Origin of the sequence: Dysgonomonas sp. HGC4 (assembly GCF_001261715.1) — a bacterium.
Taxonomy (GTDB): domain Bacteria; phylum Bacteroidota; class Bacteroidia; order Bacteroidales; family Dysgonomonadaceae; genus Dysgonomonas_A.
On sequence record NZ_CVRU01000083.1, the window covers coordinates 1 to 57,671 of the forward strand.

The window sequence follows — 57,671 nt, forward strand, 5'->3', positions numbered from 1 at the left end:
TATAATATACTGTGTTTGTTTATATATGTGTGATAATTAATATATTAAAGTTTAATACTTATTCTATCATATTTTAATATTATAGTAATCCCTGTTTCTATAACTTTATATCTATAGCGGGTATTTTATATCATTTTTTTATTGATAGATAGCTGTTAATATACTGTATATTACCCCTCTTTTATTAATGAAATTAAATTATTTAATGCTCATTTAGTTATTCAAAACCTCTTTTTTAAGTTGCTAATTCTATTTTGATAGATTATGTTGTGAGAGGGATGTTTTATAGGGGAGAAATGCTTATGTTTATACATAAAAAATGCAGATTTAAAGAATTAGATATAACTTTGTACTCCATTTGTAGAGATTTCAACTCTGTTGATGGTCTTTTTTGTGGCGATTGATGGTTTGTAGACTTTTTAAACTATCGATTTTAAGGTCTTAGACCTTTCTTTAGGTTTTAGAAGACATAATGTCTATGGCTTGTTATGCTTCTGAAACGCATCATTTAATATTTTTATTTACTTTAATAATGAAAATTAGCAATATAAATTTTTCTGATTATCCTGTTTTCCTTGCTCCAATGGAGGATGTTACGGATATGGATTTCAGAGTTTTGTGTAAACACTTCGGAGCTGACATGGTTTATACAGAGTTTGTTTCTAGCGATGCTCTGATAAGACATGTAAATAAGACTAAAGAAAAGCTGACTATCTGCGAAGCTGAGCGTCCTGTTGCCATACAGATATATGGTAGGGAAGTAGAAGCAATGGTAGAGGCAGCTAAAATTTGTGAGGAGGCGCAGCCCGATATTATTGATATAAACTTTGGTTGTCCAGTAAAAAAGGTGGCAGGTAAAGGTGCAGGTTCGGGTATGATGAAAACTCCTGAACTTATGGTAGAGATAACACGCGAAGTTGTAAAGGCGGTAAACTTGCCTGTTACGCTGAAAACTCGTTTAGGTTGGGACCATGATTCGAAAATAATTGTAGAACTTGCTGAGCAATTGCAAGATGTGGGTATACAAGCATTAACTATTCATGGTAGAACCCGTAGTCAGATGTATAGAGACGATGCAGATTGGTCTTTAATTGCCGATGTGAAGAACAATCAGCGTATGCATATACCGATTATTGGTAATGGCGATGTTACTACCCCTGAAGAATGCAAACGTCGATTTGATGAGACGGGTGTAGATGCAGTGATGATAGGGCGTGGAGCTATTGGTAATCCATGGATATTTAAGGAAGTGAAACATTTTCTTAAAACAGGAGAGTCATTACCCAGTGAATCATTTGTTTGGTATTTAAATATTCTGAAAGACTATATTCAAAAGAATGTAGATCAGTCAGGGGAACGAGGAGGCATTATTCATAGTCGCAGGCATTTAGCTGCAAGTAATTTGTTTAAAGGTATTCCCGATTTTAAAAAGACCCGTATTGCCATGCTAAGGGCAGCAACTCTAGAAGAGTTATTCTCTATATTAGACTCTATCCCCAATGAATTTGAGCTTCAATAAATAAGCTTATTATATTCTAAAATAAAGAGTCGGATACTGGTTTCACAACTGGTATCCGACTATAATTGAGTTAGTAGTAAAATCTTTATTTTAAGCTAAAGTCAGAAGCTAACACTTCCTTATCTTTATTGTTGATATTCAAGTAATCTACAGTAAGTAAGTTTCCCTCCGAATTATATAGATACATTGCATATTTTATTTCGTTTTCCCAAGCCTTGTTCAAATCATTGTATGTTGTATACGAAAGCATTTGGAGTTGTCCATTGTTTGTGTACTCATATTGATATTTTCGAATCGCATTCCATTTCGATTGATTAGAATCCCATACAGATAGCACTTTCTCACTAATGTTTCCATTGTTGTCATACTTATTTTCGTATTGCTTAATAAGCGTAAGATTCTTGTCGTCTTCCCCTTTACAAACAGTTGTTTTTACTATTTGTCCTACATTATTTACTTCTTCGTTTTTATAGAAGTTGTCTTTAGTTGAGGCATTTACTATATTGCCTATTAGAGCTAGGGCTGAGATAGCTAAGGTAATTATTATTGTTTTCATGATTCTGAGTATTTATAGTTAAGCACTGTTTAGATATAAGACTGCTTGTTGATATTATTTGTTACAAATTGATGCTTTTTTAATATATTTTTTCATTTTTTAGAGAGCTGTTTAGCAGGGACGGGGTAATCCCCGTCCGTTATTGTATCAAGAAAAATGGTGTTATTTATAAACTGTGACTAATATGGAATTGATTGATTATTTAGTCGTTATCCCAATTATCAAAGTAGTGATGGCGGTAATTGATCGGCTCATCTATTATTACTGTCTTGTTAGCAGGAGAATTAATCTCAATTTCAAATATTTCGCGATTCCAAGAGTTGTCTTTATTATATAAATGAGGTTTGAGTAATACTAGCGAATCTTGTATATTGTAATTAAATTTTGCATTTGTTGCTTTTGCTTTTGCTGCTTGATAGCTTTTATCAAAAGCAGTCTTTTTAATTTTAATTTCAAAATTCTTGTAGATAGTATCTCTATTCACTCGAATCTTTGGTAGAATAAACCATGATCTCGGATTACCATCTAATGTGTATAGTTCATTATCTCCTTTGCCCCAAGTGTATGCAGCTTGTAAATCTTGATGCAGCTTTACATAGAGGGTGTCGGATGATGTATTTATATCTATCTTCTCGGTGAAATCAGCATCTTCTTTATAGTTTATAGCTTGCTTTGCTGTGACGATTCCGATATAAGAGCCAGCTCCAACCCATATTAAAAATGCAACTCCAAATATAATAAAGTCTTTAGGCGTTATTTTCGTACAAATTATAATTCCCAGATAGATTAAACAAATTGCAGGTAAGAACCAGATTATTGCTAATGCAATATTAATGTTGCTCGAATATAAACCGAACATATTTAGTAGCTCGGAAGTTGAGGGCAAGTTTAGTGCAGCCGGAAAAAATATTGAGAAGCCTCCAATTAGCATTATTGCTATACCAATTAGAAATATAATAGTGCCGCTTGCTGCCTTAATGATAGATCCTAATACACTACCTATTTTGCTTTCTCTTTTTCTAGAAACCTTAGCAGTTCTGTTTTCTATCGCTTCTATACTTGGATCTTCTCCCGACATAGCTAGCTTTTGAGCCATTGTTTTCGCTTTTGGCATTGCTATCCAAAGTAAGAGGTATGAGGCTAAAAGGTATCCGCCTAGCTTCCCTGTAATGAAACCTGCTAAAGCAATACTTGCAGCGTAACCAATTCGAACTAAGACTACATCGATGTGGAAATATTTAGCCAATCCTGCACATACCCCTCCGAGAATACCATTCTCAGTATCTCTGTATAGTTTTTTGCGAATGGTTGTATTCTCCGGTTTTTCAGTTTGGCTATTATCGCTGGTATCCGTTGCTTCTGCTTCGAAGTCAACCGGGTTTCCCATAATGCCTATGATGCTATTAGCGTCTTCCAGAGTTATTATATTCTCGCTCTTGCTTGCTTTCATTTGTAGGAGTTCGCACATACGAGCTTCTATGTCTGCGATAATTTCACTACCATCTTCTTTATTTTCGAAGTGTATTTTCAAATTATCAAGATACGATTTCAGTATTTCGTACGCATCAGCATCTAAAGTGAATGCGTATCCTCCTATGCTGGCTTTTATTGTTTCTTTCATTTTGGTACTTTTTTAGTCTTGTAATTTGTTTTCAACCGTTTGATTCAGAAGTGTTCAGAACTTGATTTTTTCTGATGCGGGCAATTGTATTTACCAGATCAGCCCATACATTGTCTAGCTCTGCTAATACTGCTTTACCTTTGTCTGTGATAGAATAGTACTTACGGGGAGGTCCTTGGGTAGATTCTTCCCATCTGTATGAAAGTAATTCTTGATTTTTTTGTCTGGTTAGTAAGGGATATAATGTTCCTTCAACCACTATCATTTCCGATTCTTTCAACTCATTGATAATCGAAGATGCATACGCATCGCCTTCCGACAGGATGCTAAGAATACAGTATTCGAGAATACCTTTTCTCATTTGAGCTTTTATATTGTCTACATTAATTGGTTCCATATTCTGAGTTTTAAGTGCGTAAGTTTTAACTTCCTTATAATCTATTTGTTATTGTCTTTTGCTACAAAGAGGTTCGTAATCACGAAGTTTAAAGTATCACCTGTTTATTCTGTATTTTGTGATTGCAGCTGCCTCTTATTGTTATGCTAAACCTGAGCAACAAAAAGATTTAAGTCTTTATTTACTATAATGCTTTAGGTTTTCTGCTGTTATAGGCTCTCCGTTCATTTCCATTTTTTGGATAACAGTTTCGGCCTTTGGCATAATTACCCATAGAATGATGTAAGCGAGTAGGGCAGAACCACCGAAGAAAAATACAAGGACAAAGATGGCTCTGATTATTGTTGTGTCTATATCAAAATATGAGGCAAGTCCTCCGCAAACACCGGCTAAAACTCTGTCATCCATGTTGCGATATAGTTTCTTATTTGTTTTCATTTTTCTGTTTGTTTTTTGTTGCGAATTATTGTTATCTGAATTTGTAGAAGGACCTACTTCTCCAAGGCATTCAATTACGATTCTTACAGAATCTTCTCCAATGACTTGATTTGGATATTTTATTTCTTTCTGAAATATCTCAGCAACTCTGGCTTCTACATCTTCCATTATTTCTTTAGCATCTTCTTTAGGTAATGATGCTTCGAATCTCGATAAATATGCCTTTAATTGGATGTAGGCATCATCTTCAATTGTGAAATTGATTCCTCCGATATTGACTTCTACAACTTTTTTCATATCTGTAATTTTTATCTATTTTCTTATACAATGATTTATGCTATACAAATATATGTAATTATTTTAGTACTATGCAATACATAATACTATCCTGTAGCTTGTAGTGGGTTTTGTGTTTTGATGTAAATTGCTTATATGTAGCGCTTTATGTATATATGAATTTCCATTTATTTAACATTATTTAACTTTTGGGGCAAAAAAAAGAGGAAGTGTGTAAATCACTTCCTCTTTGAGGCTTTTATTTTTATAGACGTTACGTTATAAATTGATCTTTGACCTTACATTCTATCCGGTACTTCAATACCTAATAACTGCATACCTGCTTTTACTATTTTACCTACATTAGAAGATAAGGTAAGTCTTAATTCTTTTATATTTTTATCTTCTTCTTTTAAGATAGAGTGATCGTGATAGAATTGATTATACTCTTTTACTAATTCGTATACATAGTTTGCGATAAGCGCAGGGTTGTATTCGTCTCCTGCTTGCTTAAGAGTGCTTGCAAATTCGGCAGTAAGTTGAATTAATGCGGTCTCTTTTTCAGTAAGAGAGGTTTGAACTTCTAATCTTTGAGGAATAATTAATCCTTGTTCTGCTGCTTTTCTTAATACTGATTGTATACGAGCGTATGTGTATTGAATGAATGGACCTGTGTTTCCGTTGAAATCTATTGACTCGGCAGGATTAAAGACCATATTCTTTTTAGGATCAACTTTCAGAATGAAGTATTTTAAAGCACCTAAGCCAACTATGCGTGCAATATTAGCAGCTTCTTCTTCAGTGCAATTATCTAGTTTACCTAATTCTTCGGAAGTTTCGCGTGCAGTAGTTACCATGTCTTCTATCAGATCATCAGCATCTACTACCGTTCCTTCTCTCGATTTCATGCGTCCCATACCTTTGGGTAGTTCAACCATTCCATAAGAAAAGTGCACTAAGTCTTTTCCAAATTGGAAGCCTAATTTATCGAGAATGATAGAAAGTACCTGAAAATGATAGTTTTGTTCGTTTCCGACTACGTACACCATCTTGTCGATGGGGAAATCTTTATAACGTTGTTCGGCAGTTCCGATATCTTGAGTCATATATACTGAGGTACCGTCGCCACGGAGGAGTAATTTTTGGTCGAGGCCTTCTTCCGAAAGGTCAACCCATACCGATCCATCTTCTTTCTTATAGAATATATTCTTTTCCAGACCTTCAAGCACTTTGTCTTTCCCGTCCAGATATGTTTCCGATTCGTAATATATTTTGTCGAAGTCAACACCCAACACTTTGTAAGTCTCACCAAACCCAGCGTATACCCAGCTGTTCATGGTTTTCCATAGTTCCACAGTTTCTGAGTCTCCTGCTTCCCACATTCTAAGCATTTCGCGAGCTTCTGCCATTAAGGTCGATTTTGCTTCTGCTTCTTCCTTGCTAAGACCTTCGCTTTGTAGCTTGTCTAGTTCGGCTTTGTAATGTTTGTCGAATAGAACATAATATTGGCCTACAAGGTGGTCGCCTTTTTCTCCTGTGGATTCAGGAGTGGCTCCATTTCCCCATTTCTTCCAGGCAAGCATCGATTTACATATATGTATACCTCTATCATTTACGATATTGGTTTTCTTTACATTGTATCCGTTAGCTTTTAGAACTTCAGCAAGAGCAAAACCTAATAGGTTGTTTCGAATGTGCCCTAAATGCAGCGGTTTATTTGTGTTAGGAGATGAGTACTCGATCATCACTAATGGCGAGTTGTCCGTAGGTTGTACTATCCCGTAATTCTCTTCAGAATTGATATCAGAAAGTAATTCAATCCAACACGATGAATTTATTTCTAGATTCAAAAAACCTTTTACAACATTAAAGTCTGAAACCTCGGGACTATTGGCTTTAAGCCATTCTCCAATTTCCTGAGCGGTTTGCTCCGGTCCTTTTTTCGAAATTTTCAAAAAAGGAAAAGCTACTAGAGTAAGATGTCCTTTAAATTCTTTTCTAGTTTTTTGAAGTTGAACCAAAGAGTTATCTACTTCTGTATTATATAAATTCTTGATTGCCGAAATAATACTTGTCAGTATTGCTTGTTCTACTTTCATTATTAAAAATTTTTCGTCTTAATTTCTAGATGCTGTAAGTTATCTATTACTTTATTGTTCAGAGTAAACGTAGTATTCCACTTTTAAAAGGCAAAGCAATAAAAAGGTCAGACACCTTAATTTTGATTTTAAGGTGCAAAGCTACAAAAAAGATTGAAAAGGTAAGGTGTTAGGTCTTTTTATTGCTTGGATAAGCGTATTAGTCAAAGCTTGTTATAGTCAATGTGTGTATTATTATTTCCTCGTGTAGTTTGTGTCCTAAGTTTTGTAAATATAAAAAATGGGAAAAAATCGTTGATTCTGTCCCATTTTTCTAAATCTTTGTTCTCTGATTTACAGGTCAGATAGTTCAGCTCCGGCTTTAAATTTAACCACTTTTTTCGCAGGGATATCAATTGCCTCTTTAGTTCTAGGATTAATACCCTTTCTTGCAGCTTTTTCAGATACAGAATATGTACCGAAGCCCACAAGAGCAATTTTTTCACCTTTTTTTAATTCGGCACCTACTGTTTCAATAAATGCATCTAGTGCTTTTTTAGAGTCAACTTTGCTTAGTCCAGCTTTTTCTGAAATAGCATTAATCAGTTCAGTTTTATTCATAATATTGCAATAAAAAATATAAATTAATTAATTAAACTGTATTTTAACGACTTACTTACATATTTAAACACCAAATATAGATTATAGTTTAGTAACTATCAAAAAAAAAGATGAAAAAACCGCCGCTAAAAGGGCATTTAAACTAAAAAAAAGGCAAACTAAGGCTTCTTACGGCGGTGTAAACGAAAAATATACCTATTTTTGCCTAAATTTAGAGCATAGAAAAAATATATGAATCAGAATAGAGGAGGAATGTTTGGATCGGTGCCACCGGTAACGTTGAATTTAATTATTTTAAATGCGTTGTTTTGGGTTGCACAAGTGGTGTTTGCCAATAAAGGGATAGATATTACAACTTATCTGGGACTTCATTATTTTAAGTCAGACTTATTTTATCCTCACCAGATTATTACCTATATGTTTTTGCACGATGCGTCGGGAATCACGCATTTGTTCTTTAATATGTTTGCTGTTTTTATGTTTGGTCGAACACTCGAGATGGTGTGGGGAGGAAAGCGATTCCTTTTTTACTATATCGTTACAGGTATAGGAGCGGCATTATTTAATATGTTGGTTGTTTATATCCGTATCAATGCCGCCGAAAGTGAATTGTCGCCTGAGATACTGGCTGAAATATATAGAAATGGAGCAGAACTGATTAGTACAGGTCGAAATTATGCAGATCCTTTACTTGGAGGATTCAATGCTTTGCTAAACCAAACAATGGTGGGTGCTTCGGGTGCTGTATTTGGTATTCTTGTTGCATTTGGTATGTTATTCCCTAATGTTGAATTAATCGCAATATTATTCCCTATTCCTATTAAAGCCAAATATTTTGTTATTCTATATGGAGTTGCAGAGCTATTTATGGGTGTATGGGATAGAACGGGAGATAATGTAGCACACTTTGCTCACTTAGGAGGATTGTTGACAGGTTTTATATTAATATTATATTGGAGAAGAAATAATAAGAGGAATGGGAAATTCTATTAAATCAATATTTAATAATTTAAAATATCGCGATTCATTGTCACAATTGATAATTATCAATGTGGCCGTATTTCTTATTATTGCATTATTGAGAGTATTTGCAGTTCTGTTTGAATTACAAACGCCCGATTTACAGGGATATATTGAAGTTTCTTCTAATATTGGAGTTACTGCCAAACACATCTGGGTATTATTTACTTATATGTTTGTTCATTACGAGATTTTGCATATACTATTTAATATGCTTATGTTGTATTGGTTTGGACGAATATTCCTGACTTATTTTACTCCTAAAAATTTAGTTGCCCTTTATATTTTGGGAGGATTAGCGGGAGCTCTCTTTTATATTCTTACTTTTAATACAATACCTTATTTTATAAAAATGAATCCTTCGTCTATGATTGGAGCATCGGCTTCGGTTATGGCAATTATATTTGGTGCGGCATTTTACAATAAAGACCAGGAGGTAATGATGCTTCTGTTTGGACGTGTAAAAATCATATATATCGCAATTTTTATATTTGTCCTCGATTTTTTAGCATTAGGAGGAAGCTCTAATGTTGGTGGGCATATTGCTCATATAGGAGGGGCGTTAACAGGATATTATTATGCTATTCAATACCGAAAAGGAAAAGATATTACACGATGGATTAATCTTTTGATCGATAAGATTGTTAATCTATTTAAAGCTAAGCCAAAGATGAGGGTTACGCGTAATAATAATTCGAAAGACGATGCGAGTTATAATCAGCGTAAGTATAGTGAATCTTTAGAGATAGACCGTATCTTAGATAAGATTAAACAGTCGGGCTACAATAGCTTGAATGATGATGAAAAAAAACGATTATTTGATGCCAGTAACAAGTAAACAGATATTTGAATATTTAAGGCGCACCTTTCACTCTTTTGTCCTAGGGATAAATATATTTACCTTACTCTTGCTTTTAAGCTCTTTTCTTAGTTGGGGTATTTCGCCTGCTAGAACTCTTATCTTTGCATATCTGGGTTTGGCTTTCCCTTTTATCCTGATGGTTAATTTATTGCTGCTTGTCTTTTGGTGCATTATTTCAAAATGGAAGATTGCTTTATTTAATGTTATAGTATTGGCTATATGTTATAGCCCTATCACAACTTATTTTCCGATCAATATATTTTCGGGTACACCTCCAGAAGGAAGCATTAAGATATTGTCTTATAATGTAAGAGGATTTAACTGGGAATTGAATAAGAAGTGGAGCGCAGATATGCCGATGGTTCAATATCTGAAATCAGTAGATGCTGATATTATATGTATGCAAGAATATGTAGTTTCAACAAGTGATAAGCATGCAAGTACGAGAAATTTGCAGAAAGTGTTGAAAGTATATCCGTATTATTCGGTAATACCTTTGCGCCCCAGCAATGGAAGGTACGAATACGGCTTAGCTTGTTTTTCTAAATATCCAATTAAGTCAATTCTTAGTATTCCTATTGTATCATCCGATAATGGAGTTGCTCTCTATAAGATAGAGGTGAATGGAAAGATAATTACAGTTATCAATAATCATTTAGAGTCAAATAGATTGACATCTGCTGATAAAAAACTGTATAAGGATTTTCTTAGAGCAAGAGATTCGCATAAATTAGATGAGGTAACTCAGAGTTTGGAGAATAAGTTAGGATCGGCTTTCAGAAAGAGAGCGCCACAAGTAAATATGGTTGCCCGTTATGTTGAAGAACAAACTACTGATGCTATAATTGTTTGTGGAGATTTTAATGACAGTCCTATCTCTTATTCGTATAAAACAATAAAGAAAGATTTATTGGATTCTTATGCCGAGACGGGTTTTGGACCTGGGATAACTTATCATGAGAATTATTTTTGGTTTAGAATTGATTTTATTATGCATTCAAGGAATTTGAAAGCATATAAATGTACAGTAGATAAGGTTAAGTTTTCGGATCATTATCCTATTTGGACGTATCTACATTTTAAATAATGGCTTAGGCCTAGTTCGTTATTACACTCCTGCCTGTTGTGTTTGTACAATAATGCAGTGAATATTTATTTTAGAAAAAAGGTTATGTATAAAATTAGTAAACAGTTTGCTTTTTCAGCATCTCATATATTAGAAGGGTTGTCAGACGATCATCCTTGTTCAAGATTGCACGGGCATAATTATATTGTTACTATTCATCTTAAATCCGAAACCTTGAATGAAGTTGGTTTTGTAAAGGATTATAGGGAATTGAGTATTGTGAAAGAATATATTGACAATAATTTAGATCACAGACATCTTAATGATGTGTTTTCTGTAAATCCTACCGCAGAAAATATGGCGCGTGAATTATATACTATTTTCGTAAAGGAGATTCCGCAGATATACGCTGTTGAAGTTTGTGAAACGCCTAAAACATCTGCTATATATGAAGCTTAATGTAAATGAAATATTCTATTCATTGCAGGGTGAAGGGGGGAGAGTAGGAGAGCCATCTATTTTCATCAGACTAACTCAGTGTAACCTTACTTGTTCTTTCTGTGATACCGATTTTGCAGAAGGAGACGATATGACTTTAGAGGAAATAGCTGCAACCATTGCTGTCTATCCTTGTAAATGGATCATATGGACGGGTGGAGAACCTACAATCCAATTAAAAGATGAACATGTGGCTTATTTTAGAGAGAAAGGTTATAAACAAGCAATAGAAACAAATGGGACACGTCGTGTACCCTCTTTGATTGATTATATAACATGCAGCCCTAAAATGAAATATGAAGATATACGGAAGAAAATTCCTTCGGTAAATGAAATTCGTATTCCAATTGAAAGAGGGAATATATTGCCAGATGTGTCGGTGTTTCCAAAAGCCGATAAATATTTTGTCAGTCCTATATTCGACGGAGACAAGATTAACTTAGATAATGTGAGTTACTGTGTTGATTTGGTGAAAGAGAATCCTGTATGGAGTTTAAGTCTGCAGGTACATAAATTGATACATATTGAATGAATAAATTCGAATTACATATATTAGGTTGTGGGTCGGCTTTGCCTACTATGCAGCATGCTCCCACATCGCAGGTTTTGAACGTTAGAGAAAAATTATTCATGATAGATTGTGGTGAGGGTACTCAGTTGCAATTTAGAAGAGCTCGTTTACGTTTCAACCGATTGAATCAGATATTTATATCGCATTTGCATGGAGACCATTGTTTTGGACTGATTGGTTTAATTTCAACTTTAGGGCTCTTAGGGAGAACAGGAGACTTGGTTATACATGCAGTTGCTGATCTCGAGAAAATGCTGCGACCTCAATTGGAATACTTTTGTAGGGACTTATCATTTGAGGTGATAATAAAGCCATTTGATCATACTAAAAATGAAGTGATTTATGAGGATCGATCAGTAAAAGTCAGTACAATTCCCTTAGATCACAGAGTTGCTTGTGCCGGATTTCTTTTTGAAGAGGCTGAAAATGATTTGCATCTGGATGGAGAAGCAATTAAGTTCTATAATATTCCGATAAGAGATTTGGCAAGTATCAAAAAAGGAGGAGATTATACGTCTGAGGATGGGCTTATTATTCCTAATAATAGATTAACTAAACCTGCCGATGCTTCGCGTAAATATGCATTTTGCTCAGATACGGCATATAAAGAAGATATAATTCCGATTATACAAGGTGTTGACTTATTGTATCACGAAGCGACCTTTTTAGAGGAAGATAAAGCCCGTGCAAGAGAGACTAGACATACAACAGCGGGGCAAGCAGCACAGATTGCATTGAAAGCAAATGTGAAGAAATTAATGCTGGGTCATTATTCTTCGAGATACTCTGATGATAGCTTGTTTTTGGATGAGGCAGTGAAGATTTTTCCTCATACTATTCTTGCTAACGAATTATTATTAGAAAAATTATAAATAGCTGAAAAAAAAATCATTTTTCCCTTTAGATTTAACTAAAAAGCATTACATTTGTGTGTATCTAATTTAACAAATGAAACAGATAACAAAAATATTAATACTAGCAGCTTTTTTTGCTCTACCTTTCTTGGGTTTCTCGCAAGATAGGAAAGATGGTTTTGACTCTGAAAAACAAGGAGTTGAATTGACCATCAATGGCGAAAAGTTTGTAGTAGAAAACCTCCCACAAGATGGAACAATCGAGGTCTTCAATATTTTAGGAACTAAAGTTATGACTTTCAACGTTAATAGTGGTACAAATTCTAACCGTGTAAATCTACCTAAAGGATACTATATCCTCAAATCAGATAATGTAACAAAGAAAGTGGTCGTTAAATAACCGCTTTTTCTGATTCTATGACCTCTCCAAATCTTTATTAAACAAAAAAATAACCCTATAATTTTTTATTATAGAGTTTCGTTGTGTCTATTGAGGAATTCTACAAAATAGTCAAAGACCTTGTATTTTATTCTATATTGATTCTTTCTACTTCTATCTCTTTATTTAGAAATATTGATGCAGACTCTTTAAACTTAGATGCCGATTCGGTAGTATAATACTTGGTTGTATTACTCTTAGTGCAGTTCTTCTCTATTTCAGGGTGGCGATTAAGGTAGTTTTGGAGGCTTTCAGCAATATATTTACCTTGGGATAATATCTGTAGCCCTGCGGGTGCATATTGTTTAATCTTATCTATCAGAAGAGGATAATGAGTACATCCCAATATAAGAGTATCTATAGCCTCGTCTTTACTTAATATGCTAGCAAGATCCTTCTGTATAAAATAATCAGCTCCAGGAGTATTAAATTCGTTATTCTCTACAATGGGAACCCACATTGGGCATGCATGGGAGTTAACCGTTATATCCGGATGTAATTTATTTATTTCTATAAGATATGATTCCGATTGGATTGTTCCTGGCGTTCCAACAATACCTATGTGACGAGTCTTGCTAATATCGCCTATAATTTCGGCAGTAGGGCGTATTATTCCAAGAACTCTTTTGTTTGAGTTGATATTGGGTAAATCGTTTTGCTGGATTGTTCTCAGGGCTTTTGCAGAGGCTGTATTGCATGCTAGTATAACAAGGTTGCAGCCTTGCTCAAAAAGTGCAAGAACGGCTTGCTTAGTGAATTCATATACTACATCGAATGACCGTGTACCATAAGGAGCTCTAGAATTGTCACCTAAGTAAATATAATCGTATTGAGGAAGTAATTTTTGTATTTCGGAGAGAATGGTTAATCCTCCGTATCCTGAGTCAAATACTCCGATTGGTCCTGGAGTGAGATTCTTTTTCATAATTGATCCCTTTGATTGAGGGCTGGTGAATCTGACGAATTTATCTTCTTGTAGATTGTAATCTTGCTTTTATTAATGGATTTGCATCAATAGCATTCGGAGTAAGGAATGCAATTGCAGGATTAGCTTTATCATATATGCAAGTATAACCTTGCTCTATTCCAACTTGATTAACAACCTCCTTTAGTCTTTCTCTCAATGGTTCTATTAACTGGTTTTCTTGGCTTTCAACATCTTCTTGAGCCACTTTCATGAATCGGTTTATATTTTGTTCCAATTCATATAGCTCCTGCATGCGTCTAAGTTTGATACTTTCAGCTAATTTGTTTTGATTTGATAAGAAGTCGGTGTATTTATTGTTATAATCGTTCTGCATCACCGCCAACTCATCTTTATATTTCTGGTTCAACTCGCTAATCGCTTTAGAAGCAGCTACCTTTCCGGGTATTGTTTCTAATAACTCAATAGAATTGATGTATGCAATTTTTTCAGTAGTTATTGGTGTTATTAACTGCTGTGCTGAAATATTATTAATGAATGCGATTGATATAATAAGTAATGCAGAAAGAAATATTCTTTTGGCCATCATAATAGTATGAAAATTAATATTATAGAATGGTTAATACAGATTCAGTGTAGATTTATTGGGCTTTAACCACCGTACCTTATTGATAGTTGTGTGTTTTCGGTGGTATATTTTGTGGGATACCACCGATCAAGGCATGATTGCTTGGTTACAACTACCAATTGGTTCTTAGGTTATGGTTACAAATATAATAAAATCTTTTTATTATAATGTTTTCTTTACTTCAATTTGTTCAAAAGCTTCAATTATATCTCCTACTTTTAGATCATTGTAGTTATGAATGTTCAGTCCACACTCATATCCGAATGCAACTTCTTTCACATCGTCTTTGAAACGTTTCAATGAACCTAGATCTCCAGAGTATATAACGATACCATCGCGGATAATACGTATCTTATTCGAACGTTTAATCTTACCTTCTTTCACCATACAACCGGCAACTGTACCGACTTTAGTGATTTTGAAGACTTCGCGTACTTCTACGTTTGCAGTGATTTCTTCTTTGATGTCTGGCGACAACATACCTTCCATTGCTGCAGTAATCTCTTCGATTGCGTCGTAGATGATGGAGTATAGGCGTATTTCGACTCCGTCTTTCTCAGCTATTCTTCTAGCTGCAACTGATGGACGTACTTGGAAACCGATTACAATTGCATCAGATGCTGCGGCAAGTGTAATATCCGATTCTGAAATAGCTCCTACTGCTTTGTGAATAACATTCACTTGTATTTCTTCGGTAGATAGACGTATTAAAGAGTCAGAAAGTGCTTCAACTGATCCATCCACGTCACCTTTTACAATTACATTCAATTGTTGGAAGTTACCGATAGCAATACGACGACCTATATCGTCAAGAGTAAGTATTTTCTGAGTACGCAATCCTTGTTCACGTTGCAATTGTTCACGTTTGCTAGCAATATCTCTAGCTTCTTGTTCTGATTCCAGAACGTGGAACATGTCTCCCGCTTGAGGCGCTCCGTTTAATCCTAAGATCAATACGGGTGCAGAAGGTAAAGCTGTTTCGATTCGTTGATTACGCTCGTTGAACATTGCTTTTACACGTCCGAAATAAGTTCCTGCTAAAACAATATCTCCTTGTCTTAGTGTTCCATTCTGAACAAGTATAGTAGATATGTATCCACGTCCTTTATCCAGAGAGGATTCTATAACAGAACCTGTTGCACGTTTGTTAGGATTAGCTTTTAATTCAAGAAGTTCGGCTTCCAAAAGAACTTTTTCTAAAAGTTCGTCAATACCTAACCCTTGTTTAGCTGAAATTTCTTGCGATTGGTATTTACCTCCCCACGATTCTACAAGGTAGTTCATGTTTGCAAGAGTTTCTTTTATCTTTTCAGGATTTGCTCCCGGTTTATCTATTTTGTTAATTGCGAAAACAATAGGTACACCTGCTGCCGCTGCGTGATTGATTGCTTCTACTGTTTGTGGCATGACATTATCGTCAGCTGCAACAATGATAATAGCAATATCCGTTACTTTAGCACCACGGGCACGCATCGCTGTAAAGGCTTCGTGACCTGGAGTATCTAAGAATGTCATCGGTCTGCCATCTTTAAGCTTAACATTGTATGCACCGATGTGTTGAGTAATACCTCCTGCCTCACCAGCGATAACATTGGTTTGACGGATTCTATCCAATAATGAAGTTTTACCATGGTCAACGTGTCCCATAACGGTAACAATTGGTGCACGTGGCTCCAAATCTTCTTCCTTATCCTCTTCTTCAGAGATTGCTTCAACTACTTCAGCACTTACGTATTCAGTCTTAAATCCAAATTCTTCAGCAACAATATTGATAGTCTCGGCATCCAAACGTTGGTTGATAGATACCATCATACCGATACTCATACAAGTAGAGATAACTTTAATTACCGGAACATTCATCATGTTAGCTAAGTCATTAGCTGTAACGAATTCGGTAATCTTAAGAATCATGTTTTCTCTTTCCTGTAACTCAAGTTCTTCGAGTTGTCTTTGAGAAACGGCGTCTCTCTTTTCCTTACGATATTTAGCTCCCTTGGCTTTTCCTCCCTTATTGGTTAGACGAGCTAGAGTTTCTTTTATTTGTTTTTGAACGTCCTCTTCTGTTACAGCTGCTTTAGGTGTAAGAATTGGTCTGCGTACATTTGTGTTGACTTGTTTCGCCTTGTTATCTTTTTGAAGGTGAGGTGTTGTTCCTCCAGGAGCAGCAATACCTTTCTCGATATCCACTTTCCCTTTTTTGATACGGGCTCTTTTCTTTCTTGCAGGATCATCTGGATCATCAAGTTTAAGAGTTTTCTTTTGTTCGTCAACAGCTTCTTTTTTCAGAAGCTTAACGGTACTTTCCTTTACTTTTTTAGTGTCGGATAGTTCTTTGTCGATACGTTCTTTTCTCTTTTCTGCTTTAGTTTTTTTAGCAGGACGAGTTTTGTCGTTAATTGCACTAAGGTCAATAGTCCCTTTTAATACAATGTTCGATTTGATTGAAGGGTTATTTAGTCTGAATACATCATCGTCACCTTCTTGCGGAGTTGATTGGTCTGTTGCTTCTGTTACATTTTCTTCTGCAACAACCTTAGTTTCTTCTTTAACTTCAGCAACCGTTACAGGCTCTGCAATTACTGGTTTTTCTACGACTTTAGCTTCAACTTTCTCTGTATTCTCAACCTCTTGTGCTTTTGCAGCAATTTTTTCTTCCTGTTTTTCTAGCTCCTCTTTTTGAGCAACAGGTTTGCTTTCTTCTTTCTCTACTTGCAGAGGCTCAACTACCTCTATCTTTTTTTCGTCTTTTGTCAAAGTTGAACTTTTACTTTTGTTTAGATTGTCCAAATCTATTTTGTCTACAATCTGAATATGTGGTTTTATATCTTCCGGGATAACTGTCTTTATCTCCTCAACCTTTTTTGGCTGTGGAATTACTACATCCTCGTCATCTTCTTCAGAAGATTCGTCTTGAGTAGCTTTCTTTTTTTCCTTTTGTAACTCTTTGTTTCTATCGGAGGCTAGTTTTATTTTCTTGTCTTTGCCAAACTCATTTACAAGAAGGTCATACTGTTCATCGTCAATCTTCGTATTAGGATTTGCTTCGACAGCAAAGCCTTTCTTCTGTAGGAATTCAACAAGACTATTGATACCCACATTCAAATCCTTTGAAACTTTAATTAATCTTATAGACATACGTTTTTTTTAAATCATGAATATGAACAGGCTGAAAAGAATAAATTTTGAGCTTCCGTCAAATACTTAAACTATACAAAAGTATTAAGAAATCACAGAATTACCAAATAAGAGTTATTCTTCATCTTCAAACTCTGCTCGTAAAATAGCAAAAAGCTCCTCAACTGTATCTTCTTCCAAGTCGGCTTCTTTTGCAATTGTTTCTTTGTTAGCAGCAAGAATGCTCTTAGCTGTAACATAACCCAGTTTTTTAAGTTGTTCGATTACCCACTCGTCTATTTCGTCTCCGAATTCATCTAAGTAGATATCTTCCTCGTCAACTTCATCGATGTCACGATATACATCAATGGTGTAGCCGGTTAGCATACTGGCTAATTTAATGTTAAGACCGCCTTTACCGATAGCAAGTGATACTTCTTCTGGGCGAAGGAATACCTCAGCTTTCTTCTCTTCATCATTCAATTTGATGGTTGTGATTTTAGCTGGGCTCAAAGCTCTCTGGATATAAAGATTCATGTTTGATGTGTAGTTGATGATGTCGATATTCTCGTTTCTCAACTCACGAACGATACCATGTATACGCGATCCTTTCATTCCCACGCAAGCACCTACGGGGTCAATACGATCATCATACGATTCTACAGCTACTTTAGCTCTTTCACCAGGTATGCGTGCTATTTTCTTTATTGTTATTAATCCGTCATTTATTTCGGGAACCTCCAATTCGAATAATCTTTCTAAGAATACAGGAGAAGTTCTCGAAAGAATGATCTTAGGATTGTTATTCTTGTTGTCAACTCTTTCTACAACAGCTCTTACGTGCTCTCCTTTGCGGAAGAAATCACTTGGTATTTGTTCTGTTTTAGGTAGTAAAAGTTCCTCTTTTTCATCATCTAAAAGAAGGATTTCTTTTTTCCAGATTTGGTATACTTCTCCGGAAACAATCTCTCCAATCTTTTCTTTATATTTGTTATAAAGGCTATCTTTTTGAAGTTCGAGAATCTTAGAAGCTAAAGTTTGGCGTAGGTTTAAGATTGCTCTACGTCCAAAATCTTCAAAGAAAACTTCATCTGTAACATCTTCACCAACAGCAAAGTCTTCATCTATTTTTTTAGCATCCGAAAGAGATATCTCTATGTTTGGATCTTCCAGTGCATCATCTTCTACTATCGTACGATTGCGCCAGATTTCCAAGTCTCCTTTGTCAGGATTGATAATGACATCGTAGTTCTCGTCTGTCCCAAACATTTTTGCAATGACATTGCGGAATGAGTCTTCAAGAACACTTATCATTGTCATACGGTCGATATTTTTCAGGTCCTTAAATTCTGAAAAAGTATCAATCATGCTTATAACTTCTTTCTTAGCCATAATTATTTAAATCTGATTAGATATTTTGTATATTTTACTTCATCGTATTTGAAAGACAAATCTTCCTCTACAGCTACTTTACGTTTAGCTCCTTCGGGTTTTTCCATTTTGGTAACAGTTACAGTAAATGCACTATCATCGCAATTTTTGAGTACCCCGGTTATTTTTTGTCCTCCTTTAGTAAGGGTTTCAACCTCATTGCCAATATTTATTTCGTATTGACGGGTGATCTTGAACGGAGATGTTACCCCGGCAGATCCTACTTCAAGTTCAAAATCTTCGGCATCGCGGTCAAGTTTCGATTCTATATGCTTGTTTAGCTTGATACAATCTTCGAGACTGACTCCTTCTTGGTTGTCAACTTCTATAACAATAATGTTTCCCGGTCTTACGATTACGTCTACTAAAAACGTCTCAGAATTGATCAGGAAATCTTCGGCGATATCTCTTATTTCTAATTTATCAATCATCTGTATTTATATCAACGAATGAAAAAGGAGAAAGCTTTAGCCTCCTCCCCCTTTTAATATTGATGCAAATATATAATAAAATATGCAAAATAGCAAATGAATCATCTAAATTTCTTTAGTATGCTACTCTTTTCAAGATTATAATAGAATTTCTATCAAAAATGAAACCTTCTTCGCAGTTTTCATTAAAGTGGGTATATTTGCACTTCACTAACTAATAATTAAATGAAAAAAGTATTATTCTATTTAAATGCTGCTCTCCTTATGGGTAGTTTTTTCTCTTGTAGTAAGGATTCAGAGATATCCGACTTAGAACCTACACCTTCTTTGAAAATGCAGGAAGTAGTGTTTGATTTAAAAGGGAATGAGTTTGAACAGGTTAATGTGAGATCTACTTCTCTTGGTAGCTCGGATATTAAAAGCTTGCATTATGTAGTATATAATGCTGAAGGAAGAAGAGTAAAGTATAAAGAATTTTTGAATGTAAATGTATCTGAAGTTAAGGATACTTTGCCATCAGGTAATTATAAGGTTGTGTTTATTGCAACTAATGCTGATGATTTTGGAGCGAATTTTGGTAATGGATTCAATGTTCAATATAATGATGGATATATTCGAATGGTAATAGAAGATACAAGAACGAAATTTGATAATGATGTATTCTTTACTCAAAGTGATCTTACTATCGGTAATTCTATGGTAAACAAGGAGACTGTTCTCTCTCGAGTTGTAGGAAAAGTAGAAGTGTTGCCTTTAGATATAGCAAATACTCCTACCGACCTTTTATCTCTACAACTTTATGTTTCAGAAGGTTTTCCGAATCATTTTTATTTTCAGGATTTGAGAACAGTTTGGCAAGGAGAAAGGCATACGCTTGTTATGTGTTCTCCAAAATATACTAGGGCGAATTTCTTGAATATAAGTGAAGATAATCCTATTGTATTTACAGGATTTCCTGCCAAAGTCGAAAGTAGTTCAAATTACTATTTAGCAGCTTTATATTATTTAAAAGACACTCCTAATGTTGGGCGAAGCATAATTCTAAAAAGGGGGTATGAGATTGAAAGAAATAAAACGTTAAGACTTTCCGGTAATTTGTTTACTGGTATGCTTACAAATGAAGGTCTCGAAGTTGATACAGAATGGGGTGCAACTCTTGAAGAGTCATTCGACTAATCTCTAAATAAAGTATTTTTTGAAAAAGCTCCTGATTAATTTCAGGAGCTTTTTTTATTTAAACTGCTCTTCGTAAAGAGAATAGTATTTTCCCTTCAATTCCAATAGTTCTTTATGGCTACCTTGCTCTATAATCTGTCCATGTTCGAGAACTAGTATTCTATCGACATTTCGAACAGTAGAAAGACGATGTGCTATAATAAAGCTGGTTCTGCCTTCCATTAATTTATCTAGTCCTCTCTGTATGAGAAGTTCGCTTCTGGTATCAATGTTACTTGTAGCTTCGTCTAGAAGAAGGATCGCAGGATTAGCAACTGCTGCTCGAGCAATATTTAGTAGTTGCCGTTGTCCCTGACTTAGGTTGGCTCCATCATTTTCAAGCATAGTATCATATCCATGTGGAAGGCGTTTGATAAAGGAGTGAGCGGCGGTCAACTTTGCTGCTGCTTCTACTTCTTCGTTTGTTGCTTCTAAACGTCCAAATCTGATATTTTCGCGTACCGTTCCTGTAAATAGATGGGTGTCTTGCAGTACAATTGCTATTGATTGCCTTAGGTTTTTACGTTTTATTTCTTTGGTTGAAATACCATCAATCGTAATTTCTCCTGATTTGATGTCGAAAAAACGTGGAAACATATTTAAAATAGTGGTCTTTCCTGCTCCGGTAGTCCCGACTAAAGCTATTTTCTCTCCCGATTTTGCTTCTAAAGAGATTCCTTTTAAAATCAATTTTTCTGGTTTATAGCCAAAGTAGACGTCTTGCATCTTAACATCACCTTTTATATCAGTGAGAATAACTGCGTTGGGAGAGTCTTCTGCTTCGGGTGCTTCGTCTATTACTTCAAAGATGCGTTCGGCTCCTGCTATTGCAGCTTGTATGTTATTATATAGACTGGCCAGCTCATTAATCGGGCGTCCGAATTGTCTAGAATATTGGAGAAAGGCAGCTAATCCTCCAACATCAAAACCTCTGAAAATAGCAAGTAATGCACCAACGATAGTGATAATTACATAGTTCAACGTATTTAGGTTTTGCATGATAGGCATCATCATTCCTGAGTATAATTGAGCTTTTTCTGCTTTCCCTCTTAGGTTTTGATTAAGTGTGTCGAAATCGGCTTCTACTTTTTTCTCATGTCCGAATACTTTAATCACTTTTTGTCCGCTTATCATTTCCTCTATGTAGCCATTTACCTCGCCTAACTTTTCTTGTTGGGCTTTGAAGTATTTCTTACTCTGTTTTACAATCAGTTTAGCACTCAGAAACATGAGAGGAACAGTAATCATAGTCACCAACGTAAGTATGGGGCTGATGTAAAGCATCAAGCAGACAATACCTATGAGGGTTAGTGCACTAGATAATAAGTCAGATAGGCTATCAGTCAATACATCGCTAATCTTATCAATATCATTTGTGTAGCGACTCATTAGGTCTCCATGTTGATGAGTATCAAAATATTTTATAGGTAAGATCTCCATCTTTTTGAATAGTTCCATTCTAAGACGGGTAACAGTTCGCTGTCCTATTTTATTAAGTAGTCTATATTCTATGTATGTCGCAACTACGCCTACTAAATATATAACGCCAAGAAGTAAGAGTAACTTAAATAATCCGGGAATGTCGCCCGGTATGATATAATCATTAATAATGGGACGGAGCATATATGAGCCAAGAAGACTTGATATAATGCTCACTATGATCAGGAATGCAATAATATACAAAAGACTGCGGTCGCATGATAAGTACGACATTAATCGAAGAAAAGTCTTTTTCCCTTCCTTCGCTTTTTCAATAGGTTTTGAGTGATCTCCGTGTGCCATATCAACTAGAGTGAAATATCTTTGCTGCGTTTAAACGCTGTTATCCATTAAGTTCTATACTAATCAAAGCAATAAAAGGGGTTTAGCCTTAGAATGCTAATTGTTGTGAATTGTATATCTCTTGATATACTTTCGATTTTTCCATCAATTCAGATGGTTTTCCTACTGCATCTATCTCACCATCTTCGAGAACTATAACTCTGTCTGCCGACTGCATGGTGTTGATTCTCTGAGTTATGATAAGTACAGTTGTGTCTTGTAACATTGTATTGAGGTTGGTTCTTATTTTCTGTTCAGTATCAGAATCAACAGCGCTTGTGCTATCATCCATAATCAAAATCTTAGGCTTTCTCAGTAAGGCTCGGGCAATACATATGCGCTGTTTTTGTCCTCCTGATAAATTGATGCCGCCTCTTCCTAATTTTGTATTGTATCCATCTGTAAAGGCTAAAATAAAATCATGGGCTTCTGCCGCTTTAGCTGCTTCTATTATCTCTTCGTCTGTTGCATCAGGTTTACCCCACCTTAGATTCTCTATAATTGTACCCGAGAAAAGTTCGTTCTTTTGTAGAACCATTCCTATTTTAGCATGTATTTCGTCCAGATTATAGTCTTTTACATTTACTCCATCAATAAGTACTTTCCCCGCAGTAGTATCATACAATCGGGGGATGAGTTGTATCATTGAGCTTTTGGCTGATCCTGTAGCTCCAACAATGGCAATGGTTTCGCCTTGCTTGATATGAAAATTAATATTCCGTAGAACGTCATTTTCTCCGCCATAATGTCGGAAGCTAACATTGTGAAAAGCAACTTCTCCTTTTTCTATTTTATGATTGTTTACGATACCTTCGGGAGTGTTTGTTAGGGATGGCTCGGTCTCTATAACTTCTAGTATTCGTTTAGATGAAGCCGATGCACGTGCAAATGCCATAATTATCATAGATAGCATCATTAGCGATAGTAGTATCTGTGATAGGTAATTAACAAAAGAAATCAATTCTCCCACTTTTAGGTTTCCCGATATTACTTTCTGACCACCTATCCATAAAATCAAAATAACAGAGATGTTCATTATTAATTGCATAACGGGAAATACCGAAACTACAATATTTGATGCCCTGATAACCATGTCTCGTAAGTCTTCGCTGCTGTTTGCGAATTTTTTCGCCTCGAAATCTTCTCTTACAAATGATTTTACAACACGTATATTTATGAGGTTTTCGCGCACGATGCCATTAAGATGATCTACTTTTTGCTGCACTTTTATAAATAAGGGAAATCCCTTACGAAGTATAAGATATATGCTAATGCTAAGTATGGGAATTACTCCTATAAGTACTAGGGCTAAATCCGCATTTATTTTGATGACAAAGAAAATGGCAAGAAAAAGCACTAATGGAGAGCGTAAAAGTATACGCATCGATATGAGTATTACCTGCTGAATCTTAGTAATGTCGTTGGTAAGACGGGTGATCAGTGATGCAGAGTTGAAGCGATCTATATCAGAGAAAGATAAGTGTTGTATCTTATTGAAAAGTTCTGTTCTGAGATCTGTACCAAATCCGATAGAAGTTCGTGATGATACGTATATATTGAGAATGCTGGCAATTAATCCGGCAATCGAAATTAAGATCATATATCCTCCAATTTCTGTAATGACTGAAAGATTCCGAGGCATAACTCCATTGTCAATAATGTTAGCCATAAGGAGGGGCTGCACTGTTTCGCACACTACATAAATGAGAACCAGAAAAGGACTGATTATAAGGCTTAGTTTGTATTTCTTTAGAATTTGCCAGTATCTATTCATTTTATGTCAGGTCTTATACCTTTTTTTGCTTTGATAAGTATTAAGTACAACAGATGGTTGTTGCTGAATAATAATTGATTGAGATTGCTTATAGCCAATTATTATCTTTATACCAGTTTACGGATTCTGTTAAGCCACGCTCTAGGTTGTACTGAGGTGTAAAACGCAAATCTTGCCTTAAAGGTTCAATGTCGCACACCCAATTGCGTTGTTTCATTATCTTATATTTGTCACGATTGAGTGTTGATGGTTTTTTTGTTATCTGAGCGATACTCTCAGCTACTATTGAGACTAGTTTCAATATGCAAAGCGGTATTTTGATGCTTAGTACATGTTTCTTGCCTAATACTTTCTTTACTAAAGCAGTGTATTCTTTGTCGGTATGTACATCTCCATCAGCCACAAAATAACTTCGATTAGACAGTGGGCTTTCTAATGCTAAAAAAGCAGCATCAACCAAATCTTTCACATATATGAAAGTCAGATGCTGAGGTTTGAATCCAGCCCCAACATCTAATCCCGATTTTACGGTTTTCAACATCAGGAAATAATCTTTTTCTCGAGGTCCATAAACACCTGTTGGTCGGAGTATCATATATGGGAAATTGGTAGTGCTTTCAAGATACTGTTCTGCTTTTAGTTTGCTAATACCGTATGCAGTATTGGGGTGGGGTGTATTAGTCAATTTGATAGGCGTGTAATTAACTTCATCACCTACACCAAAAGAGCTGAGGCTACTCATTAAAAGGAATTTCGATGGAACAGAATCTGCCTCTTGTAATGCCTCTACAAAATTTACCGTGTTTTGATAATTGATCTGATCGAATTCTTTAGGATCAAGACATTTAGTTATACCTGCATTATGAATAATATAATCGATGTGCCCAAATAAGGTTTTAAACTCTTTGAGTTGCTCAACTAGTTTTTCTTTATTTCCAAAATTAAATTCAATAAACAGTATATTGCTGTCTTGTAGGTATTCTCGACTGCTGCTTTTTCTTACACCAGCCCACGTTTGAAATCCAAGACTCAACGCTTTTTCGACTAAGAAACTACCAATAAAACCGCTGGCTCCCGTTATTATTATTTTTTTCATTCAGCTATTAAGTAAATGAAAGTATCTAATGATATACTTTCGAGTTATAACAGATTATTGCCATTGTGCTTGCCAAAGCAATAAAAGGTCTGAGACCTTATATCTCTATTGAAGCTCAAAAGTACAAACTTATTTTTGTCCGATCCATGTAAGTTTGTGCCATATTTTTTCAAGCGGTCCTTGTTTGTGTGATTTTTGCCACCATTTGCAAAACTGTAATTGAAGAGCAACTATGATACATCCTACTATCAGGCTATTAGTGAAACCACAATAAGGAGAGAGGTTTAATCCGATAGGGAAAAATATAAGTGCCCCTATAAACGATTGAGATATATAATTGGTGAGGCTCATTTTTCCATAAACTCGGAACCATGATATCTTTCTTTGAAATGCTTCTTTCTGATAAAGAATAATAAATGAACCAATGAGGACAAAAGTAAATAAGAGTTTTTGCCACATATCGAACATTACGCCTACCGTGTTTTTTATAAATAGATCACTATTTGTGTCAAATAATTCAACTTTTAATTGATACATAGGGGCAAAGAGGATTGCACATAAAATTAGAGTCTTGGTCCAGAATTTTATATTCTCAGGTGTGGAATTGAAAAGTTTTCTGCGAGAAATCAATAATCCTAAAAGGAACAACCCTGCAGTTTGTAAGAAACGTCCACCTTCTACAGCCCATAAAAAACTAGCTAATTGTCCTGTCGTGATGTTTGCCCAAATGAAAGGAAAGAATTCTCCTGATTTGTTGATTTCTATAATCTGGGCGTAAAGAGCTCCATTTATATTCTCAGGTAAAGAAAATTCTGGATTTATAAGCCCTGATATGTAATAAAACCACTGCATAGGTTGTAGCAAAAGAAGTATCATGATGATGAAAATCGCTTTATCATTCCATTTTCTGACAACAAAAAGAATCACACCTACAATTGCATATAAAAGCAAAACGTCTCCACCAGGGAAAAACATTGCATTTAAGGTCGCGAATCCCGCAAGGAGTAATAATCTCCATAAAAAACGGACTCCAAAGTCGTTCCCTTTATTTTGTTGGTTTTTGAATTGAATTGCAAAAGTGAATCCGAATAAAATAGAAAAAATAGCATAACCTTTTCCTGCAATTAATGAAAATATAATACTGAAAACTCCTTTGTCAAGAATGTTAAGCCATTCGGGTTGTGTTATTGGATCGGGATAAACCGGGTAAATAAAATGTTCTACACTATGGATTAATACGATTGCTATTACGGCAAATCCGCGTAAAGCATCTACCATTTCTATGCGAGGTGTTTTTTCGGTTAATTCTTGCTGCATACAAAGACGTGTTTTATGTTAAATAGATATATGATAGGTTCTGTTATCTGAAAAGGGTTACCAAATGTATTAAAATAAAATCTATCTAACTAATTCTTTAAATTAAGACAGACTTTGTATGAGATTGTAAGACATAATAAATCCGAATGATTATATTTGTATTTATAAGTAAATAAGGTAAGGTATTTGCTCCCTCGGTTTTTCTGAGCATAACGCGCCTTTTATAAGTTACTTATGGATATAATAAACAGGTCTGTGACCTTAATAGAAAAAAGAAAATACACATTGTATGAGCATAGATAAGATACCTCAAAAGTCAGCTCCAAGGAGAAAAAAAAGCGATATAGTTGCTGCTACTATCGCCTTCTTTAATAATAACACAAGCAATTCTTACAATTATAAACAAATTGGAGCCGAGATAGGCATCAAAAAACAACCTGAGCGTTTGATGTTGATGTCGATACTCGAAGATTTGGTAGAGGATGCTTTTATAACAGAAACAAGCAAGGGCAAATATAAATCGAATACCAGAGGAGTTTTACTCGAAGGTAAATTTGAGAGAAGAAGCAATGGCAAAAACTTTTTTGTTCCCGAAGACGGTAGCGAAAACGTATTTGTAGCCGAACGTAATTCTGCGCACGCGATGAATGGCGATAAAGTTCGTATTCAGATGCTAGCTAAACGTAAAGGAAGAGGTTCTGAGGGTGAGATAGTAGAGATACTCGAAAGAAAACAAACTCGCTTCGTGGGAACACTTAATGTTCAAAAGCATTTTGCTTTCCTTGAAATGGATAGTAAGATTTTAGCAAATGATATTTTTATTCCGAGAGAGAAACTTAAAGGAGGTAAAACGGGCGATAAAGCTTTGGTGGAAATTGTAGAATGGCCTGAGCGTGCTAAAAATCCAGTAGGGGAAGTGTTAGATATATTGGGAGAAGCAGGGACCAACAATGCCGAAATGCATGCTATATTGGCAGAGTTCGGGTTACCTTATAAATATCCTGAAAATGTAACAGCTGAGGCTGAAAAAATACCGGATGTAATAACCGAAGAAGAGATTGCTAAACGCGAAGATTTTCGTTCAGTAACCACATTTACAATTGACCCTCGTGATGCGAAAGATTTTGATGATGCTCTTTCGATTCGCCAGTTGGAAAATGGAAATTGGGAAGTTGGTGTGCACATCGCCGATGTAACGCATTATGTAATTCCAGGAGGTATTATCGATAAAGAAGGAGAAGAACGTGCAACCTCTGTTTACTTAGTGGATCGTACTATTCCTATGTTACCTGAAAGATTGAGTAATGGATTATGTTCGCTTCGTCCGAATGAAGAAAAACTGTGTTATTCTGCTATTTTTGAATTAAACGATAAGGCGGATATCAAAAAATATAGAATTGGACGTACTGTTATAAATTCAGACAGAAGATTCACTTACGAAGAAGCTCAAGATATTATAGAGACAGGAAAAGGAGATTTTAAAGACGATGTTCTTAAATTGGACGAACTGGCGAAGAAATTGCGAGCAAAACGTTTCGAAAATGGCTCTATCGCTTTTGAACGTGAAGAAGTTCGTTTTGAAATCGACCCTGATGGAAAACCTTTAAGTGTATATTTCAAAGAGCAAAAAGATTCGAACAAACTGATTGAAGAGTTTATGCTTCTTGCAAATAAAACAGTTGCTGAATTTATCGGAAAAGTGGCTAAAGGCAAGAAAGCAAAAACATTTGTATATCGTATACATGATGTGCCTAATCCAGAGAAAATGGAGAGCTTATCACAATTTATACGTCGCTTTGGATATAAAGTGAAAATTGACGGAAGTAATACTGCTGTAGCAAAATCGATTAATCAACTATTAGATGATGTACATAATAAGCCTGAAGAAAACTTAATTTCTACAATTGCTATTAGGGCAATGGCTAAGGCTGTATATTCGACTTCTAATATTGGTCACTACGGATTGGCATTTGATTATTATACTCACTTTACCTCACCTATTCGTCGTTATCCAGATATGATGGTGCATCGTTTGCTGACTCATTATATGGAAGGTGGACGTAGTGTGAGCGAACAACAAACCGAAAACGAATGTAAGCACTGTTCTGATATGGAACAATTGGCAGCGAATGCCGAGCGTGCTTCTATCAAATACAAGCAAGTAGAATACATGTCGGACAAGATAGGACGTGTATTTAAGGCTGTTATTTCGGGAGTGGCAGAGTGGGGTGTTTATGCCGAAATAGAAGAGAATAAATGCGAAGGATTAGTGCCTATGCGTGAGCTTGATGATGACTTCTATGAATTTGATGAAAAGAACTATTGTCTGAGAGGTCGTCGTACCCGCAAAGAGTATCGCTTGGGCGATGAGATCAATGTGAAGGTGGTTAGAGCTAATCTGGAAAGAAAGCAATTGGACTTTACTATTGTAGAGTAAAATGAATTTTTTAATTTTGTAGTCTCAATAGATAAGATCACAAACTTAATTTGTCATACAGATTAGATTTGTGATCTTATTTAAGTGCTTTGAGTTTGTTTATGGTATTTATCTAAAAACATTGAATGTTATTTAACTCGGCCGGCTTCGCTATATTCTTTATTATTGTATTTTTTATTTATTGGTTTGTTCTTAACAAATCATTAAAATGGCAGAATATATTTCTAGCAGTTTGTAGCTACTTCTTTTATGGCTGCTGGGATTGGCGTTTTATGTTTTTACTCGCATTTTCTACTTTTCTGGATTATTTTTCTGGATTGAAAATAGCTGAAGCTAGTGGAGCTTCTAAAAAGAAATTCTGGCTAATTTTGAGTGTTGGGCTCAATCTTGGGTTTCTTGGTTTCTTCAAATACTACAATTTCTTTGTCGAATCGTTTGCCGAATTATTGTCTTCTGTGGGTTTCACGCCTCATATGACAACTCTTAATATTATTTTACCAGTAGGTATTTCGTTCTATACATTTCATGGACTGTCGTACGTCTTTGATATTTATTTCGGAAAAATAAAGCCAACTCGTAATTGGATTGACTATTCACTCTTTGTGAGTTTCTTTCCCTTACTGGTTGCAGGTCCTATCGAGAGAGCTACACATCTACTTCCTCAGGTTGAAAAGCCTAGAGTATTTAATTATTCAAAAGCTGTAGATGGTCTGAAACAGATTCTGTGGGGTTTGTTTAAAAAGGTAGTGGTGGCAGATAATTGTGCAGAGTTAGCCAATACAATATTTTATAATCACGAACACTATTCGGGCAGTACATTAGCTTTGGGAGCAATGCTATTTGCTATACAAATATATGGAGACTTTTCGGGTTATTCCGATATTGCTTTGGGATCGGCTCGTCTATTAGGCTTTGAGTTGTTACAGAATTTCCGTTTTCCATACTTTTCAAGAGATATTGCTGAGTTCTGGAGGAGATGGCACATTTCACTGTCTTCTTGGTTCAGAGACTATCTGTACTTTCCTTTAGGAGGAAGTAGAGGGGGAATGGCTAAGACTGTTCGTAATACATTTATTATCTTTTTAGTCAGTGGTTTCTGGCATGGAGCTAATTGGACGTTTCTAGCTTGGGGCGGATTGAATGCCTTATTTATTATGCCTTCTATAATATTTAAGACAAATCGGAAAAACTTGGATACAGTTGCTGAGGGTCGAATCCTTCCCTCTGTAAGAGAAACTTTTCAGTTGATTCTTACTTTTTGTTTAGCTAGTTTGGCATGGGTGTTTTTTCGAGCTGAAACAATTGCAGATGCTATATCATATATAAAAGGGATATTTTCTACATCTTTATTCCAAACGCCGGATGTTATTTCAGGAATAGTAATACTTATTGTTATTGTATTTATAGTTATCGAATGGCTGGGGCGAGAAAATAAATATGCAATAGAAAAACTAACAATGACGTGGAAGCGTTCATTAAGTTGGGCTTTCTATTATTTAATAATACTTGCTATACTTTGTTTAACAGGTAGTGAGCAACAATTTATATATTTTCAATTTTAGAGGATGAAGACCTTTCTTAAAAAAGTTTTATATTTTTTGATCCTGCCATTTACAGTCTTTGCATTGTTAGTGATTGGTTATATTATATATGATCCTTTTAAGGTTGTGCAGACTTATGACAACTATTCATCTCTGCAAATAAATAGAGGTTATATTTCTACCGAAATGTTTTTAAAGAATTATAAGAAAGAGAACTATAATTCATTCGTTTTTGGAAGTTCGCGTATTTTTGGATATAATATAGACACTTGGAAACAATATCTTGGTGCAGATGCCAAAGTATATTCTTTTGATGCCTATGGTGAGAAAATTCAAGGAGTATATCATAAACTGAGGTTTTTAGATTCATTGGGTGTTGATATTAAGAATGCTTTTATTGCAATTGATGTAGACTTTACTTTTGATAATACTCTAAGTGAACCTCGTTTCCTATATATTGAGCATCCTTTATTGGTAGGAGAGAGTGGATATAACTTTCATGAAACCCATTTTCTAGCATATCTTAATCCTGGTTTTATTTTGTCTTTTTATGGTAATAAATTTTTCGGGTTAGATAATGAATATGTGAGAAAACACTATTATTCTGTTGAAGCTACATTTGATTCTAAGACGAATAGACCATTTAGATCAGACTTGGAAAAACGGATTGAAAATGAACCGAACTATTACGACTCACCTTCGTTTTATACAGTAACTGATAGTCTGAAGATGAGCCCCTTTCAACGAATAGATCCGTTTGAAGAAGAAGCTCTTCATGGTATTAAAAGAATTCTATCGAAGCATAATACACAATATAAAGTTATTATAAATCCGCTTTATTCTCAGGAGAAGTTTAATCCGAAGGATATGGAAATGATTCAAAATGTATTTGGGCGAGAGAATGTGTATGATTTCTCAGGTAGAAATCAGTTTACTACATCCAAGTATAATTATTATGAAGAGTCGCATTTCAGACCTTTAGTTGGCGATAGTATTATGAGTATAGTTTATAGTAAATAATTAAATAAGCAATTCGAGGTATCTCTTGCGATATTTTTTAATTATGACTAATTTTGATAAATATGCCTACTGAGGCAATAGAGAGGTCTATGACTTTGATTTTGAAGAAAACCTAAAACAAAGAAAATATGAAAAAAGTTGTATTGATCCGTCACGGTGAAAGTGTATGGAATTTAGAAAACAGATTTACTGGTTGGACTGATGTTGATTTAACTGAAAATGGTGTTAAAGAAGCAATCAAAGCTGGTAAATTATTAAAAGAAAAAGGATTCAAATTCGAAAAAGCTTATACTTCATATTTGAAGAGAGCTAATAAAACATTGAATACAATCCTTGATCAAATGGATTTGGATTGGATTCCTGTTGAAAAATCTTGGCGCTTGAACGAGAAGCATTACGGTATGCTTCAAGGTTTGAACAAAGCTGAAACTGCAGAAAAGTATGGCGATGAGCAAGTACTTATCTGGAGACGTAGCTACGATGTTCCTCCAACAGCTTTAGCTGCTGACGATCCTCGTTCTCCATACCTTGATCCTCGTTACAAAGACGTTGATAAAAAAGACCTTCCTCTTACTGAAGCATTAAAAGATACAGTAGAAAGAATCCTTCCTTATTGGAATGATACTATTTTCAAGGCATTGAAAGATCATGATGAAATTATTGTTGCTGCTCATGGTAACAGCCTTCGTGGGATTATCAAACACCTTAAAGGTATTTCTGACGAAGATATCGTTTCATTGAATTTGCCTACTGCTGTTCCTTATCTTTTCGAGTTTGATGATAACTTTAATCTTGTAAATGATGAGTTCTTAGGTGATCCAGAAGAAATCAAAGCTTTGATGGATGCTGTAGCTAATCAAGGAAAAAAGAAATAAGATTTTATAATCTTTATCTAATAAATAAGCCGTTGTTCATTTTGAACAACGGCTTATTTTATTTTGAGAGAATATTTCCCTTTACGGAATGTGAAGCTTTTTTCTTAGCCTCTGATAATTATAGCTAATGGCTGAAGTTTCACCAGCCACCGTTCTAAAAAAGGTCTGAGACCTTGTAACCGTTAGTTGATGAATGCTTCATAGCCGAGACATTCATTTTGTTTAGCAAATTGAGTGTTTAGGTAATTGTTGTAGAACTTATTCGAATATTTCGCTGCCAATTTTTTATCTTTTTCACTTCCGTTTAAGACAATATTGTGCCAATGCGTACGGCTTAGCATCAATGTCGCGTAGGCTTTCTGCTCTCTGTTCTGTGATTTTTCTAAAGCTTTCTCATAGTATTCTTGAGCTATGGAGGCTGTCATATACGCTCTTCTCCAAGAGTCAAGAAGCTGGGTGTTACTATAGTATTTATCACTTCCGCTCCAACTATAAGAGACCATCATCCACGAATTACCCCAATAGGTCGTGTTGAAAAAAGCATGCCCTAATTTTAGATAAGCATCTGCCGATTTCTTCGCGTCGTTTCCTTTCGCTGTCTTTTCAAGATCAAGTAGTGTCTTTAAAAAATCAGTTTTATTGAACTTATAAGTAAAGTCTCTACTTTCTTGAGAATATAGATTCTTGGGAATAAAAGGATCTTCGTTTAGATAGTCTTTAAAGTAGTAGGTTGTAGCCCAGAAATTCTGATCCATACTTGCAAATGCCCCGTAAGCAGTTTGTAAATCTCTGTTTCGAAATGCAATTGTCCCTTTTAAATCTCTGTAAGCATCTATCGGATTAAAGGGTTGGTCGCAAATATATTCCTCAAATTCAGTCTTATTAGTTTTCTGCAAAAGGGCTATTAACGCATCCATGTCTGATACCGAAGCATTAAAATCCATTTGCCTCATAACTCCATAATAATCGGATGCAGGTTCTGATGTGTACCAGAACGAACCATCAGGATTGCGGTCCTTGTTAGATATGTTCTTTAAAAGGCAATATGATATAATGTCTCCTCGCTTTTTATACTCGTTTGCTAATGCAAGATCGAGAGTGTAGAATATTCTGTAATTTTCATAACTCTGATCATTCTCATTCTTAAACTTATACGGTGTTGTTAGAAGCTGTGTTTTTAGCTTCTTTATTTGGCTGACATAGTTTCTCTTGAAGTTATCGGTTGTTATATCATCTGTGTTGATAGACAACCAGATATTCTCGATAGACTTTTGTAATAATATAGATGGATTGGCATTTGTTGAGATTGTAGCTAAATACTTTTTAGCGTCTTCTCTGTTTTCCTCTAAAAGAGAGAGGTGAGCCAAAGCTATGGCATAATAGTCTTTCTCTTCTTGTTGTTGAGTTCCATTTCTTAGGACGATTACAAATGCTTTAAGCCTTTGGAGGTATTGTATATCTGTTTCCAGATTCTTTTTCTTTATCTGGCTTGTCTCTTCGTCGTCATTATCCCAACTATATTGATATGCATTTGAAAATGGATTTTTCTCAGATTTTAGATAAACTGAGCTTATTAACCAGTCTTCTAGTTTGTTTATCTCACGCATAACCATAAATGTGAGATATTTGCTGTTTTTATCCAGACGATGAATGCTCTGTATAGAGTCTAAAGCACGTCCGGGGTTTTGAATCGACTTCAGTACTATTTCGATGCTTTTTTCTTTGTCGCTGAATGTTGGTGGTGTAGGTATATTGTAGTTGTATAGCTGTACACTTCTAAGCTTTTTCTCATCACTGTTTTCAAAAACTTGGATGTAAAACAGATTAGCATCCGCTTTCCTATCAAGCCTATCTAATGACATGGCTTTAAACAAGCCTGCCCATACACTCATCAGGCTATTTGGATTGATTGCTTTAAAATAAGTATCGAAAACCTCTGACGCTTCTTTATATTCACCCACTTGCCAACTTAATCGTACCACTTGAAATGCGTATCGTTCCTTTAAGAATAGCAATTTTGCTGTTTTTAATCTTTCTTTAGCTTCAGCTAATAGTTCATGTTTCAGAATTAAACTATTATTCGGAGTTTTATTTATCTCATCTTGCCACTCTTCAAAATTTAGATTGGCAAAATCATATTCTGTATACTCTACTTTTTTTGCAAAGACTAGGTAATCAAGAATATCTTTATGTTTCTTATCATGAGTGAGATATTTTATTAATGAGTTATTTTGATATTCTTTTAATCCTGAATTCTCAAAAGAATTAATAAATGTATCAGGATCTGTTTCGTATTGTATTGCATATATATCGTCTAGGTTTATGTCTTTAGATGTTGCTTTTTGCCACTCTGATATATTTCGGGTACGGTCCTTACCCATCGGGTCGGGATTCATATTGTAGAATAACGATGCGGTAGTGTAAACGAAAGGATTCATTGATTGCATCCACGGAAGTTGTGCCTGAAATGTCATTGGGCGATATTCCCATTCAAATTCCCAATAACCGCAGGCTTTTAGACTACTTTGTGCCATCACAAAGTTAACGAGCAGAACTAGTATAAATGTTTTTGATTTCATCTGTTGGTATATTATTAGTGTCCCATGCAAAAAAGGTAATGCGTGAGTACTTGTCTGTTTTTATTTCTGAGAGTAAGTATTTAGTCAATTCTTGTAACTCTTTCGGGCTAAGAGCCTCCACTCTAATTTCGTCTCCTGGGCGAGCAAAGAAATCTCCGATAATCATTTCTTCATTCAAGCGGAATCGGTTTTCTTCAATGCTAGTATATTGTTTATTATTAGAATAATTTTCGCAGGTTGCATTTCTGATTACTCCTTTAAATTCCTTATTTCTGAAAATTACTCCCCAGCTGAATAAGGGTAGGGCAATATCCGTTTTCAGAGGGTAACTAACCTCATTGACGTATTTTTTTATTTCGTTGAGGGTTATTATTGAGTTCTCTATATCATATTCGTTAGCAGCTTGTAAATTATAGCACATTAATAGCACTCTTTTCACGGGAGGGATACCTGCCATCGTTGGATTCTTATACTGCCAAAGGCGTAGGGTCGTAGTTATCTCTTTGTTGGGAATGGCTTCTTTCAGCTTCTCGATGAAATAAAAGAATTTATCCTTAGTGCCTTTCGACCAATCACAATCTATAAGAATTTCAGAATATTTGTTGGCGAAATCCTGAATAGCGAACTGTTCGTTCGTCTGTTCTATTCTACTTTTAATTCTTGTCACTAATGTGTCCAATTGTTGATTTGTTGATTGTTCGAATACATTGTTTGAAAAGAATATAGCGGGTGTTATATGCTTGCAGGGTAGAGAATCTTTATTTGCTACTGTGCTTATGGGTTTGGCTTGCTTTGATGTGTTGTCCCATCCAACATCAAAATAACGAATGTACATATGATTGGCTGTGGTTTGTTTCCAAACGTTATTATCAAGAGAGTCGAATGTGAATGTTGTTTTCCAATAACAAAAGGAATTTTGCTCGTCAAGAGTTCTTTTTTCTGGCGAGCTACAACTAACAACTAATGTTATAATTAATATATATACTAAGTATTTCAATTGAGCTTTTTTTCTTTAGTCAAAGGTATAAAATAAATAATTGTTTTGTTAGAAATGGTTGATGTTGATTTCTATTTTATAAATAAAACCAATCATTAATTATGCCTTATCAAAGAGTTTGATATCAGTGTTTTGACATTTTGATACAAAACAATGAAAGAATATTTGTTTTAAATGACTGGATATCTTCAACAAATCACTAATTTAGATGTTCAATATTACACAGAACGTAAAATAATATCAAAACTTATAAAATATGAAAATCGGATTTGTTGGTTTAGGCAAGATGGGTGGCAAAATGGTTGAACGCCTATTGAATCATGGACATGAAGTTGTAGTTTATAACTTAACTCCAAAAGAAGTAGACGAAGCTGTTAGTAAAGGTGCTGTAGCTGCCAAAGACTTGACTGATTTAGTTGGGAAATTAGACGGACGTAAATTAGTATGGTTAATGGTTCCTGCCGGAAAACCAGTAGAAGAAAATATTGCAGAACTTGTTTCTTTATTAGGTAAAGATGATATTATCGTTGATGGTGGAAACAGTTACTGGAGAGAAACTGTAGAGCGTGGAAAAAAAGTTGCTGAAAAAGGCATTCATTATATAGATTGTGGTACTAGTGGCGGTGTTTGGGGACTTCAAAACGGATATTGTTTGATGTATGGTGGCGAAAAAGGCGCTTGCGATTTCGCAGAGCCTATCTTCAAATCATTGGCTCCTGAAAACGGATATATCCGTTGTGGAGAAAGTGGTTCGGGTCACATGGTGAAAATGGTTCACAATGGTATCGAATATGGAATGATGCAGGCTTATGCCGAAGGTTTCGAAATTATGAAAAAATCTCCATATGATGTAGATTTGGAAAAAATCTCTCGTGTGTGGATGCAAGGTTCTGTAGTTCGTTCATGGTTGCTTGAGTTGATCGGTAACGCATTGGAAGGAAACGAAGATCTTACAGGAATTAAGCCTTATGTATCAGATAGTGGCGAAGGTCGTTGGACTGTGCAAACTGCTATCGATTTTGATGTGCCTGCTCATGCAATTACTGCATCGTTGTTTACTCGTTTCGAATCGAGAGAGAATGATTCTTATGCGTATAAATTGCTGTCTGCCATGAGAAATCAATTTGGTGGTCACGAAATTAAAAAAGACTAAGTTCTTGAAATATGGGCTTTGGTGAAGTTGATATACTTCTCCAAAGCTTATTTACTTTAAAATATGTGATATTTTATCACAAATAGGTCTGAGACCTTAAAAGGAAAATGTTTATGAAAAAAATAAAAGATCAGGTCTTGGTGATTTTTGGTGCGTCGGGTGATCTGACATACCGAAAGTTAGTTCCGGCTCTTTTCGATCTCTATAAACAAAAATCACTACCCGAAAATTTTGTGGTTTTAGGTGTTGCACGTAGCTATTTTACTGATGAATCATTTAAAGAAAAGATGATTGATGGTATTCGCCAATTCGCAATATCTAAAGATGCATCAGAGAAAGATGTGAATGCTTTTTCTGAGAAACTTTTCTATCTTTCGATAAATACTGATGATGGAGCCGAATACTCTAAATTGACTTCTCGTCTCAAGAATTTTGATGAAGAAAAAGGAACGAATGGTAATTATCTCTTTTATCTGTCAACACCTCCTAACTTATATCCTTTGATACCAAAGTTTTTGGCTCAAGAGGGATTGAATGAGGGCAAGGATAAAATCAGAAGAATTGTTATTGAAAAACCTTTTGGTACGGATTTGAAATCGGCGGTAGAACTTAACAAGAGTTTGTTAAATGACTACGAAGAGCATCAAATATATCGTATGGATCACTACTTAGGTAAAGAGACAGTGCAAAACCTTTTGGTTACACGTTTCTCTAATAGTATCTACGAACCTTTGTGGAATAGGAACTATATTCATCATGTAGAGATTACCGCTGCCGAAAGTATCGGAGTCGAAAACAGAGGAGGATATTATGATCACTCTGGAGCAATGCGCGATATGATTCAGAATCACTTGTTCCAATTATTGGCTTTAGTGGCAATGGAGCCACCTACAGTGATCGAATCGGATGCTATCAGAAATGAAAAGCTGAAGGTATTTCAAGCCATGCGTCCTTTGAGTCAAGTAGATATTCAGAATAATGTTATACGTGGTCAATACACAGCGGCAAATGTTAAACGTGTTCCTCAAAAAGGGTATAGAGAAGAAAAGGGAGTAGATCCTAATTCTCGTACTGAGACTTATGTTGCAATGAAGATGTTTATTGATAACTGGCGTTGGGGTGGTGTTCCTTTCTATGTTCGTACAGGAAAGCATTTACCAACTCGTGTCTCTGAAATTGTTATACACTTTAAACCCACACCACTCAATCTGTTTGTTGATAATAAAGAATATTGCAGCGATGGAAATGTGTTGGTGATACGTATACATCCTGATGAGGGTATCTTATTGAAAACGGGAATGAAAGTTCCTGGTAATGGATATAAAGTGAAAGAAGTGAATATGGATTTCCACTATTCTCAACTTCAAGACACTTATGTTCCAGGGGCATACGAACGTTTGTTGCTTGATGCTATGTTGGGCGACTCTACTTTGTATACTCGTGGTGATGCTTTAGAATTTGCGTGGAAATTTGTTCAGCCAATACTTGATTATTGGGAAACCAATCCGGATGCTCCATTGTATGGATATCCTTGCGGATCATGGGGGCCTGCGTGTGCCGATGGTTTGATTGAAGGTGAGAATATGACTTGGAGATACCCATGTAAGAATCTGTCAGACGATGGTATATACTGTGAATTATGATTATGGACAAGAAGATTAATATATACAAAGATGTTGAAGCCCTCAGTAAGGGCTTTACTTCGTTATTAAAAGAAGAGCTTTCGAAGCGTGAAATTGTGAATGTTTCACTTTCGGGAGGTTCAACACCTAAAGCTCTTTTTAATTATTGGGTAGCGAATTGTAAAGAATCGATTGATTGGAATCGGATTGCATTTTTCTGGGGGGATGAACGTTGTGTACGTCCTACAGATGAAATGAGTAATTTTGGAATGACTAAAAGTCTGTTGTTTGATAAAATACCTACAATAGACAAAAAGAAAATCCACCGTATTCATGGAGAGAATGAATCTAAAGAAGAGGTTCAATGGTATACTTCTATCATGGATAAATATCTTCCGAAAGAAAACAATTTACCTACATTTGATATTATGATGCTTGGTATGGGAGATGATGGACATACCGTGTCTATATTTCCTCATCAAATAGAATTGTGGAATGTAGAGGCTGATTGTGTTACTGCTCAGCATCCCGAGACAGGTATGGAGCGCATTAGCTTAACAGGGCGTCTTGTTAATAATTCTCGCAATATAGTTTTTCTTGTAACGGGAAAAAATAAGGCTGAGAAGGTTAAACAGATAATAGAAGAGCGTGAGAAATTTTTAGACACTTATCCGGCTGCAAAAGTAAATCCTGTGAATGGAAAACTTTTCTGGATGTTGGATGAGGAGGCTGCTAGTCTTTTGTAATTCTTGAAAGATGACTAAAGGAGCGAAGAAATAATCGCTCCTATATGTTTTATCTAGTTTAGATAAGGTGCAAGTTTGTTGACCGTATTCTGTTTTATCCTCAATAATATATTTGAGACCATTTGTTATTAAATGCACATTTCTAATATGTATATAATTTCTTTTGCTTTATAAGTTGGTTCTTATCCTCTTCCATATAGAGCTTTTTGCTTTTAAGTGAAAACTATTTATCTTCTTCTATTTCCTCCTCTTTTATACATGCTTATGTATTTGAATATTTAACATTTAATAGAGGCGCGTGGGTTTGTGAAACTTCATGTTTAATATATTATTTGTTAAATAAAAACATCGTGATTAAGCCTCTTTCATTAGTAGTGAGTGCTTTTGTTATATTAATATTTCTATCTTTGCGCCTTTCTATTTGTTATAATATAATAAACATGATTAGTAAAGAGGCTTGCATTGTTGGTCTGAAAGAAAGTTTTAAGGAGCTGATTACTGCTTTCAAAGCTCTATTCCCTAAAAATAAAGAAGAATTAACTTTACTGCTGTTCTTGCTATTGGTTTACGGTTCATTCGGTTGGGTGATTGCCAATGAAACTTGTATACAAGATTGCCTGATAAAGAAATACGATGTCTATCTGAATTATGATGTTGGCATGAGATTTCATGGAGTGCCTTTTGGATATGATATTGCTCATCCATTATTTAATTTGTATTCAACTCCGATAAGCTTGGTTTTAGAGTTTTTCATGGATTTTCATGGTAATTATAAGATAAAAACAATTGGATTTGCAATGATTTGTAATCTGATGGTTTCGCTATCGGCTGTTTATATTTATAGGTATTTGGTTGAAATTGTAAAGATCAAGAATATACTGATCCTTTCGTTATTGGTTCTGTTTTATGCATTTTCCTTTACATGTTTGGTCTTAAGTTTCACAATCGAAACATATGCTTTTAGCATTTTCTTCTTATCCTTCTTTGTGTATTATTATTCACTCCGAATTCAGGAAGGAAGAAAATTTAGATTTCTCACAAACTTATTTTTTTGCTTCGTTTTAGGAGGTATTACTATAACTAATACTGCAAAAGCGATGATTCCTATGTTTCTGGTTAAGGAGAAGTTTTCTAAAGTTTTAAAGCAAACATTTATAATAGGCTGTCTTTTACTTATCTGTTTTCTTGCTGCAATCTACAGAGAAGGAGTCTTTGAGTTTTTTCTATTCAGATTTACAGATGCTCGCCCCACTGAGGCTTCTGAAATGTTGTTCCTTTCAGGTTGGAAAGCCCTTGTTGGTGGAGCTGTTCTATTTCCTAATATTATGACAACCTTAGATATTATCCCAAAAGATACAGCTGTTCTTGTTGGGCTGGAGTATAAGGATTATTTTATGTATGAGATTGATGCTATTCCTTTCTCCTATGTTTGGGAACATGCTTATACTATCTTCTTGACATTGCTGATATTTATACCTTTATTTACTGATTTTAGAAATAAGCTAGTTCAGTTACTTTTCTTGTTATTCTCTGTTGATATAGTATTACATATGATTCTAAAATATGGGATGTTAGAGGCTTATATATACGGAGGGCATTGGGTATATATTGTACCTCTTCTTTTCGGTTGGGGATATAAATCTCTTGCTGGCTGGAAAAAATATACGTATTTAGGTGTAATTGGCTGTCTATTTATCTGTATGGTTATAAATAATTATGTGAGACTAATTGCATTCATAGATGAAGTTAAGTTGGTTTGGCCTCCAGAATCCTATAAATGGTAAGTGTAATATTCTTGGAGCTTTATTAAATAAAAAGCTTTTTCAGTTTTTATAAAAATAAAATATCCGATCTATTGTTTCTTTGTAGGCAATGAATCGGATATTTTGATTTTGTTAATTAACAACTCACTGTTTAAACTCTTTAGGTTCGAATTATTTTTGATTATATTTGTGAAATCGCAAATCAATCTAAATAAATATTCATGAAACAACAAACACTAAAGACTTGTGTCATCATTGGTTCAATGTTCTTTTCTGCTCTGATTGCTCCGAATAGTGTGAATGCACAGGACATGATGGGTAAAACCGGGCTTATAAAGCTTTGGGCGGGACTGAAAGAAAAACAGCCTGAAGATCAATTACCACATGGCAAAGCTCCTTTTCAAACTTCAGAAAGAAAGGCAAAGCAAAACATTGCTACGAAATTAGTTCCGACCCAAGATGGAGAATGGATTATTTCCGATGGTTGGGAAATGGGAACTTCAACTCAAGTTATAGAATCTAAAGAATCTATCTTTAGTCTAAACTATGATACTAAAGACTGGTATAATGCTACAGTTCCGGGAACTGTGCTTACTACGCTAGTCGATCAAGGAGAATACCCTGATCCATACTTTGGTCTTAATAATATGGCGATACCCGATACATTGGCATATATGAAATGGTGGTATCGTACTTCGTTTGATGCTCCCGCTAATACCGAAGGAAAACGAGTTCGCTTGTTGCTAAACGGTATAAATTATAGAGCAGAGGTTTTCTTAAACGGGCAAAAATTGGGGAATATCACAGGTGCATTTATTCGTGGAGAGTATGATGTTACATCACTTATAAAAACCAATGGGAAAAATGTTTTAGCAGTGTTGGTCTCTCCTCCTGATAATCCAGGGATTGCCCATGAACAATCAATGGTTGCAGGGCAAGGTTTAAATGGAGGGCAGTTAAGCTTAGATGGTCCTACTTTTATTGCATCTATGGGTTGGGATTGGATTCCCGGTATTCGTGACCGAAATATGGGAATTTGGCAAGATGTGAGATTGCGGGTTGGTAGTGATGTTACTATTGGTGATCCTCAGGTAGTAACCAATCTTTCTTTGCCTGATACAACAAAAGCAACTATAAAGATTATTGTTCCTATAAAGAACTTAACCGACTCACCTGTACAGGGCACTTTATCTGCAAAGTTTGAAGGTGTAGACATTAATCTACCTTATAGCTTAAAAGCAAAAGAGGTGAAGACTTTGGTTTTCGATCCGGCAAACTTTAAGGAGTTGAATATAAAGAATCCTAAACTATGGTGGCCTAATGGTTATGGTAATCCTAATCTTTATAATTTGGAACTACAAGTAAATGCAGGAACGAAATTTTCTGATTTGAAAAAGCTTCGTTTTGGTATTCGCGAATTATCATACGAATTGATGATAAATACTCCTGCTAAAGGAGATCATAGAGTAGCATATACGCCTGTGGATGTTGAAACTAATGGTAAACCAATCTTTGACTATGAGAATGTAGTGAAAGTAGGAGATCCAAAACTAAATAGGACGATTCCTACATTACAGAAAAATATAGATGAAACTGCTGTTTTTGAGCAACTATCAAATGACGATCCTGTAGGTCAGTATTTTGTATTCCGTGTAAATGGAGTTCGTATCTTTATTAAAGGGGGTACATTTGGTATGGATGATGCAATGAAGCGTATTTCGCGTGAAAAATTTGTGCCTTATTTCCAATTGCATAAAGATGCTAATTTCAACCTTATCCGTAACTGGGTAGGTGAAACTACAGAGGAGTTATTCTATGAATTGGCAGACGAATATGGTATGCTTGTTTGGAATGACTTCTGGATTACGACAGATGATACTGTGGAACCCAACGATTACCAATTGTTTATGAAGAATGCTACGGATGTAGTACGTCGTTTCAGAACTCATCCATCTATTGCAATTTGGTGTCCTCGTAACGAAGGATATGCTCCCGAAGGAATGGAGCCTCAGTTGGCTAAAATGTTGGCAACGGAAGATCCTACACGTCATTATCATGGTAATTCTCGTTTCTTGAATGCTGTGAATAGTGGTCCTTATGGTTTCTTTAAAGATCAATCTCGCTATTTTACTGAAACAGCAGAAGGATTCAATACCGAATTTGGAGCTCAGGCTATCCCAACAGCAAATACTATCCGTAAGTTTATTGCTCCCGAAGATCAGTGGCCTATAAATGATGTGTGGGCATATCACGATTTACATCATACAACCCATTTCTTCGAAGATTTTATGGCTGCTGTTAATAGCTATGGCAAAGCTAATAGTATGGAAGACTTTTCGAAAAAAGCTCAAATGGTAACTTATGATACATGGAGAGCGATGATTGAAGCTTGGAATAGTCGTATGTGGGATAATACAACAGGTCTTATTATGTGGATGAGTCATCCATCTTGGCCTAGTATGACATGGCAAACATATACTTACGATTATGAGACTCCAGGTTCGTACTTTGGTGCAAAGAAAGCTCAGGAGCCAGTGCATATTCAAATGAACTTACCAGATAATAAAGTTGTGATTGTTAACTCTTCTCGTGAGGGTTATAAGAATATGACAGTAAACGTTCGTTACTTCCATATAACAGGTAAAGAATATTATAATAAAACTGAGAAGTATGATGTTCCAGCCAATGGTAAGGTTGATTGTTTTATACCACAACTTGCAACAAAAGATGTACCTAAATATACTTTAGTTAGACTTGAATTGAAGGATAGCAAAGGGAACATTGTTTCAATAAATGATTATTGGAAAAATTGGGGTAATTTGCAGTCTAATCAAGCATTAAATGCATTAGGTAAACCGGAGTTGAAATTGACTTTGAAGAAGACCTCAGGTTCTAAATACTTTTACGAGTTAGAAAATAATTCAACCGAATTTGCTGTAGCAGTAAAATTGAATGCGAAAAGTAAAATAACAGGTGAAATAATTCTTCCTGCTTATTTCTCTGATGGGTATATGAATCTACTGCCTGGCGAAAAACGTAAAATAGAATTGACATTACAGGATATGGTTCCTGCTAACTTTTCTATAATAGCAGAAGGTTATAACTTTGACTCAGTAGAATTGTAAAATTTTCATCAATCTTATAGAATAAAAAAACGCAGGGGAATTTTCTCTGCGTTTTTTTATTCCAATTTAGTTTATTTATATGCTAGGTGGTTTAATTTTGATCTTTCTTGTTTTCAATGTGTTATGGTTGTAGTAGTTGGTCGATAGAGTTCAATAATCAATAATTAGATTTCAGTATTTAAATTGAATTTTATGTTATATTTGCATTTGTTGTGAAAATAAATAAAATTTTAAATAGTATGGAAAATAATTATTCAACACAAGAGTACGACCAAAAAGGTTTGGAGTTAACAGACCTTTCATGTGAATTCTTAAGGGAGACAGCTAAATGGGCAAAGTTCTTGTCTATTCTAGGTTTTATAGGTATTGCTTTTATGGTAATCTTTGCCATTTTTATAGGAGCATTTCTGTCTTTGTTGCCTGCTACAATGAGTGAGAGTACTCCGTTTTCTGTTGCACCGGGTCTTTTCTCATTAGTGTATTTAGTTCTGGCAGCTCTCTATGCTTGTCCTGTCTATTATTTGTATAAATTTTCAGTAGATACCCGTGCTGCTTTAGATTTGAGAAATTCAGAACTTTTATCTAATGGATTAGGTTTTTTAAAATCTCATTATAAGTTTGTAGGGATAATGATGATTGTTGTATTTGTAATCTATGCAGTAGCCATCGTTGGAGGGATTGTCATAGGTCTTGCTGCTGTTGCTTTATCTTAAATTGAATTATATATTGCAAATAAAAAAAAAGACCGATATTCTCGGTCTTTTTTTGAATGTAGATTTTATTATTTTATCTCAACAAGTCTACTTCCATTTTCTATTTCTTTTACTGTAACATGTACAGTGTCATGTGGAAGTAATGATTCTATTCTCTCAGGCCACTCAATAAAGCATATGCATCCGCTATAAAAGTAGTCTTCATATCCGAAATCAAAAGCCTCTTCTTCTTTGTTGATTCTGTAAAAATCAAAGTGATATATTAATTCTCCAGAGTCTGCTCTATACTCGTTTATAATTGCAAACGTAGGGCTATTTATAACATCAGTTACTCCAAGCTTTTCGCAGATAGCTTTTATGAAAGTTGTTTTGCCAGCTCCCATTTCTCCATGGAATGCAAAAACGGTATTATCTCCCATTTGTTTAACAAACTCGATGGCGGCATCTGTGATTGTATCCAGCGATTTTATTTCTATAGTCATTATTCGATTCTTCTTAATGTTTATATATCCTGTTGATTTATATTTGTTTATTTGGGTTTTAGAGTAATGAATGGTAATAGCATTTCTTCTATTGAGATTCCCCCATGTTGAAATGTATCAGTGTAATAAGATGTATAGTAGTTGTAATTATTGGGATATGCAAAAAAGTCCTCGTTGAGAGCAAATATGTACTTGCTGCTTAGGTTAGGAGAGGGGAGTCCTATTTGTGTTGGATTCCGGCTTTCATAGACTTTCTTGTAGTCATAGTCAAGATTCTTTCCTACTTTATATCTGAGGTTGGTATTTGTTGCTTTGTCTCCAATTACTTTTAAGGCGTTTTTGACCCGTATGGTTCCATGATCGGTAGTGAGTACAATGTTGTAGCCCATGTTTGCGATATGCTTGAAAAGGTCACTAATGCTTGAGTGTTTGAACCACGATCGTGTAAGTGAGCGATAAGCAGCTTCGTTTGCTGCCAATTCGCGAATCATCTGAGAATCGGTTCTTGCATGCGATAGCATATCTACGAAATTGATAACTATTACATTTAGTTGATTGTTGCTTAATGTGTTTAAGCTTTGTAATAATTTGCTTCCGTATGCAGACGTATGTACTTTATTATAAGAGAATGAGTAATCTTTTCTGAAACGATCTATTTGTGCTTGGATCAATAGATCTTCATTAAGATTCTTTCCTTCATCTTCTATTTCTTCTACCCATAAATTAGGATACATTTGAGATATTTGTAAAGGCATCAATCCGGCAAAAATAGCATTTCGAGAATATTGTGTTGCTGTTGGAAGTATCGAAAGATACATGTCTTCCTCAAAAGTGAAGTCGGGAGCTAACATATCTCTTATGGCTGCCCACTGATCAAGCCTAAAGTTGTCGATAAGAATAAAAAACAGTTTTTCTCCGTTATCTAATCGAGGAAATACCTTTTTTTTGAAGAGATCGGGACTAATAATTGGTCTGTTGTCAGGATCCTGTATCCATGATACGTAATTCTTTTTCACGAATTTGCAAAATGAATTATTAGCATCTAGTTTCTGTGCAACGATCAATTCTAAAAGCGGATTTTGGGTCGCAGTTAGTTCCATTTCCCAAAATACCAGCTTTTTATATACTTCTGTCCATTCCTCAAAAGAGTATGAATCCCCTATTTGCATTCCTATCTTATTGAATTCTTCACGATATCCTTCCAATGTCGCTTCTGATACAATATCGTTTTTATGTAAATTTTTTTTGATAGAGGATAATATCTGGCTCGGATTTACTGGTTTTATTAGGTAATCTGCTATTTTTTTACCTATAGCATCCGTCATAATGCCTTCATCTTCACTCTTGGTGATCATGATTATAGGTATATTCGGATCTATTTCTTTTATCTTGCTTAAGGTTTGTAAGCCTGTAAGTCCGGGCATGTTTTCATCCAGAAATACAAGATTAAATCTTTCTTCTTTACAACAATCTAGTGCATCTTGTCCACTATTGACCGTTACTATTTCATAGCCTTTTTCTTCTAAAAAAAGGACATGAGGGCGGAGCAATTCAATTTCATCATCAGCCCAAAGTATGCGGTATTTTTTCATATAATCTTAATTATCTGTTCTTGAATTTTAGTGCCTTTTTACTCCCTAGCAATCTTTAGAAAGAAAGTGTTAGTGGTTTTTAATATCATAAAAAGGTCTGTGACCTCAAAGTTAAGTATTTCTATAACAAAGTGTATAATTGTGTGAGCTTAAATTATATCTAGTGTTTTTTATTCCAATAAAATATGAAAATAGTAGGGCGTTTTTTTTGATATGTGTCTGATTTATTGTATTTTTGCACCTCGAATTACGAAGAGATGAATGGTCTTCATGTGGTATTATTTTGATACTCACTTGTTTGGCTATTTATTCTTGTCGTATTTGTAATGTAGTATAACCAAATAAAAATTGAATTTTTTAAGTTCTAAAAATTAAAAGAAATGCCTACAATTCAACAACTAGTAAGAAAAGGTCGGGCTGTTTTGGTTGAAAAGAGTAAGTCTCCAGCATTGGATTCTTGCCCTCAAAGAAGAGGTGTTTGTGTACGTGTGTATACAACAACTCCGAAAAAACCAAACTCAGCTATGCGTAAAGTAGCACGTGTGCGTTTAACAAATGGTAAAGAAGTGAATGCTTATATTCCTGGAGAAGGACATAACTTGCAGGAGCACTCTATTGTACTTGTTAGAGGTGGTCGTGTTAAAGATCTTCCGGGGGTACGTTATCACATTGTTCGTGGAACATTGGATACTGCTGGCGTGAATGGTCGTACGCAAAGACGCTCTAAATATGGAGCTAAGAGACCTAAAGCTGGAAAAGCACCAGTTGCACCGGCTAAGGGAGGAAAGAAGAAATAATTTCCAATTCCGATAGTCGACATTTTTAATTAATTCAAGTATTAAAGTGTTTTTAAGTTTATTGGGTAGGCTACTATAAGGTTGAGTAAATGGTTCGGCGGAACCGTTGAAGACAGGGAGATCGGCAACCAAAAACAAGAACAAAATTTTTAAACAAAAATGAGAAAAGCAAAACCAAAGAAAAGACAGGTCCTTCCAGATCCTGTTTTCGGTGATGTAAAAGTTACAAGATTCGTGAATCACTTGATGTACGATGGTAAGAAGAGTACTTCTTATACTATTTTCTACACTGCATTAGAAGTGGTTAAAAACAAACTTCCTAACGAAGAAAAGAGCTCTTTGGAAATTTGGAAAGCAGCTCTAGATAATGTGACTCCTCAGGTAGAAGTGAAGTCTCGCCGTGTAGGTGGTGCAACATTTCAAGTTCCAACAGAGATTCGTGCAGATCGTAAAGAATCTGTGTCTATGAAAAACCTTATCCTTTATGCTCGTAAGAGAGGTGGTAAAACCATGGCTGATAAGTTAGCTGCAGAGATTGTAGATGCTTTCAATAACCAAGGTGGATCGTATAAGAGAAAAGAAGATATGCATAGAATGGCTGAAGCTAACCGTGCATTTGCTCACTTCAGATTTTAATTAAGGAGGTAATATAATACAATGGCAAAAGTTTTAGATAACTTAAATAATACCCGAAATATCGGGATCATGGCTCACATTGATGCCGGTAAAACAACGACATCAGAACGTATTCTTTTCTATACAGGATTGACTCACAAAATCGGAGAAACTCACGATGGTACTGCTACAATGGACTGGATGGATCAGGAGCAAGAGCGTGGTATTACTATCACATCTGCTGCTACTACCACTCAATGGAAGTATGATAATGAGATGTATAAAATCAACTTGATTGATACTCCGGGACACGTTGACTTTACTGTTGAGGTAGAACGTTCGTTACGTGTATTAGATGGAGCAATCGCTACATTTGATGCTGTATCAGGTGTTGAGCCTCAATCAGAAACTGTTTGGCGTCAAGCTGATAAATATGAAGTTCCACGTATTTGTTATGTGAACAAAATGGACCGTTCAGGTGCAAACTTCTTTGAAGTTGTTCGTCAAATTCGTGAAATGTTAGGAGCTAATCCTTGCCCTATTCAAGTACCAGTAGGTGCTGAAGAAAAATTTACGGGTATTGTAGATTTAGTGACTATGAAATCTTATTTCTGGCACGATGAGACTATGGGAGCAGATTATCACGTGGAAGAAATTCCAGCTGATCTGTTAGAAGAAGCTCAAGAGTGGAGAGAAAAAATGTTGGAATCAATCGCGGAATGTGATGATGTTTTGATGGCTAAATTCTTTGATGATCCTTCTACTATAACAGAAGATGAAATTAGAGTGGCTATCCGTAAAGGAACATTGTCAATGCAGATTACTCCAATGTTGTGTGGTTCTTCTTTCAAAAACAAAGGAGTTCAACCTCTATTAGATTCAGTTTGTGCGTACTTACCTAGTCCAATGGATACTCCAGCTATCGAAGGTGTAGATCCAGAGGATTCTGAAAAAGTAATTACTCGTCACCCAAGTCCAGATGAGCCATTTTGTGCTTTAGCATTTAAAATCGCAACTGACCCATTCGTAGGTCGCCTATGTTTCTTCCGTGTTTACTCAGGAGAATTACATGCAGGTTCTTACGTATATAATACACGTTCAGGTAAAAAAGAACGTATTTCTCGTTTGTTCCAAATGCACTCAAACAAACAAAATCCTAAAGAGGTGATTGGTTGTGGTGATATTGGTGCAGGTGTAGGATTTAAAGATATTCGTACTGGAGATACTCTTTGTGACGAAAATAATCCTATTACACTTGAGGCAATGGACTTCCCAGATCCAGTAATCGGTATCTCTATTGAGCCTAAAACTCAAAAAGATGTTGATAAATTGGCTAATGGTTTGGCTAAGTTGTCAGAAGAAGATCCAACATTCCGTGTGCATACTGACGAAGATTCAGGTCAAACTATCATCGAAGGTATGGGTGAGCTTCACCTTGACGTTCTTATTGAGCGTTTGAAACGTGAGTTTAAGGTAGAATGTAATCAAGGACGTCCTCAGGTATCTTATAAAGAGGCAATCACTGAAACAGTTGAGCTTCGCGAAGTTTATAAGAAACAATCAGGAGGTCGTGGTAAATTTGCTGATATCATTGTTAAGGTTGGTCCTGCAGATGCAGAATTCGAGGGTTCACTTCAATTCGTAGATGAAGTAAAAGGTGGTAATATTCCTAAGGAATTTATACCTTCAGTTCAAAAAGGATTCTTGAACTCTATGAAGAATGGTGTTCTTGCTGGATTTGCTATGGATAAGATGAAAGTTACTTTGATTGACGGATCGTTCCACCCTGTGGATTCAGATCAGTTGTCATTTGAACTTTGTGCTAGATTTGCATTCAAATCAGCATCAGAAAAAGCTCGTCCTGTATTACTTGAGCCAATCATGAAACTTGAGGTGGTAACACCAGAAGAGAGCATGGGTGATGTAATTGGTGACTTGAATAAGCGTCGTGGACAAGTAGAAGGGATGGAATCAAGCCGTTCTGGAGCTCGTATTGTTAAAGCAAAAGTTCCATTAGCTGAAATGTTCGGTTATGTAACTTCATTGAGAACTATTACTTCGGGTCGTGCTACATCAGCAATGGTGTTTGATCACTATGCAGAAGTATCTTCTTCTATCGCTAGACAAGTCTTGACTGAATGTCAAGGTCGAGTAGATCTTATTAAATAAGAAAAACTGTTTTGCAAACTGTGATTAGTAAATGACTCTTAATTGCAGTTTGCATTACTATATAAAAACAACCCTTAATTTAAAAGACTGAAATGAGTCAAAAAATTAGAATCAAACTGAAATCTTACGATTACAACCTGGTTGACAAATCAGCTGAAAAAATCGTGAAGACAGTTAAAGCTACGGGTGCTGTAGTAAGTGGACCAATTCCATTGCCTACTCACAAGCGTATTTTTACTGTTAACCGTTCGACTTTCGTAAACAAAAAGTCACGTGAACAATTCGAATTATCTTCTTATAAAAGATTGATCGACATCTATAGCTCAACAGCTAAAACTGTAGATGCTTTGATGAAGCTTGAATTGCCAAGTGGTGTAGAAGTAGAAATTAAAGTTTGATAAACACGTAAATCAATTAAAGAAATGCCAGGATTATTAGGAAAAAAAATCGGAATGACATCCGTTTTCAGTGTCGAGGGAAAAAATGTTCCATGCACTGTTATCGAAGTGGGTCCTTGTGTTGTTACTCAAGTGAAGACTGCTGATAAAGATGGTTATGAGGCTGTTCAGTTAGGTTTTGTTGATGCAAAAGACAAACATACTAGCAAACCTCTACAAGGTCACTTTAAAAAAGCAGGAGTAACACCTAAGAGACACTTGGCTGAGTTCAAAGGATTTGAAGAAAGCTACAAGTTAGGCGATGTAATAACTGTAGATTTGTTGGAGGAAAATGGCTTTATCGATGTTATTGGAACATCAAAAGGTAAAGGTTTTCAAGGTGTTGTTAAACGCCACGGTTTTGCCGGGGTTGGTCAAGCAACATTAGGACAGCATAACCGTTTGCGTGCACCAGGTTCTATCGGAGCTTGTTCTTATCCTGCTAAGGTGTTCAAAGGAACAAGAATGGGTGGACAAATGGGTAACGTTCGTGTTACTGTTCAAAACTTACAAGTTATTAAAGTGATCGCTGAGCATAATCTTTTATTAGTAAAAGGTTCTGTTCCAGGAAGCAGAGGTTCAATCGTATTAATTGAAAAATAATGGAACTTAGTGTATTTAACATAAGCGGTAAGGATACCGGCAAGAAAGTATCGTTGGACGATGCTATCTATGGAATTGAGCCTAATGACCACGTTCTTTGGTTAGATGTAAAGCAGTATTTGGCTAATCAACGTCAAGGTACTCACAAATCTAAAGAAAGAAGTGAATTGTCGGGTAGTACACGTAAGCTAATCAAACAAAAAGGTGGAGGTGGAGCTCGTCGTGGCGATATCAAATCTCCAATCTTAGTTGGTGGTGCTCGTGTTTTTGGTCCTAAACCAAGAGATTATAGCTTTAAATTGAACAAGAAAGTTAAAGTTCTTGCTCGTAAATCGGCATTAGCATACAAAGCTAAAGACAATCAAATCGTAGTAGTTGAGGATTTCAACTTTGAAACTCCAAAAACTAAAGATTTTATTGCTTTGACTAAAAGTTTGCAAGTGGCTGATAAAAAGGTAGTTTTGGTTTTGTCGGATCAAAATAAAAACGTATATTTGTCGGCTCGTAATTTAGAGCGAGTTAAAGTTGTAACTGCTTCTGAGATAAATGCTTATACTATCTTGAATTGTTCAAGCCTAGTTTTAGCAGAATCTTCGGTAGCGGTAATTGATAAACTTTTAAAAGCATAAGGAGGTAAAAAATGGGTATTTTAATTAAACCAATTCTAACAGAAAAACAAACAGCGATTTCTGAAAAATTTCCGAATCGTTATGGTTTTCGTGTTGCTCCTAGTGCAAATAAGGTTGAGATCAAAAATGCAATAGAGCAAATTTACGGAGTTAAAGTGGAAGATATAAACACTATGAACTATGCTGGAAAACGCAAAAGCCGTTTTACTAAAGCTGGTGTAGTTAGTGGAAAAACTCCTGCTTACAAGAAAGCAATCGTAACCTTGAAAGAAGGTGAAGTAATAGACTTTTTTAGTAATATCTAAGATAAAAAATGGCAGTACGTAAATTAAAGCCCACAACACCGGGGCAAAGACACAAAATTATTGGTACATTCGAAGAGATCACTGCAAGTGTACCAGAAAAATCTCTTGTAGTCGGGAAGCATACTTCAGGTGGTCGTAACAATACTGGAAAGATGACTGTTCGCAACGTAGGTGGCGGTCATAAAAGAAAGTACAGACTAATTGACTTCAAGAGAACTAAAGACGGAGTACCTGCTACAGTGGCAACAATTGAATACGACCCGAATCGTTCGGCTCGTATTGCTTTGTTACATTATGCAGATGGAGCAAAAGCTTATATGATTGCTCCTAATGGCCTGCAGGTAGGTCAAACAGTGATGTCAGGTGCTAGTGCAGCTCCTGAGGTAGGAAATGCTTTGCCTTTGGCAAATATTCCTATCGGTACTATAGTTCATAATTTAGAATTACGTCCAGGACAAGGAGCGAAATTAGTTCGTTCGGCAGGAGGATTCGCTCAGTTGACTTCTCGTGAAGGTGACTATGCTATCATCAGAATGCCTTCTGGAGAAACACGTAAAATACTTTCAGCTTGTAAAGCAACTGTAGGTAGTGTTGGTAACTCGGATCATGCACTTGAAAAATCAGGTAAAGCTGGTCGCTCTAGATGGCTTGGAAATCGTCCTCGTGTTAGAGGTGTAGTAATGAACCCTGTCGATCACCCCATGGGTGGTGGTGAAGGTCGTGCTTCAGGAGGACACCCAAGATCACGTAAAGGATTGTATTCTAAAGGTCTTAAAACAAGAGCTCCAAAGAAACATTCTTCTAAGTATATAATTGAAAGAAGAAAGAAGTAACCTGATTTAATTAAAAGAATTATGAGTCGTTCATTAAAAAAAGGCCCGTATATTAATGTTAAGCTTGAGAAAAAAGTTTTGGCTATGAATGAGTCAGGCAAGAAAGCTGTTGTTAAGACATGGGCAAGGGCTTCAATGATTTCACCTGATTTTGTAGGTCATACTATAGCTGTTCATAACGGAAATAAATTTATTCCTGTATATGTAACTGAAAATATGGTAGGTCATAAATTAGGAGAATTTGCTCTAACTCGTACTTTCCGTGGACACGGTGGTAACAAGAAGAGATAATCAAGCAAAAGCCAAAATTTATTCAACAAAAAAGAAACATTAATATAAAATGGGTAAGAGAAAAAGAATAGCAGCGGACGCTAGAAAAGAAGCTAAACAAGCAGTTTCTTTAGCTAAGTTGAACAACATTCCTACTTCGCCACGTAAAATGCGTTTAGTCGCAGACATGGTGAGAGGTATGGAAGCGTTTAGAGCTCTTGGCGTTTTGAAATTCTCAAATAAAGAAGCAGCTGCAAGAGTTGAGAAACTTTTGCGTTCTTCTATTGCTAACTGGGAAGCTAAAAATGAGCGTAAAGCTGAGAGTGGTGAACTTTATGTGTCTTCGATATATGTAGATGGAGGTGCGATGTTAAAAAGACTTCGTCCTGCTCCACAAGGTAGAGGTTACAGAATTCGTAAACGTTCGAATCATGTGACTATTACTGTTGATGCACTTAGTAATAAAAAACAAAATTAATTTAGCCAGATGGGACAAAAAATCAATCCGATAGCGAATCGTTTAGGTATAATAAGAGGATGGGATTCTAACTGGTATGGCGGCAACAACTACGGTGAGACTCTGCTAGAAGATAGCAAAATCCGTAAATACTTGAATGCTCGCCTGGCAAAAGCTAGTGTATCTCGCATAGTAATCGAAAGAACATTGAAACTTGTAACTATTACTGTATGTACTGCACGTCCCGGTATTATTATCGGAAAAGGTGGTCAAGAAGTAGACAAGTTGAAGGAAGAACTAAAGAAAATTACAGATAAAGATATTCAAATCAATATATTTGAAATCAAAAAACCTGAGTTGGATGCTGTAATCGTAGCTAATAATATCGCACGTCAAGTAGAAGGTAAAATCGCTTACCGTCGTGCAATTAAAATGGCTATCGCTTCAACTATCAGAATGGGTGCTGAAGGTATTAAAGTTCAAATCTCTGGACGTTTGAATGGAGCTGAAATGGCTCGTTCGGAAATGTACAAAGAAGGAAGAACTCCACTTCATACATTCCGTGCTGATATTGATTACGCACATGCTGAGGCTTTGACTAAAGTTGGTTTAATCGGAATCAAAGTATGGATTTGCCGTGGAGAAATCTATGGTAAGAAAGACCTTGCTCCATCATTTGTTGTATCTAAAGAACCGTCTTCTTCTCAAAATAGAGGTGGTGGCGATAATCGTAGATCGAACGATGGAAGAGGTTTCAAGAAAGGTAAGAGAAAATAAGAATTAAACATTTGAAAAAAGATGTTACAACCGAAGAAAACAAAATTTAGAAGACAGCAAAAAGGTCGCATGAAAGGTAATGCCCAAAGAGGCAACCAACTTGCTTTCGGTTCGTTCGGTATCAAGACCCTTGAGACCAAATGGATAACCGGACGTCAGATCGAAGCGGCTCGTATTGCTGTGACTCGTTACATGCAACGTCAAGGTCAGGTTTGGGTGAGAATTTTCCCAGATAAACCGATTACAAAGAAACCTGCTGAGGTGCGTATGGGTAAAGGTAAAGGTTCGCCAGAAGGATTTGTGGCACCTGTTACTCCAGGAAGAATGATTTTCGAAATCGAAGGCGTATCTTTTGAAGTTGCTAAAGAAGCATTACGCTTAGCTGCTCAAAAATTGCCAGTAACTACAAAATTTGTAGTACGCAGAGATTATGATTTAACTCAAAATTCTTAAGCACTATGAAGATTGCAGAAGTAAAAGACTTATCCGAAAAGGATTTAGCAGAAAGATTGGATGTTGAGAGATTGGCATTAGATCAATTAGTTTTGAACCACAGTGTGACTCCATTGGATAACCCTGCTAAGATTAAAGAAAAGCGCCGTGATATCGCTCGTATCTTGACAGTGTTGCGTCAAAGAGAAATAAATAAAAAGTAATAAGAGCTGATGGAAACTAGAAATTTAAGAAAAGAAAGAATCGGGGTCGTTTTCAGTAATAAAATGGATAAGACCGTTACTGTTGCTGTAAAATGGAAAGAGAAACACCCTATTTACGGGAAGTTCGTTAATAAAACGAAGAAATTTCATGCTCATGATGAAAAAAACGAGTGTAATATCGGTGATACTGTAAGAATCATGGAGACTCGTCCTTTGAGCAAAACTAAAAGATGGAGATTAATCGAAATAATCGAAAGGGCTAAATAAAATGATACAACAAGAATCAAGATTAGCAGTAACGGATAACAGTGGAGCTAGAGAAGCTCTATGTATCCGCGTACTAGGAGGCACAAGAAGACGCTATGCATCTGTTGGAGATATAATAGTAGTTGCTATCAAAAGTGTGATCCCTTCAAGTGATGTTAAGAAAGGTGCAGTAACTAAAGCAATGGTTGTGCGTACTAGAAAAGAAGTACGTAGAGCTGACGGATCATATATCCGTTTTGATGACAATGCGTGTGTATTGTTGAATGCTGCCGGTGAAATCAGAGGAACTCGTATTTTCGGACCAGTAGCAAGAGAATTGCGATCGGTGAATATGAAGATTGTTTCTTTAGCACCAGAGGTACTTTAATCTAAATAAATCTAGACGGTAATGAGTAAGTTACATATAAAGAAAGGTGACATCGTTTATGTGAACACCGGTACAGACAAAGGTAAGACAGGTCGCGTTGTTAAAGTCATTATTGACAAACAACGTGCCATTGTTGAAGGTCTGAACATGGTATCTAAGCATACTAAGCCTAATGCAAAAAATCCTCAAGGAGGTATTGAGAAAGTAGAAGCTCCTATTCATATTTCTAATTTGAATGTGGTAGATCCTGAATCAGGAAAACCAACAAGAATTGGACGTAAGGAATTGAATGGTAAGCTAGTGCGTTATTCTAAAAAAACAGGGAAGGAGATTAAATAATGAGCAATACAACAACTCTTAAAACAGAATATAAAGATCGTATTGTTTCTTCTCTGATGAAAGAATTCGGTTATAAATCACCAATGCAAGTGCCTGTTCTTAAAAAGATTGTTATCAATCAAGGTTTAGGAATAGCAGTTGCCGATAAAAAGATCATCGAAACAGCAATCAATGAATTGACTGCTATCACTGGTCAAAAAGCTGTAGCAACAGTATCTAAGAAAGATATTTCGAACTTTAAGTTGCGTAAAAAAATGCCTATTGGTGTAATGGTGACATTACGTCATTATCAGATGTACGAATTTTTGGAAAGACTTGTAAAAGTGGCTCTTCCTCGTATTCGTGACTTCAAAGGTATCGAAAGCAAACTTGATGGACGTGGTAACTATACATTAGGTATACAAGAGCAAATCATTTTCCCTGAAATTAATATCGATTCGATTAGTAAGATTCTGGGAATGAATATTACCTTTGTAACTTCTGCAAAAACAGATGAAGAAGGGTATGCTCTTTTGAAAGAATTTGGTTTACCATTTAAGAACGCAAAAAAAGAATTGATATAAGATGGCAAAAGAATCAATGAAAGCCCGTGAGGTTAAAAGAGCAAAATTAGTAGCTAAATATGCAGCTAAAAGAGCTCAGCTGAAGTCAGAAGGAGATTACGAAGGACTTCAAGCTCTGCCAAAGAATGCGTCTCCAGTTCGTCTACATAACAGATGTAGTATGACTGGTCGTCCAAAAGGGTATTTACGCCAATTTGGAATTTCTCGTATTCAATTCAGAGAAATGGCTTCTAAAGGCTTAATACCAGGTATCAAGAAAGCTAGCTGGTAATACAACGAAATTTTTTTTAGAATTAAATATTGTCCCGGGTTCGGGATTAATTTAAATCATTTTATAATGACAGATCCAATAGCAGATTATTTGACGCGCTTGA

Annotated in this window: 57 protein-coding genes (1 of these 57 running past the window's edge); 38 read left to right on the plus strand and 19 right to left on the minus strand. The window is 35.6% G+C overall.

The genetic code is table 11. From position 1 onward, the window contains the following. Positions 1-532: 532 nt before the first annotated feature. Entirely contained in the window at positions 533-1,519 is a 987-nt protein-coding gene (dusB, locus tag HGC4_RS08190) for a tRNA dihydrouridine synthase DusB (RefSeq protein WP_050709645.1), read from the plus strand. Positions 1,520-1,604: 85 nt separating this feature from the next. Here the strand turns inward: dusB and HGC4_RS08195 are convergent, their stop codons facing one another. The 6 genes from HGC4_RS08195 to HGC4_RS08220 form a co-directional block, all read right to left on the minus strand. After that, positions 1,605-2,075, minus strand: coding sequence for a DUF3836 domain-containing protein (locus HGC4_RS08195; protein ID WP_050709646.1), 471 nt, complete (start codon positions 2,073-2,075; stop codon positions 1,605-1,607). 202 nt (positions 2,076-2,277) lie between these two features. Further along, positions 2,278-3,696 (minus strand): PspC domain-containing protein, encoded by a 1,419-nt coding sequence (locus HGC4_RS08200; protein ID WP_050709647.1) that lies wholly within the window; start codon positions 3,694-3,696, stop codon positions 2,278-2,280. 31 nt (positions 3,697-3,727) lie between these two features. After that, entirely contained in the window at positions 3,728-4,093 is a 366-nt protein-coding gene (locus tag HGC4_RS08205; protein WP_050709648.1) for a PadR family transcriptional regulator, read from the minus strand. Positions 4,094-4,270: 177 nt separating this feature from the next. Further along, complete coding sequence (locus HGC4_RS08210; protein ID WP_050709649.1) at positions 4,271-4,828, minus strand: PspC domain-containing protein; 558 nt, start codon at positions 4,826-4,828, stop codon at positions 4,271-4,273. Between the two features lie 278 nt (positions 4,829-5,106). After that, positions 5,107-6,906: an arginine--tRNA ligase gene (argS, locus tag HGC4_RS08215; protein ID WP_050709650.1), complete on the minus strand. Its 1,800-nt coding sequence runs from the start codon at positions 6,904-6,906 to the stop codon at positions 5,107-5,109. 333 nt (positions 6,907-7,239) lie between these two features. Further along, positions 7,240-7,506 (minus strand): HU family DNA-binding protein, encoded by a 267-nt coding sequence (locus tag HGC4_RS08220; RefSeq protein ID WP_050709651.1) that lies wholly within the window; start codon positions 7,504-7,506, stop codon positions 7,240-7,242. A 231-nt stretch (positions 7,507-7,737) separates the two neighbouring features. On the opposite strand from HGC4_RS08220, the gene HGC4_RS08225 reads away from it, so the two are divergent. The 7 genes from HGC4_RS08225 (at position 7,738) to HGC4_RS08255 (ending at position 12,777) form a co-directional block, all read left to right on the plus strand. After that, positions 7,738-8,499, plus strand: a complete 762-nt coding sequence (locus HGC4_RS08225; RefSeq protein WP_050709652.1) for a rhomboid family intramembrane serine protease — start codon at positions 7,738-7,740, stop codon at positions 8,497-8,499. Continuing rightward, positions 8,483-9,364: a rhomboid family protein gene (locus tag HGC4_RS08230; RefSeq protein WP_050709653.1), complete on the plus strand. Its 882-nt coding sequence runs from the start codon at positions 8,483-8,485 to the stop codon at positions 9,362-9,364. The genes HGC4_RS08225 and HGC4_RS08230 overlap by 17 nt, the downstream gene beginning before the upstream one ends. Continuing rightward, positions 9,348-10,475, plus strand: coding sequence for an endonuclease/exonuclease/phosphatase family protein (locus HGC4_RS08235; protein WP_157258192.1), 1,128 nt, complete (start codon positions 9,348-9,350; stop codon positions 10,473-10,475). The genes HGC4_RS08230 and HGC4_RS08235 overlap by 17 nt, the downstream gene beginning before the upstream one ends. 84 nt (positions 10,476-10,559) lie before the next feature. Then, positions 10,560-10,913: a 6-pyruvoyl trahydropterin synthase family protein gene (locus tag HGC4_RS08240; RefSeq protein ID WP_050709655.1), complete on the plus strand. Its 354-nt coding sequence runs from the start codon at positions 10,560-10,562 to the stop codon at positions 10,911-10,913. Continuing rightward, positions 10,903-11,484, plus strand: a complete 582-nt coding sequence (locus HGC4_RS08245; protein ID WP_050709656.1) for a 7-carboxy-7-deazaguanine synthase QueE — start codon at positions 10,903-10,905, stop codon at positions 11,482-11,484. The genes HGC4_RS08240 and HGC4_RS08245 overlap by 11 nt, the downstream gene beginning before the upstream one ends. Then, positions 11,481-12,395 (plus strand): ribonuclease Z, encoded by a 915-nt coding sequence (locus tag HGC4_RS08250; RefSeq protein WP_050709657.1) that lies wholly within the window; start codon positions 11,481-11,483, stop codon positions 12,393-12,395. Before HGC4_RS08245 ends, HGC4_RS08250 begins: the two co-directional genes overlap by 4 nt. Positions 12,396-12,471: 76 nt before the next feature. After that, positions 12,472-12,777, plus strand: a complete 306-nt coding sequence (locus tag HGC4_RS08255) for a T9SS type A sorting domain-containing protein (RefSeq protein WP_050709658.1) — start codon at positions 12,472-12,474, stop codon at positions 12,775-12,777. Positions 12,778-12,904: 127 nt separating this feature from the next. On the opposite strand, the gene murI is transcribed toward HGC4_RS08255, so the two are convergent. From murI to rimP, 5 genes are all read right to left on the minus strand, one after another. After that, entirely contained in the window at positions 12,905-13,741 is an 837-nt protein-coding gene (gene murI, locus HGC4_RS08260; RefSeq protein WP_050709659.1) for a glutamate racemase, read from the minus strand. 40 nt (positions 13,742-13,781) lie between these two features. Beyond that, positions 13,782-14,330, minus strand: coding sequence for an OmpH/Skp family outer membrane protein (locus HGC4_RS08265; RefSeq protein WP_050709660.1), 549 nt, complete (start codon positions 14,328-14,330; stop codon positions 13,782-13,784). Between the two features lie 201 nt (positions 14,331-14,531). Next, positions 14,532-17,504, minus strand: coding sequence for a translation initiation factor IF-2 (gene infB, locus HGC4_RS08270; RefSeq protein ID WP_050709661.1), 2,973 nt, complete (start codon positions 17,502-17,504; stop codon positions 14,532-14,534). A 114-nt stretch (positions 17,505-17,618) separates the two neighbouring features. Beyond that, entirely contained in the window at positions 17,619-18,875 is a 1,257-nt protein-coding gene (nusA, locus tag HGC4_RS08275; RefSeq protein WP_050709662.1) for a transcription termination factor NusA, read from the minus strand. A 2-nt stretch (positions 18,876-18,877) separates the two neighbouring features. Then, positions 18,878-19,345: a ribosome assembly cofactor RimP gene (gene rimP, locus HGC4_RS08280; RefSeq protein WP_050709663.1), complete on the minus strand. Its 468-nt coding sequence runs from the start codon at positions 19,343-19,345 to the stop codon at positions 18,878-18,880. Between the two features lie 225 nt (positions 19,346-19,570). Between rimP and HGC4_RS08285 the strand changes: the two genes are divergently transcribed. Next, positions 19,571-20,521 (plus strand): FimB/Mfa2 family fimbrial subunit, encoded by a 951-nt coding sequence (locus HGC4_RS08285; RefSeq protein ID WP_050709664.1) that lies wholly within the window; start codon positions 19,571-19,573, stop codon positions 20,519-20,521. Between the two features lie 54 nt (positions 20,522-20,575). Here HGC4_RS08285 and HGC4_RS08290 read toward each other — a convergent pair whose 3' ends face one another. From HGC4_RS08290 to HGC4_RS08305, 4 genes are all read right to left on the minus strand, one after another. Continuing rightward, complete coding sequence (locus tag HGC4_RS08290; protein ID WP_050709665.1) at positions 20,576-22,342, minus strand: ABC transporter ATP-binding protein; 1,767 nt, start codon at positions 22,340-22,342, stop codon at positions 20,576-20,578. Between the two features lie 88 nt (positions 22,343-22,430). After that, on the minus strand, positions 22,431-24,155 hold the full coding sequence (locus HGC4_RS08295; RefSeq protein ID WP_050709666.1) for an ABC transporter ATP-binding protein: 1,725 nt from the start codon (positions 24,153-24,155) through the stop codon (positions 22,431-22,433). 88 nt (positions 24,156-24,243) lie between these two features. Next, positions 24,244-25,251: an NAD-dependent epimerase/dehydratase family protein gene (locus tag HGC4_RS08300; RefSeq protein ID WP_050709667.1), complete on the minus strand. Its 1,008-nt coding sequence runs from the start codon at positions 25,249-25,251 to the stop codon at positions 24,244-24,246. A gap of 129 nt (positions 25,252-25,380) precedes the next feature. Beyond that, positions 25,381-26,568 carry a DUF418 domain-containing protein gene (locus HGC4_RS08305; protein WP_050709668.1) on the minus strand — a complete coding sequence of 396 codons (1,188 nt, stop codon included), beginning with the start codon at positions 26,566-26,568 and terminating at the stop codon, positions 25,381-25,383. 289 nt (positions 26,569-26,857) lie between these two features. On the opposite strand from HGC4_RS08305, the gene rnr reads away from it, so the two are divergent. The 4 genes from rnr (at position 26,858) to gpmA (ending at position 32,441) form a co-directional block, all read left to right on the plus strand. Beyond that, the gene (rnr, locus tag HGC4_RS08310; RefSeq protein WP_050709669.1) at positions 26,858-29,005 is read left to right on the plus strand and encodes a ribonuclease R; all 2,148 of its coding nucleotides are present in this window, start codon (positions 26,858-26,860) and stop codon (positions 29,003-29,005) included. Between the two features lie 125 nt (positions 29,006-29,130). Next, positions 29,131-30,567 (plus strand): MBOAT family O-acyltransferase, encoded by a 1,437-nt coding sequence (locus HGC4_RS08315; RefSeq protein WP_050709670.1) that lies wholly within the window; start codon positions 29,131-29,133, stop codon positions 30,565-30,567. Positions 30,568-30,570: 3 nt separating this feature from the next. Then, positions 30,571-31,566, plus strand: coding sequence for a hypothetical protein (locus HGC4_RS08320; protein ID WP_050709671.1), 996 nt, complete (start codon positions 30,571-30,573; stop codon positions 31,564-31,566). Between the two features lie 128 nt (positions 31,567-31,694). After that, positions 31,695-32,441 carry a 2,3-diphosphoglycerate-dependent phosphoglycerate mutase gene (gpmA, locus tag HGC4_RS08325; RefSeq protein ID WP_050709672.1) on the plus strand — a complete coding sequence of 249 codons (747 nt, stop codon included), beginning with the start codon at positions 31,695-31,697 and terminating at the stop codon, positions 32,439-32,441. A gap of 182 nt (positions 32,442-32,623) precedes the next feature. Here the strand turns inward: gpmA and HGC4_RS08330 are convergent, their stop codons facing one another. Next, on the minus strand, positions 32,624-35,020 hold the full coding sequence (locus HGC4_RS08330; protein ID WP_157258194.1) for a hypothetical protein: 2,397 nt from the start codon (positions 35,018-35,020) through the stop codon (positions 32,624-32,626). Continuing rightward, positions 34,983-36,017 (minus strand): hypothetical protein, encoded by a 1,035-nt coding sequence (locus HGC4_RS08335; RefSeq protein WP_050709674.1) that lies wholly within the window; start codon positions 36,015-36,017, stop codon positions 34,983-34,985. The genes HGC4_RS08330 and HGC4_RS08335 overlap by 38 nt, the downstream gene beginning before the upstream one ends. 256 nt (positions 36,018-36,273) lie before the next feature. Here HGC4_RS08335 and gnd point away from each other — a divergent pair, with 256 nt between their 5' ends. The 6 genes from gnd to HGC4_RS08365 all read left to right on the plus strand — a co-directional run bounded on the left by gnd (position 36,274) and on the right by HGC4_RS08365 (position 45,139). After that, the gene (gnd, locus tag HGC4_RS08340) at positions 36,274-37,170 is read left to right on the plus strand and encodes a phosphogluconate dehydrogenase (NAD(+)-dependent, decarboxylating) (protein ID WP_050709675.1); all 897 of its coding nucleotides are present in this window, start codon (positions 36,274-36,276) and stop codon (positions 37,168-37,170) included. 113 nt (positions 37,171-37,283) lie between these two features. Further along, entirely contained in the window at positions 37,284-38,813 is a 1,530-nt protein-coding gene (zwf, locus tag HGC4_RS08345) for a glucose-6-phosphate dehydrogenase (RefSeq protein WP_050709676.1), read from the plus strand. Positions 38,814-38,815: 2 nt separating this feature from the next. Next, complete coding sequence (pgl, locus tag HGC4_RS08350; protein ID WP_242047167.1) at positions 38,816-39,538, plus strand: 6-phosphogluconolactonase; 723 nt, start codon at positions 38,816-38,818, stop codon at positions 39,536-39,538. A gap of 440 nt (positions 39,539-39,978) precedes the next feature. Beyond that, a complete protein-coding gene (locus tag HGC4_RS08355; RefSeq protein WP_157258196.1) occupies positions 39,979-41,322 on the plus strand; it encodes a DUF6080 domain-containing protein in 1,344 nt (447 codons plus the stop codon). Between the two features lie 200 nt (positions 41,323-41,522). Further along, positions 41,523-44,426 carry a glycoside hydrolase family 2 protein gene (locus HGC4_RS08360; RefSeq protein ID WP_242047166.1) on the plus strand — a complete coding sequence of 968 codons (2,904 nt, stop codon included), beginning with the start codon at positions 41,523-41,525 and terminating at the stop codon, positions 44,424-44,426. A gap of 239 nt (positions 44,427-44,665) precedes the next feature. Further along, entirely contained in the window at positions 44,666-45,139 is a 474-nt protein-coding gene (locus HGC4_RS08365; protein ID WP_050709679.1) for a hypothetical protein, read from the plus strand. A gap of 68 nt (positions 45,140-45,207) precedes the next feature. On the opposite strand, the gene tsaE is transcribed toward HGC4_RS08365, so the two are convergent. Both tsaE and HGC4_RS08375 read right to left on the minus strand, forming a co-directional pair. Further along, positions 45,208-45,621, minus strand: coding sequence for a tRNA (adenosine(37)-N6)-threonylcarbamoyltransferase complex ATPase subunit type 1 TsaE (tsaE, locus tag HGC4_RS08370; protein ID WP_050709680.1), 414 nt, complete (start codon positions 45,619-45,621; stop codon positions 45,208-45,210). Positions 45,622-45,668: 47 nt separating this feature from the next. Further along, a complete protein-coding gene (locus HGC4_RS08375) occupies positions 45,669-47,213 on the minus strand; it encodes a T9SS response regulator signal transducer PorX (RefSeq protein ID WP_050709681.1) in 1,545 nt (514 codons plus the stop codon). Positions 47,214-47,593: 380 nt separating this feature from the next. Between HGC4_RS08375 and rpsL the strand changes: the two genes are divergently transcribed. The 19 genes from rpsL to rpsH form a co-directional block, all read left to right on the plus strand. Continuing rightward, positions 47,594-48,010, plus strand: a complete 417-nt coding sequence (gene rpsL / locus HGC4_RS08380; protein ID WP_050709682.1) for a 30S ribosomal protein S12 — start codon at positions 47,594-47,596, stop codon at positions 48,008-48,010. A gap of 159 nt (positions 48,011-48,169) precedes the next feature. Further along, a complete protein-coding gene (gene rpsG / locus HGC4_RS08385) occupies positions 48,170-48,646 on the plus strand; it encodes a 30S ribosomal protein S7 (RefSeq protein WP_050709683.1) in 477 nt (158 codons plus the stop codon). 21 nt (positions 48,647-48,667) lie between these two features. Further along, a complete protein-coding gene (fusA, locus tag HGC4_RS08390) occupies positions 48,668-50,794 on the plus strand; it encodes an elongation factor G (protein WP_050709684.1) in 2,127 nt (708 codons plus the stop codon). A gap of 92 nt (positions 50,795-50,886) precedes the next feature. After that, positions 50,887-51,192: a 30S ribosomal protein S10 gene (gene rpsJ, locus HGC4_RS08395; protein ID WP_026626968.1), complete on the plus strand. Its 306-nt coding sequence runs from the start codon at positions 50,887-50,889 to the stop codon at positions 51,190-51,192. A 24-nt stretch (positions 51,193-51,216) separates the two neighbouring features. Further along, entirely contained in the window at positions 51,217-51,834 is a 618-nt protein-coding gene (gene rplC, locus HGC4_RS08400) for a 50S ribosomal protein L3 (RefSeq protein WP_050709685.1), read from the plus strand. After that, positions 51,834-52,463, plus strand: a complete 630-nt coding sequence (gene rplD, locus HGC4_RS08405; RefSeq protein WP_050709686.1) for a 50S ribosomal protein L4 — start codon at positions 51,834-51,836, stop codon at positions 52,461-52,463. Before rplC ends, rplD begins: the two co-directional genes overlap by 1 nt. An 11-nt stretch (positions 52,464-52,474) precedes the next feature. Further along, positions 52,475-52,768 carry a 50S ribosomal protein L23 gene (gene rplW, locus HGC4_RS08410; RefSeq protein ID WP_050709687.1) on the plus strand — a complete coding sequence of 98 codons (294 nt, stop codon included), beginning with the start codon at positions 52,475-52,477 and terminating at the stop codon, positions 52,766-52,768. An 8-nt stretch (positions 52,769-52,776) separates the two neighbouring features. Continuing rightward, positions 52,777-53,601 (plus strand): 50S ribosomal protein L2, encoded by an 825-nt coding sequence (gene rplB / locus HGC4_RS08415; protein WP_050709688.1) that lies wholly within the window; start codon positions 52,777-52,779, stop codon positions 53,599-53,601. Between the two features lie 21 nt (positions 53,602-53,622). Then, positions 53,623-53,892 carry a 30S ribosomal protein S19 gene (gene rpsS / locus HGC4_RS08420; protein ID WP_029903251.1) on the plus strand — a complete coding sequence of 90 codons (270 nt, stop codon included), beginning with the start codon at positions 53,623-53,625 and terminating at the stop codon, positions 53,890-53,892. A 49-nt stretch (positions 53,893-53,941) separates the two neighbouring features. After that, positions 53,942-54,349: a 50S ribosomal protein L22 gene (gene rplV, locus HGC4_RS08425; RefSeq protein WP_050709689.1), complete on the plus strand. Its 408-nt coding sequence runs from the start codon at positions 53,942-53,944 to the stop codon at positions 54,347-54,349. 9 nt (positions 54,350-54,358) lie between these two features. Further along, entirely contained in the window at positions 54,359-55,105 is a 747-nt protein-coding gene (rpsC, locus tag HGC4_RS08430) for a 30S ribosomal protein S3 (RefSeq protein WP_050709690.1), read from the plus strand. Between the two features lie 21 nt (positions 55,106-55,126). Further along, positions 55,127-55,558, plus strand: a complete 432-nt coding sequence (gene rplP, locus HGC4_RS08435) for a 50S ribosomal protein L16 (RefSeq protein ID WP_050709691.1) — start codon at positions 55,127-55,129, stop codon at positions 55,556-55,558. Positions 55,559-55,563: 5 nt separating this feature from the next. Beyond that, positions 55,564-55,761 carry a 50S ribosomal protein L29 gene (gene rpmC, locus HGC4_RS08440; RefSeq protein ID WP_050709692.1) on the plus strand — a complete coding sequence of 66 codons (198 nt, stop codon included), beginning with the start codon at positions 55,564-55,566 and terminating at the stop codon, positions 55,759-55,761. A gap of 9 nt (positions 55,762-55,770) precedes the next feature. Then, positions 55,771-56,028, plus strand: coding sequence for a 30S ribosomal protein S17 (gene rpsQ / locus HGC4_RS08445; protein WP_050709693.1), 258 nt, complete (start codon positions 55,771-55,773; stop codon positions 56,026-56,028). A gap of 1 nt (position 56,029) precedes the next feature. Next, positions 56,030-56,395, plus strand: coding sequence for a 50S ribosomal protein L14 (gene rplN / locus HGC4_RS08450; RefSeq protein ID WP_050709694.1), 366 nt, complete (start codon positions 56,030-56,032; stop codon positions 56,393-56,395). A gap of 21 nt (positions 56,396-56,416) precedes the next feature. Continuing rightward, entirely contained in the window at positions 56,417-56,734 is a 318-nt protein-coding gene (gene rplX, locus HGC4_RS08455; RefSeq protein WP_050709695.1) for a 50S ribosomal protein L24, read from the plus strand. After that, entirely contained in the window at positions 56,734-57,297 is a 564-nt protein-coding gene (rplE, locus tag HGC4_RS08460) for a 50S ribosomal protein L5 (RefSeq protein ID WP_050709696.1), read from the plus strand. Before rplX ends, rplE begins: the two co-directional genes overlap by 1 nt. Before the next feature lies 1 nt (position 57,298). Beyond that, positions 57,299-57,568, plus strand: coding sequence for a 30S ribosomal protein S14 (rpsN, locus tag HGC4_RS08465; protein ID WP_050709697.1), 270 nt, complete (start codon positions 57,299-57,301; stop codon positions 57,566-57,568). A 66-nt stretch (positions 57,569-57,634) separates the two neighbouring features. After that, a protein-coding gene (rpsH, locus tag HGC4_RS08470; protein ID WP_050709698.1) for a 30S ribosomal protein S8 crosses the window boundary here: on the plus strand, positions 57,635-57,671 show its 5' portion. The gene runs 359 nt beyond the window's last position; the window shows 37 of its 396 coding nt (coding positions 1-37); the start codon lies at positions 57,635-57,637; the stop codon falls past the right edge of the window.

Excerpts from the sequence above, each read along its gene's own strand:
- dusB (WP_050709645.1), top strand. The coding sequence starts at position 533 with ATGAAAATTAGCAATATAAATTTTTCTGATTATCCTGTTTTCCTTGCT.
- HGC4_RS08195 (WP_050709646.1), bottom strand. The coding sequence starts at position 2,075 with ATGAAAACAATAATAATTACCTTAGCTATCTCAGCCCTAGCTCTAATA.
- HGC4_RS08200 (WP_050709647.1), bottom strand. The coding sequence starts at position 3,696 with ATGAAAGAAACAATAAAAGCCAGCATAGGAGGATACGCATTCACTTTA.
- HGC4_RS08205 (WP_050709648.1), bottom strand. The coding sequence starts at position 4,093 with ATGGAACCAATTAATGTAGACAATATAAAAGCTCAAATGAGAAAAGGT.
- HGC4_RS08210 (WP_050709649.1), bottom strand. The coding sequence starts at position 4,828 with ATGAAAAAAGTTGTAGAAGTCAATATCGGAGGAATCAATTTCACAATT.
- argS (WP_050709650.1), bottom strand. The coding sequence starts at position 6,906 with ATGAAAGTAGAACAAGCAATACTGACAAGTATTATTTCGGCAATCAAG.
- HGC4_RS08220 (WP_050709651.1), bottom strand. The coding sequence starts at position 7,506 with ATGAATAAAACTGAACTGATTAATGCTATTTCAGAAAAAGCTGGACTA.
- HGC4_RS08225 (WP_050709652.1), top strand. The coding sequence starts at position 7,738 with ATGAATCAGAATAGAGGAGGAATGTTTGGATCGGTGCCACCGGTAACG.
- HGC4_RS08230 (WP_050709653.1), top strand. The coding sequence starts at position 8,483 with ATGGGAAATTCTATTAAATCAATATTTAATAATTTAAAATATCGCGAT.
- HGC4_RS08235 (WP_157258192.1), top strand. The coding sequence starts at position 9,348 with ATGCCAGTAACAAGTAAACAGATATTTGAATATTTAAGGCGCACCTTT.
- HGC4_RS08240 (WP_050709655.1), top strand. The coding sequence starts at position 10,560 with ATGTATAAAATTAGTAAACAGTTTGCTTTTTCAGCATCTCATATATTA.
- HGC4_RS08245 (WP_050709656.1), top strand. The coding sequence starts at position 10,903 with ATGAAGCTTAATGTAAATGAAATATTCTATTCATTGCAGGGTGAAGGG.
- HGC4_RS08250 (WP_050709657.1), top strand. The coding sequence starts at position 11,481 with ATGAATAAATTCGAATTACATATATTAGGTTGTGGGTCGGCTTTGCCT.
- HGC4_RS08255 (WP_050709658.1), top strand. The coding sequence starts at position 12,472 with ATGAAACAGATAACAAAAATATTAATACTAGCAGCTTTTTTTGCTCTA.
- murI (WP_050709659.1), bottom strand. The coding sequence starts at position 13,741 with ATGAAAAAGAATCTCACTCCAGGACCAATCGGAGTATTTGACTCAGGA.
- HGC4_RS08265 (WP_050709660.1), bottom strand. The coding sequence starts at position 14,330 with ATGATGGCCAAAAGAATATTTCTTTCTGCATTACTTATTATATCAATC.
- infB (WP_050709661.1), bottom strand. The coding sequence starts at position 17,504 with ATGTCTATAAGATTAATTAAAGTTTCAAAGGATTTGAATGTGGGTATC.
- nusA (WP_050709662.1), bottom strand. The coding sequence starts at position 18,875 with ATGGCTAAGAAAGAAGTTATAAGCATGATTGATACTTTTTCAGAATTT.
- rimP (WP_050709663.1), bottom strand. The coding sequence starts at position 19,345 with ATGATTGATAAATTAGAAATAAGAGATATCGCCGAAGATTTCCTGATC.
- HGC4_RS08285 (WP_050709664.1), top strand. The coding sequence starts at position 19,571 with ATGAAAAAAGTATTATTCTATTTAAATGCTGCTCTCCTTATGGGTAGT.
- HGC4_RS08290 (WP_050709665.1), bottom strand. The coding sequence starts at position 22,342 with ATGGCACACGGAGATCACTCAAAACCTATTGAAAAAGCGAAGGAAGGG.
- HGC4_RS08295 (WP_050709666.1), bottom strand. The coding sequence starts at position 24,155 with ATGAATAGATACTGGCAAATTCTAAAGAAATACAAACTAAGCCTTATA.
- HGC4_RS08300 (WP_050709667.1), bottom strand. The coding sequence starts at position 25,251 with ATGAAAAAAATAATAATAACGGGAGCCAGCGGTTTTATTGGTAGTTTC.
- HGC4_RS08305 (WP_050709668.1), bottom strand. The coding sequence starts at position 26,568 with ATGCAGCAAGAATTAACCGAAAAAACACCTCGCATAGAAATGGTAGAT.
- rnr (WP_050709669.1), top strand. The coding sequence starts at position 26,858 with ATGAGCATAGATAAGATACCTCAAAAGTCAGCTCCAAGGAGAAAAAAA.
- HGC4_RS08315 (WP_050709670.1), top strand. The coding sequence starts at position 29,131 with ATGTTATTTAACTCGGCCGGCTTCGCTATATTCTTTATTATTGTATTT.
- HGC4_RS08320 (WP_050709671.1), top strand. The coding sequence starts at position 30,571 with ATGAAGACCTTTCTTAAAAAAGTTTTATATTTTTTGATCCTGCCATTT.
- gpmA (WP_050709672.1), top strand. The coding sequence starts at position 31,695 with ATGAAAAAAGTTGTATTGATCCGTCACGGTGAAAGTGTATGGAATTTA.
- HGC4_RS08330 (WP_157258194.1), bottom strand. The coding sequence starts at position 35,020 with ATGAAATCAAAAACATTTATACTAGTTCTGCTCGTTAACTTTGTGATG.
- gnd (WP_050709675.1), top strand. The coding sequence starts at position 36,274 with ATGAAAATCGGATTTGTTGGTTTAGGCAAGATGGGTGGCAAAATGGTT.
- zwf (WP_050709676.1), top strand. The coding sequence starts at position 37,284 with ATGAAAAAAATAAAAGATCAGGTCTTGGTGATTTTTGGTGCGTCGGGT.
- pgl (WP_242047167.1), top strand. The coding sequence starts at position 38,816 with ATGGACAAGAAGATTAATATATACAAAGATGTTGAAGCCCTCAGTAAG.
- HGC4_RS08355 (WP_157258196.1), top strand. The coding sequence starts at position 39,979 with ATGATTAGTAAAGAGGCTTGCATTGTTGGTCTGAAAGAAAGTTTTAAG.
- HGC4_RS08360 (WP_242047166.1), top strand. The coding sequence starts at position 41,523 with ATGAAACAACAAACACTAAAGACTTGTGTCATCATTGGTTCAATGTTC.
- HGC4_RS08365 (WP_050709679.1), top strand. The coding sequence starts at position 44,666 with ATGGAAAATAATTATTCAACACAAGAGTACGACCAAAAAGGTTTGGAG.
- tsaE (WP_050709680.1), bottom strand. The coding sequence starts at position 45,621 with ATGACTATAGAAATAAAATCGCTGGATACAATCACAGATGCCGCCATC.
- HGC4_RS08375 (WP_050709681.1), bottom strand. The coding sequence starts at position 47,213 with ATGAAAAAATACCGCATACTTTGGGCTGATGATGAAATTGAATTGCTC.
- rpsL (WP_050709682.1), top strand. The coding sequence starts at position 47,594 with ATGCCTACAATTCAACAACTAGTAAGAAAAGGTCGGGCTGTTTTGGTT.
- rpsG (WP_050709683.1), top strand. The coding sequence starts at position 48,170 with ATGAGAAAAGCAAAACCAAAGAAAAGACAGGTCCTTCCAGATCCTGTT.
- fusA (WP_050709684.1), top strand. The coding sequence starts at position 48,668 with ATGGCAAAAGTTTTAGATAACTTAAATAATACCCGAAATATCGGGATC.
- rpsJ (WP_026626968.1), top strand. The coding sequence starts at position 50,887 with ATGAGTCAAAAAATTAGAATCAAACTGAAATCTTACGATTACAACCTG.
- rplC (WP_050709685.1), top strand. The coding sequence starts at position 51,217 with ATGCCAGGATTATTAGGAAAAAAAATCGGAATGACATCCGTTTTCAGT.
- rplD (WP_050709686.1), top strand. The coding sequence starts at position 51,834 with ATGGAACTTAGTGTATTTAACATAAGCGGTAAGGATACCGGCAAGAAA.
- rplW (WP_050709687.1), top strand. The coding sequence starts at position 52,475 with ATGGGTATTTTAATTAAACCAATTCTAACAGAAAAACAAACAGCGATT.
- rplB (WP_050709688.1), top strand. The coding sequence starts at position 52,777 with ATGGCAGTACGTAAATTAAAGCCCACAACACCGGGGCAAAGACACAAA.
- rpsS (WP_029903251.1), top strand. The coding sequence starts at position 53,623 with ATGAGTCGTTCATTAAAAAAAGGCCCGTATATTAATGTTAAGCTTGAG.
- rplV (WP_050709689.1), top strand. The coding sequence starts at position 53,942 with ATGGGTAAGAGAAAAAGAATAGCAGCGGACGCTAGAAAAGAAGCTAAA.
- rpsC (WP_050709690.1), top strand. The coding sequence starts at position 54,359 with ATGGGACAAAAAATCAATCCGATAGCGAATCGTTTAGGTATAATAAGA.
- rplP (WP_050709691.1), top strand. The coding sequence starts at position 55,127 with ATGTTACAACCGAAGAAAACAAAATTTAGAAGACAGCAAAAAGGTCGC.
- rpmC (WP_050709692.1), top strand. The coding sequence starts at position 55,564 with ATGAAGATTGCAGAAGTAAAAGACTTATCCGAAAAGGATTTAGCAGAA.
- rpsQ (WP_050709693.1), top strand. The coding sequence starts at position 55,771 with ATGGAAACTAGAAATTTAAGAAAAGAAAGAATCGGGGTCGTTTTCAGT.
- rplN (WP_050709694.1), top strand. The coding sequence starts at position 56,030 with ATGATACAACAAGAATCAAGATTAGCAGTAACGGATAACAGTGGAGCT.
- rplX (WP_050709695.1), top strand. The coding sequence starts at position 56,417 with ATGAGTAAGTTACATATAAAGAAAGGTGACATCGTTTATGTGAACACC.
- rplE (WP_050709696.1), top strand. The coding sequence starts at position 56,734 with ATGAGCAATACAACAACTCTTAAAACAGAATATAAAGATCGTATTGTT.
- rpsN (WP_050709697.1), top strand. The coding sequence starts at position 57,299 with ATGGCAAAAGAATCAATGAAAGCCCGTGAGGTTAAAAGAGCAAAATTA.